The 55,037-nt window shown below is 63.7% G+C and carries 54 protein-coding genes and 2 tRNA genes (2 of these 56 cut by a window edge); 19 read left to right on the forward strand and 37 right to left on the reverse strand.

Annotation, left to right across the window (positions count from 1 at the left end):
- The 3 genes from mprF to TO66_RS06390 all read right to left on the reverse strand — a co-directional run.
- On the reverse strand, positions 1-666 hold the start of the coding sequence (gene mprF / locus TO66_RS06380) for a bifunctional lysylphosphatidylglycerol flippase/synthetase MprF (protein WP_044461538.1). It extends 1,983 nt beyond the left edge of the window; only the first 666 of its 2,649 coding nucleotides appear in the window; it begins with the start codon at positions 664-666; its stop codon lies beyond the left edge, outside the window.
- A gap of 278 nt (positions 667-944) precedes the next feature.
- Positions 945-1,021 (reverse strand) — tRNA-Met (locus tag TO66_RS06385).
- Positions 1,022-1,229: 208 nt separating this feature from the next.
- Positions 1,230-1,306 (reverse strand) — tRNA-Met (locus TO66_RS06390).
- 302 nt (positions 1,307-1,608) lie between these two features.
- Here TO66_RS06390 and dinB point away from each other — a divergent pair.
- Entirely contained in the window at positions 1,609-2,670 is a 1,062-nt protein-coding gene (gene dinB / locus TO66_RS06395) for a DNA polymerase IV (protein ID WP_044461539.1), read from the forward strand.
- Between the two features lie 114 nt (positions 2,671-2,784).
- Here the strand turns inward: dinB and TO66_RS06400 are convergent, their stop codons facing one another.
- From TO66_RS06400 to TO66_RS06415, 4 genes are all read right to left on the reverse strand, one after another.
- Entirely contained in the window at positions 2,785-3,738 is a 954-nt protein-coding gene (locus TO66_RS06400; protein ID WP_044461540.1) for a hypothetical protein, read from the reverse strand.
- Between the two features lie 17 nt (positions 3,739-3,755).
- Positions 3,756-5,471 carry a proline--tRNA ligase gene (locus TO66_RS06405; protein WP_044461541.1) on the reverse strand — a complete coding sequence of 572 codons (1,716 nt, stop codon included), beginning with the start codon at positions 5,469-5,471 and terminating at the stop codon, positions 3,756-3,758.
- A gap of 128 nt (positions 5,472-5,599) precedes the next feature.
- On the reverse strand, positions 5,600-7,165 hold the full coding sequence (locus TO66_RS06410; protein ID WP_044461542.1) for an AmpG family muropeptide MFS transporter: 1,566 nt from the start codon (positions 7,163-7,165) through the stop codon (positions 5,600-5,602).
- A gap of 43 nt (positions 7,166-7,208) precedes the next feature.
- Positions 7,209-7,562 (reverse strand): MGMT family protein, encoded by a 354-nt coding sequence (locus TO66_RS06415; protein WP_044461543.1) that lies wholly within the window; start codon positions 7,560-7,562, stop codon positions 7,209-7,211.
- Between the two features lie 164 nt (positions 7,563-7,726).
- Between TO66_RS06415 and TO66_RS06420 the strand changes: the two genes are divergently transcribed.
- Positions 7,727-8,734 carry a DUF481 domain-containing protein gene (locus tag TO66_RS06420; protein ID WP_044461544.1) on the forward strand — a complete coding sequence of 336 codons (1,008 nt, stop codon included), beginning with the start codon at positions 7,727-7,729 and terminating at the stop codon, positions 8,732-8,734.
- Between the two features lie 104 nt (positions 8,735-8,838).
- On the opposite strand, the gene TO66_RS06425 is transcribed toward TO66_RS06420, so the two are convergent.
- The gene (locus TO66_RS06425; RefSeq protein WP_044461545.1) at positions 8,839-10,257 is read right to left on the reverse strand and encodes a toxin-antitoxin system YwqK family antitoxin; all 1,419 of its coding nucleotides are present in this window, start codon (positions 10,255-10,257) and stop codon (positions 8,839-8,841) included.
- A 124-nt stretch (positions 10,258-10,381) separates the two neighbouring features.
- A complete protein-coding gene (locus tag TO66_RS06430; RefSeq protein ID WP_044461546.1) occupies positions 10,382-10,591 on the reverse strand; it encodes a cold-shock protein in 210 nt (69 codons plus the stop codon).
- A 351-nt stretch (positions 10,592-10,942) separates the two neighbouring features.
- Here TO66_RS06430 and dcd point away from each other — a divergent pair, with 351 nt between their 5' ends.
- Together dcd and TO66_RS06440 are read left to right on the forward strand one after the other, a co-directional pair.
- Positions 10,943-11,509, forward strand: coding sequence for a dCTP deaminase (gene dcd, locus TO66_RS06435; protein WP_010445012.1), 567 nt, complete (start codon positions 10,943-10,945; stop codon positions 11,507-11,509).
- 107 nt (positions 11,510-11,616) lie between these two features.
- Positions 11,617-11,823: a hypothetical protein gene (locus TO66_RS06440; RefSeq protein ID WP_044461547.1), complete on the forward strand. Its 207-nt coding sequence runs from the start codon at positions 11,617-11,619 to the stop codon at positions 11,821-11,823.
- A gap of 82 nt (positions 11,824-11,905) precedes the next feature.
- Here TO66_RS06440 and TO66_RS06445 read toward each other — a convergent pair whose 3' ends face one another.
- The 7 genes from TO66_RS06445 to TO66_RS06475 all read right to left on the reverse strand — a co-directional run bounded on the left by TO66_RS06445 (position 11,906) and on the right by TO66_RS06475 (position 19,628).
- On the reverse strand, positions 11,906-12,670 hold the full coding sequence (locus TO66_RS06445; RefSeq protein WP_044465959.1) for an ABC transporter ATP-binding protein: 765 nt from the start codon (positions 12,668-12,670) through the stop codon (positions 11,906-11,908).
- An 11-nt stretch (positions 12,671-12,681) separates the two neighbouring features.
- Positions 12,682-13,800: a succinylglutamate desuccinylase/aspartoacylase family protein gene (locus TO66_RS06450; RefSeq protein ID WP_044461548.1), complete on the reverse strand. Its 1,119-nt coding sequence runs from the start codon at positions 13,798-13,800 to the stop codon at positions 12,682-12,684.
- A 20-nt stretch (positions 13,801-13,820) separates the two neighbouring features.
- Positions 13,821-14,531 (reverse strand): ABC transporter permease, encoded by a 711-nt coding sequence (locus tag TO66_RS06455; protein WP_044461549.1) that lies wholly within the window; start codon positions 14,529-14,531, stop codon positions 13,821-13,823.
- Complete coding sequence (locus TO66_RS06460) at positions 14,528-15,256, reverse strand: ABC transporter permease (RefSeq protein ID WP_044461550.1); 729 nt, start codon at positions 15,254-15,256, stop codon at positions 14,528-14,530. Before TO66_RS06460 ends, TO66_RS06455 begins: the two co-directional genes overlap by 4 nt.
- A 56-nt stretch (positions 15,257-15,312) precedes the next feature.
- Positions 15,313-16,095, reverse strand: a complete 783-nt coding sequence (locus tag TO66_RS06465; RefSeq protein WP_044461551.1) for a transporter substrate-binding domain-containing protein — start codon at positions 16,093-16,095, stop codon at positions 15,313-15,315.
- A gap of 281 nt (positions 16,096-16,376) precedes the next feature.
- Positions 16,377-18,800, reverse strand: a complete 2,424-nt coding sequence (locus TO66_RS06470) for a penicillin acylase family protein (RefSeq protein ID WP_044461552.1) — start codon at positions 18,798-18,800, stop codon at positions 16,377-16,379.
- Positions 18,801-18,983: 183 nt separating this feature from the next.
- The gene (locus TO66_RS06475) at positions 18,984-19,628 is read right to left on the reverse strand and encodes a glutathione binding-like protein (RefSeq protein ID WP_044461553.1); all 645 of its coding nucleotides are present in this window, start codon (positions 19,626-19,628) and stop codon (positions 18,984-18,986) included.
- A gap of 148 nt (positions 19,629-19,776) precedes the next feature.
- On the opposite strand from TO66_RS06475, the gene TO66_RS06480 reads away from it, so the two are divergent.
- Positions 19,777-20,337 carry a cysteine hydrolase family protein gene (locus TO66_RS06480; RefSeq protein WP_044461554.1) on the forward strand — a complete coding sequence of 187 codons (561 nt, stop codon included), beginning with the start codon at positions 19,777-19,779 and terminating at the stop codon, positions 20,335-20,337.
- A 112-nt stretch (positions 20,338-20,449) separates the two neighbouring features.
- Here the strand turns inward: TO66_RS06480 and TO66_RS32320 are convergent, their stop codons facing one another.
- From TO66_RS32320 to TO66_RS06500, 4 genes are all read right to left on the reverse strand, one after another.
- A complete protein-coding gene (locus tag TO66_RS32320) occupies positions 20,450-20,650 on the reverse strand; it encodes an SEC-C metal-binding domain-containing protein (protein WP_007923047.1) in 201 nt (66 codons plus the stop codon).
- Entirely contained in the window at positions 20,647-21,141 is a 495-nt protein-coding gene (locus tag TO66_RS06490; RefSeq protein WP_044461555.1) for an LEA type 2 family protein, read from the reverse strand. The genes TO66_RS32320 and TO66_RS06490 overlap by 4 nt, the downstream gene beginning before the upstream one ends.
- Positions 21,142-21,224: 83 nt before the next feature.
- Complete coding sequence (locus TO66_RS06495) at positions 21,225-21,701, reverse strand: YchJ family protein (RefSeq protein ID WP_044461556.1); 477 nt, start codon at positions 21,699-21,701, stop codon at positions 21,225-21,227.
- A 4-nt stretch (positions 21,702-21,705) separates the two neighbouring features.
- Positions 21,706-22,203 (reverse strand): DUF6231 family protein, encoded by a 498-nt coding sequence (locus tag TO66_RS06500; protein ID WP_044461557.1) that lies wholly within the window; start codon positions 22,201-22,203, stop codon positions 21,706-21,708.
- A gap of 196 nt (positions 22,204-22,399) precedes the next feature.
- On the opposite strand from TO66_RS06500, the gene TO66_RS06505 reads away from it, so the two are divergent.
- The 4 genes from TO66_RS06505 to TO66_RS06520 all read left to right on the forward strand — a co-directional run bounded on the left by TO66_RS06505 (position 22,400) and on the right by TO66_RS06520 (position 25,049).
- Entirely contained in the window at positions 22,400-23,092 is a 693-nt protein-coding gene (locus TO66_RS06505; RefSeq protein ID WP_044461558.1) for an OmpA family protein, read from the forward strand.
- A gap of 102 nt (positions 23,093-23,194) precedes the next feature.
- Positions 23,195-23,920 carry an OmpA family protein gene (locus TO66_RS06510; protein ID WP_044461559.1) on the forward strand — a complete coding sequence of 242 codons (726 nt, stop codon included), beginning with the start codon at positions 23,195-23,197 and terminating at the stop codon, positions 23,918-23,920.
- A 99-nt stretch (positions 23,921-24,019) separates the two neighbouring features.
- Positions 24,020-24,298 carry a DUF1145 domain-containing protein gene (locus TO66_RS06515; protein ID WP_044461560.1) on the forward strand — a complete coding sequence of 93 codons (279 nt, stop codon included), beginning with the start codon at positions 24,020-24,022 and terminating at the stop codon, positions 24,296-24,298.
- Positions 24,291-25,049, forward strand: a complete 759-nt coding sequence (locus TO66_RS06520; protein WP_044461561.1) for a hypothetical protein — start codon at positions 24,291-24,293, stop codon at positions 25,047-25,049. Before TO66_RS06515 ends, TO66_RS06520 begins: the two co-directional genes overlap by 8 nt.
- 82 nt (positions 25,050-25,131) lie before the next feature.
- Here the strand turns inward: TO66_RS06520 and TO66_RS06525 are convergent, their stop codons facing one another.
- Complete coding sequence (locus TO66_RS06525) at positions 25,132-25,596, reverse strand: CopD family protein (protein WP_044461562.1); 465 nt, start codon at positions 25,594-25,596, stop codon at positions 25,132-25,134.
- 100 nt (positions 25,597-25,696) lie between these two features.
- On the opposite strand from TO66_RS06525, the gene dinG reads away from it, so the two are divergent.
- From dinG to pdxH, 5 genes are all read left to right on the forward strand, one after another.
- Positions 25,697-27,841, forward strand: coding sequence for an ATP-dependent DNA helicase DinG (gene dinG, locus TO66_RS06530; RefSeq protein WP_044461563.1), 2,145 nt, complete (start codon positions 25,697-25,699; stop codon positions 27,839-27,841).
- Between the two features lie 92 nt (positions 27,842-27,933).
- Positions 27,934-30,330: a beta-galactosidase gene (locus tag TO66_RS06535; protein WP_044461564.1), complete on the forward strand. Its 2,397-nt coding sequence runs from the start codon at positions 27,934-27,936 to the stop codon at positions 30,328-30,330.
- A 207-nt stretch (positions 30,331-30,537) separates the two neighbouring features.
- The gene (locus TO66_RS06540; RefSeq protein ID WP_044461565.1) at positions 30,538-31,683 is read left to right on the forward strand and encodes an EstA family serine hydrolase; all 1,146 of its coding nucleotides are present in this window, start codon (positions 30,538-30,540) and stop codon (positions 31,681-31,683) included.
- A 141-nt stretch (positions 31,684-31,824) separates the two neighbouring features.
- On the forward strand, positions 31,825-32,997 hold the full coding sequence (locus TO66_RS06545) for an OmpA family protein (RefSeq protein ID WP_044461566.1): 1,173 nt from the start codon (positions 31,825-31,827) through the stop codon (positions 32,995-32,997).
- Between the two features lie 31 nt (positions 32,998-33,028).
- Positions 33,029-33,676, forward strand: a complete 648-nt coding sequence (gene pdxH, locus TO66_RS06550; protein WP_044461567.1) for a pyridoxamine 5'-phosphate oxidase — start codon at positions 33,029-33,031, stop codon at positions 33,674-33,676.
- A 12-nt stretch (positions 33,677-33,688) separates the two neighbouring features.
- Here the strand turns inward: pdxH and TO66_RS06555 are convergent, their stop codons facing one another.
- Positions 33,689-33,925 carry a hypothetical protein gene (locus tag TO66_RS06555; RefSeq protein WP_044461568.1) on the reverse strand — a complete coding sequence of 79 codons (237 nt, stop codon included), beginning with the start codon at positions 33,923-33,925 and terminating at the stop codon, positions 33,689-33,691.
- A 174-nt stretch (positions 33,926-34,099) separates the two neighbouring features.
- Here TO66_RS06555 and TO66_RS06560 point away from each other — a divergent pair, with 174 nt between their 5' ends.
- Positions 34,100-34,564 (forward strand): glycine zipper 2TM domain-containing protein, encoded by a 465-nt coding sequence (locus TO66_RS06560; RefSeq protein WP_023969877.1) that lies wholly within the window; start codon positions 34,100-34,102, stop codon positions 34,562-34,564.
- 79 nt (positions 34,565-34,643) lie between these two features.
- Here TO66_RS06560 and nhaA read toward each other — a convergent pair whose 3' ends face one another.
- The gene (gene nhaA / locus TO66_RS06565; protein ID WP_044461569.1) at positions 34,644-35,831 is read right to left on the reverse strand and encodes a Na+/H+ antiporter NhaA; all 1,188 of its coding nucleotides are present in this window, start codon (positions 35,829-35,831) and stop codon (positions 34,644-34,646) included.
- Between the two features lie 322 nt (positions 35,832-36,153).
- On the opposite strand from nhaA, the gene TO66_RS06570 reads away from it, so the two are divergent.
- Entirely contained in the window at positions 36,154-37,248 is a 1,095-nt protein-coding gene (locus TO66_RS06570) for a PLP-dependent cysteine synthase family protein (RefSeq protein WP_044461570.1), read from the forward strand.
- Between the two features lie 107 nt (positions 37,249-37,355).
- Here the strand turns inward: TO66_RS06570 and TO66_RS06575 are convergent, their stop codons facing one another.
- The 3 genes from TO66_RS06575 to TO66_RS06585 form a co-directional block, all read right to left on the reverse strand.
- Entirely contained in the window at positions 37,356-38,969 is a 1,614-nt protein-coding gene (locus TO66_RS06575) for an NAD(P)/FAD-dependent oxidoreductase (protein WP_044461571.1), read from the reverse strand.
- Between the two features lie 110 nt (positions 38,970-39,079).
- A complete protein-coding gene (locus TO66_RS06580; RefSeq protein ID WP_044465960.1) occupies positions 39,080-39,763 on the reverse strand; it encodes a COG3650 family protein in 684 nt (227 codons plus the stop codon).
- A 151-nt stretch (positions 39,764-39,914) separates the two neighbouring features.
- Entirely contained in the window at positions 39,915-40,514 is a 600-nt protein-coding gene (locus TO66_RS06585; protein ID WP_044461572.1) for a short chain dehydrogenase, read from the reverse strand.
- A gap of 106 nt (positions 40,515-40,620) precedes the next feature.
- Here TO66_RS06585 and TO66_RS06590 point away from each other — a divergent pair, with 106 nt between their 5' ends.
- Positions 40,621-41,529: a LysR family transcriptional regulator gene (locus TO66_RS06590; RefSeq protein ID WP_044461573.1), complete on the forward strand. Its 909-nt coding sequence runs from the start codon at positions 40,621-40,623 to the stop codon at positions 41,527-41,529.
- A 114-nt stretch (positions 41,530-41,643) separates the two neighbouring features.
- Here the strand turns inward: TO66_RS06590 and TO66_RS06595 are convergent, their stop codons facing one another.
- From TO66_RS06595 to TO66_RS06635, 9 genes are all read right to left on the reverse strand, one after another.
- Positions 41,644-42,144, reverse strand: a complete 501-nt coding sequence (locus TO66_RS06595; RefSeq protein ID WP_044461574.1) for a DoxX family protein — start codon at positions 42,142-42,144, stop codon at positions 41,644-41,646.
- 2 nt (positions 42,145-42,146) lie between these two features.
- Positions 42,147-42,917, reverse strand: coding sequence for a DNA-binding domain-containing protein (locus tag TO66_RS06600; protein WP_044461575.1), 771 nt, complete (start codon positions 42,915-42,917; stop codon positions 42,147-42,149).
- The gene (locus tag TO66_RS06605) at positions 42,914-43,807 is read right to left on the reverse strand and encodes a DUF692 domain-containing protein (protein ID WP_044461576.1); all 894 of its coding nucleotides are present in this window, start codon (positions 43,805-43,807) and stop codon (positions 42,914-42,916) included. Before TO66_RS06605 ends, TO66_RS06600 begins: the two co-directional genes overlap by 4 nt.
- A 22-nt stretch (positions 43,808-43,829) precedes the next feature.
- Complete coding sequence (locus TO66_RS06610; RefSeq protein ID WP_007926622.1) at positions 43,830-44,135, reverse strand: DUF2282 domain-containing protein; 306 nt, start codon at positions 44,133-44,135, stop codon at positions 43,830-43,832.
- 270 nt (positions 44,136-44,405) lie between these two features.
- Complete coding sequence (locus TO66_RS06615) at positions 44,406-45,107, reverse strand: ABC transporter ATP-binding protein (protein WP_044461577.1); 702 nt, start codon at positions 45,105-45,107, stop codon at positions 44,406-44,408.
- Positions 45,108-45,875, reverse strand: coding sequence for a high-affinity branched-chain amino acid ABC transporter ATP-binding protein LivG (gene livG, locus TO66_RS06620; protein WP_044461578.1), 768 nt, complete (start codon positions 45,873-45,875; stop codon positions 45,108-45,110).
- Positions 45,872-47,128, reverse strand: a complete 1,257-nt coding sequence (locus tag TO66_RS06625) for a high-affinity branched-chain amino acid ABC transporter permease LivM (protein ID WP_044461579.1) — start codon at positions 47,126-47,128, stop codon at positions 45,872-45,874. The genes livG and TO66_RS06625 overlap by 4 nt, the downstream gene beginning before the upstream one ends.
- A complete protein-coding gene (livH, locus tag TO66_RS06630) occupies positions 47,125-48,048 on the reverse strand; it encodes a high-affinity branched-chain amino acid ABC transporter permease LivH (RefSeq protein ID WP_044461580.1) in 924 nt (307 codons plus the stop codon). Before livH ends, TO66_RS06625 begins: the two co-directional genes overlap by 4 nt.
- Before the next feature lie 231 nt (positions 48,049-48,279).
- Positions 48,280-49,407, reverse strand: a complete 1,128-nt coding sequence (locus tag TO66_RS06635; protein ID WP_044461581.1) for a branched-chain amino acid ABC transporter substrate-binding protein — start codon at positions 49,405-49,407, stop codon at positions 48,280-48,282.
- Between the two features lie 339 nt (positions 49,408-49,746).
- Here TO66_RS06635 and TO66_RS06640 point away from each other — a divergent pair, with 339 nt between their 5' ends.
- A complete protein-coding gene (locus TO66_RS06640; RefSeq protein ID WP_044465961.1) occupies positions 49,747-50,058 on the forward strand; it encodes a DUF2288 domain-containing protein in 312 nt (103 codons plus the stop codon).
- Positions 50,059-50,354: 296 nt separating this feature from the next.
- Here the strand turns inward: TO66_RS06640 and TO66_RS06645 are convergent, their stop codons facing one another.
- Entirely contained in the window at positions 50,355-52,538 is a 2,184-nt protein-coding gene (locus tag TO66_RS06645) for a hypothetical protein (RefSeq protein WP_044461582.1), read from the reverse strand.
- A gap of 192 nt (positions 52,539-52,730) precedes the next feature.
- Here TO66_RS06645 and TO66_RS06650 point away from each other — a divergent pair, with 192 nt between their 5' ends.
- Complete coding sequence (locus tag TO66_RS06650; protein ID WP_044461583.1) at positions 52,731-53,627, forward strand: NAD(P)-dependent oxidoreductase; 897 nt, start codon at positions 52,731-52,733, stop codon at positions 53,625-53,627.
- On the opposite strand, the gene TO66_RS06655 is transcribed toward TO66_RS06650, so the two are convergent.
- On the reverse strand, positions 53,518-55,037 hold the 3' portion of the coding sequence (locus TO66_RS06655; RefSeq protein WP_044461584.1) for a bifunctional diguanylate cyclase/phosphodiesterase. The gene runs 763 nt beyond the window's last position; the window shows 1,520 of its 2,283 coding nt (coding positions 764-2,283); the start codon falls outside the window, past its right edge; the stop codon is at positions 53,518-53,520. The two genes, TO66_RS06650 and TO66_RS06655, sit on opposite strands and share 110 nt — an antisense overlap.

Raw genomic sequence — 55,037 nt, forward strand, 5'->3', positions numbered from 1 at the left:
GTCCACCAGGGGTTGTTCGGGCAGGCGCCGGCGGTAGATGCCGGCGACCAGGATCGCGCAGAGCACCAGCACGGCGCCAGCAATCCCGGCCAGCAAGCCTTCGGACAGGCGCAGGGCGGCGGAGGCGGCGGGCAGGTTGCTCAAGGTCGCCAGGGCGGCGAGCGGGGGCAGGGCGCAGCCCAGGGACAGGCTGGCGAACAGGGTCATGTGCGCGACGTCGCCGGCGCCCACGCCGTGTCGGGCATAGAGCCGGTAGCGCACCGAGCCGCCGGAGAGCAGCGACAGGCCGATGGCATTGCCGATGGCAAAGGCGGTGAAGCCACCCAGGGCCAGGGTCCGCGGCGGCAGGTTCACCCCGGCATAGCGGCTGGCGGACCATTCGTAGCCGAGCAGAATGACGAAGCCGACCACGGTCGCGGCCAGGGCGCCGAGCAGCGCCGGTTTCGGCACGTCGAGGATCGAGTCATGCAGGGCATACAGATCCAGCTCGCTGAGCAGGTGGCGGCAGGCAATCAGGGCGATGCCGAACAGCAGGAGGGTGACGACCATGCCGATGGGCTGGCGGTATTTGCTCAACAGCTCCAGCCAGCGCAGGCGCGTGGCCGCGACCGGTTGATTGGCTGTAACGGTATCGGTGTCTTGTGAGTCAGACGAGTTGGCGCGCATCAATCACCTCGTGGATTGTGCGCGACAGGATGGGGGTATCCAGCCAAGTTACCAATCCCTGCAGAAAAAATAGTTTCAAATATTAACGCGTCTCACCATGGCCCTGCGAGCCCGGACGGGCAGCGTTTCATGTTGCTGCCAGGGAAGAGCATAGCGGGCAGGAAGGAATTGAGGGAGGCGACTAACGGTTCGTGGCAGATTGCCAGGTCATTGTTGCGAAAAGATTTTTTCGACAGATACAAAAAAGGCCACTCTTTCGAGTAGCCTTTTTTGATGTTTGGTTGCGGGAGCCGGATTTGAACCGACGACCTTCGGGTTATGAGCCCGACGAGCTACCAGGCTGCTCCATCCCGCGTCTGTGGGGCGGCATTCTACAGATGAGCGCCAGGGTGTCAACCGTTAATGCTGCGCAGGGTCAAATAAATGTCCTGGAGCCAGCAAAAGAGGGTAAGTCTCGGTCGCAAAAGGGGTTTTATGTTATTCATCGCCTCATTCGCGGCAGGCGGGAACAAAACGAACGCGCACAAAAAAGGCCACTCTTTCAAGTGGCCTTTTTCGATGTTTGGTTGCGGGAGCCGGATTTGAACCGACGACCTTCGGGTTATGAGCCCGACGAGCTACCAGGCTGCTCCATCCCGCGTCTGATGTGGCGGCATTCTACAGAGGATCGCCGGGTTGTCAACCCATGGTTCTTAAAAAACTCTTCATGTTCAATTGCTTAGCTTGCGTGAGCGAGCGGCGAATCGGCCTCGGGGGCATGCCACACAAGGCTTTCAGCTCTATCGAAGGGCTTCGCTTGATTGAGAAAGTAAATTTATTTTCCGATTTTTCAGGCGTCGGGCAGGAGAAATCAAACTACTGGTGCTATATACAGTTCCCGGTGAGATACTGTCGACCCTGTTGTCTGTTCGACCTTCCGCCTCTGGTGAACTCTGCCCCTATATGACGCAGCGCAAAATCATCCACATCGACTGCGATTGCTTCTATGCCGCCATCGAAATGCGCGACGACCCGCAGCTGGCCGGCCGACCCATGGCGGTGGGCGGTTCGGCGGAGCGTCGTGGGGTCATCGCCACCTGCAACTACGAGGCCCGGGCCTTCGGCGTGCGTTCGGCCATGTCGTCGCGGCACGCGCTGACGCTGTGCCCCGACCTGCTGATCGTCAAGCCGCGCATGGAGGCCTACCGCGAGGCATCGAAAGAGATTCATACGATCTTTCGCGACTACACCGACCTGATCGAGCCGCTGTCCCTGGACGAGGCCTATCTGGACGTTTCCGACAGCCCCAGTTTCGCCGGCAGTGCCACGCGCATTGCCCAGGACATTCGCCGCCGGGTATCCAACCAGTTGCACATCACGGTGTCGGCCGGCGTGGCGCCGAACAAGTTCCTGGCCAAGATCGCCAGCGACTGGAAAAAGCCCAACGGGCTGTTCGTGATCACGCCGGGCCAGGTCGAGAATTTCGTGTCGGCCTTGCCGGTCAACAAGCTGCATGGCGTGGGCAAGGTCACGGCCGACAAGCTGGGGCGCCTGGGGATCGTCAACTGCGAGGCGTTGCGCGACTGGAGCAAGCTGGCGCTGGTGCGCGAATTCGGCAGTTTTGGCGAGCGCCTGTGGAACCTGGCGCGGGGCATCGACGAGCGGCCGGTACAGAACGACAGCCGGCGCCAATCCATCAGCGTGGAAAACACCTACGACGTCGATCTGCCGGACTTGCAGAGCTGCCTGGACAAGCTTCCGGAGCTGATGCAGACCCTGGCCGGCCGGATCGAACGAATCGACAGCAGTTATCGGCCGGGCAAACCCTTCGTCAAGGTGAAGTTCCATGACTTCACCCAGACCACCCTCGAGCAGGCGGGAGCCGGGCGGGATCTGGACAGTTACCGGCAGCTGCTGACCCAGGCGTTCAAGCGCGGGGACCGGCCGGTGCGGCTGTTGGGGATTGGCGTGCGCCTGCAGGATCTGCGGGGCGGGCATGAGCAGTTGGAGCTGTTCAGCCGCTGATTGTGTCTCCCAATAGAAGGGCGGCTTGCCTGCGGTCCAGGTGACGGGGCTTCAGGTACACCCTGTCATCGTTTATCGCGGGCAAGCCTCGCTCCTACAGGGGCTGTGCAGGTTTTAGCGGGCGCCAGGATCGGCGACCAGGCGGCCGGCGTTCTTGGTCAGCGACTTGAGGAATTCGCTTTGCAGCTCCGGATCGTTGCGGGTCAGCTCGATCAGGCTCTGTTCCAGCTCGCTGGCTTCTTCTTCCAGGCCCAGCTCGGATAGACGCTTGACCCGGTGCACCCACTGGCTCACTTCGTCGTCCTCGAGGTCGTCGTAGATCAGGTTGTGCGCTTCGAGCAGCTTGCCGCGCAGCGTGCCGCTGATGCTCAGCGACGAGTCGGAATGCACGTCGTCCTGGGCATCCGCGACGCTGATCTGCAACGTGCCGATATGCTTGAGGTCCTGCTCGGAAAACGGGCTGTCCAGCAGGTTCAGGCGCAGCACGCCATTGCGGTCGGTGCTCAGGTCGAAGGTTTCCCTGCCGGCCTTGACCTGCACCGGGCGCTCGCTCCAGGGCAGGCTCGAATACTCCACGCGCTTGTCGCGCTGGACTTCGTCGATACCCGCCAGGTTCTGCTGCGCCCGGCCATGGGACTGCACGTTCATGAACGGGTTGAGCCCGGCCACGCCGTAGCTGATCCAGTCCTTGGTGACGCTGTCCGGCAGGTTGCCCAGGGCAAACACGTTGACCACATTGGCGCCGATACCGGCGACCACCGCTACCGCGCCCAGCGGAATCTCATAGAGTTCCCGCCAGGGTTGATAGGGGGTGTAGCGATCGTAGCGACGGGTGACTTCGAACTCGGTGACTTCGAAGGTCTTCTGCTCGTGGATGCGTACCCGGCGTTGCGGCAGCTCAAGCACCTTAGGCTCACCGACATCGATCTGCAGGCTGTGGTCGAGCAATTTACGCTCGACACGTTCCTCGTGTTCGCTGCGTTGCGACATCTGGTTGGCGCAGCCGCTGACCAGCAGGGCGCCGCACAAGGCGGCGCCACCGAGGCCTAAGGTGTTTCGCTTGAACATGACTTCTCTATCTGGTTTCAGCGACGGATACGGGCTTGGAGGAAGGACAGCACGTCGGCCACCGGCAGCGCTTGCGCCTCGGCTTCGGTACGGCTCTTGTATTCCAGGTTGCCTTCGGCCAGGCCACGGTCGCTGACCACGATCCGGTGTGGGATGCCGATCAGTTCCATGTCCGCGAACTTGATGCCCGGGCTGGTCTTCTTGTCGCGATCGTCCAGCAGCACTTCGAAGCCGGCCGCGGTCAGTTGCGCGTACAGCTTGTCGGTGGCTTCGCGAACCTGCTCGGTTTCATAGCGCAGCGGCACCAGGGCGATCTGGAACGGCGCCAGGGTGTCGCTCCAGATGATGCCGTTCTCGTCGTTGTTCTGCTCGATGGCCGCGGCCACCACGCGGGACACGCCGATGCCGTAGCAGCCCATTTCCAGGGTGACCGGCTTGCCGTTCTCGCCCAGCACTTCGCACTTCATCGCCTTGCTGTACTTGTTGCCCAGCTGGAAGATGTGCCCGACTTCGATGCCGCGCTTGATCTCCAGGGTGCCCTTGCCGTCCGGGCTCGGGTCGCCGGCGACCACGTTACGCAGGTCGGCCACGGTCGGGAGCGCCATGTCGCGTTCCCAGTTGAAGCCGAAGTAGTGCTTGTCGTCGATGTTCGCGCCGATGCCGAAGTCGCTCATCAGGGCGACCGAGCGGTCGATGATGATCGGCAGCGGCAGGTTCAGCGGGCCCAGGGAGCCGGCGCCGGCGCCGATGGCGTCGCGCAGCTCGGTTTCCGAGGCCATGACCAGCGGGCTGGCCACGCCAGGCTGGTTGGCCGCCTTGATTTCGTTCAGCTCGTGGTCGCCGCGAACGATCAGGGCGATCAGCTTGCCGGCTTCCTCGGCATGCACCACCAGGGTCTTGACGGTCTTTTCGATGGGCAGGTTGTAGCCTTCCACCAGCTGCGCGATGGTTTTCGCGTCGGGGGTATCGACCAGGCGCAGTTCTTCGCTTGGCGCCGGGCGCGAGGTTTCACGAGGCACGGCTTCGGCTTTCTCGATGTTCGCCGCGTAGTCGGAGCCGTTGCTGAAGACGATATCGTCTTCGCCGGACTCGGCCAGTACGTGGAACTCATGGGAGCCGGCGCCGCCAATGGAACCGTTGTCCGCTTCTACCGGACGGAATTTCAGGCCCAGGCGGGTGAACACGTTGCAGTAGGCTTCGTGCATGCGGTCGTAGGTGACCTGCAGCGATGCCTGGTCGGCGTGGAAGGAATAGGCGTCCTTCATGATGAACTCGCGACCGCGCATCAGGCCGAAGCGTGGGCGGATTTCATCGCGGAATTTGGTCTGGATCTGGTACAGGTTGATCGGCAGCTGCTTGTAGCTGCTCAGCTCGTTGCGGGCCAGATCGGTGATCACTTCTTCGTGGGTCGGGCCAGCGCAGAAATCGCGGCCATGACGATCCTTGAAGCGCAGCAGTTCAGGGCCGTACTCCTCCCAGCGACCGGATTCCTGCCACAGTTCAGCCGGTTGCGTGCTCGGCATCAACACTTCCAGGGAGCCGGCGGCGTTCATTTCCTCACGAACGATGGCTTCGACCTTGCGCATCACCCGCAGGCCCATCGGGAGCCAGGTGTACAGGCCCGAGGCCAGTTTGCGGATCATGCCGGCGCGCAGCATCAGCTGATGGCTGATCACGACCGCATCGGAAGGCGTTTCTTTCTGTGTGGCGAGCAAAAATTGACTGGTGCGCATGGTAGGCCGTTGTCGGTTGCTGAGACTGGAAATGACGGAGCATTGTACGGGCGAGATCCGTTGCCGTACAGGCGTGCGGCCGGGGGAGGTCGGGGCGCCGGCCGAAGGCCCGTGCGCCCGGGAGTTTCTTAGCGTTCTTCGCTGACGGCGGCCGCTGGCGGCGTGGCTTCGGGGGCTGCCGGCGGCTCGGCGCGACGGCTTTCCTGGAACCAGTGCAGGGCGATCAGGATCAACGTCGGCACGCCGAGCAGTGCGGTGATCATGAAGAAGTCGTGATAACCGAACTTCTCCACCATGACGCCGGAATAACCGCCGATCAGGCGTGGCAACAGCAGCATGATCGAGCTGAGCAGGGCGTACTGGGTCGCCGAGAATTTCAGGTTGGTCAGGCTCGACAGGTAGGCGACGAAGGCCGAGGTGGCCAGGCCCGAGCTGAAGTTGTCCAGGGAAATGGTCAGCACCAGCATCTGCAGGTTGGGGCCCATGTCGGCGAGCATCAGGAACAGCAGGTTGGTCGCGGCGGAAGCGGCGCCACCGATGAACAGGATCGGCAGGATGCCGAAGCGCACGATCAGCAGGCCGCCCATGCCGGCCCCGACCAGGGTCATGATCAGGCCGAAAATCTTGCTGACGCTGGCGATCTGGTCCTTGGTGAAGCCCTGGTCGATGTAGAAGACGTTGGCCATCACGCCCATCACCGTGTCCGACATCCGGTAGGTGGCGATCAGGCCCAGCAACAGCAGCGCTTGCCAGCGGTAGCGCAGGATGAAGTCGTTGACGGGGGTCAGCACCGGCGCCAGGCCGCGACGGCCCATGGCCGACAGGCACAGGGACGTCAGGATGATGTAGAGGATGGCCCGCAGGAACGCCCGGTCTTCCAGCAACAGGTCCAGCAGGCTGACGCCTTCGAACAGCACGCTGGCGAAATCGGTGTTGTACAGCTGGGTGAACATCGCCGGCACGGACACCAGCAGCACGATCAGCACGAACACCGAGACCAGCTGGTGCATGAAACTGTAGCGTCCGGCGGACAGCTGGGTGCGCAGCGGCACTGGTGGTTCGCGCATGAACAGGGTGGTCAGCAGCGCGGGAATCATCAGGACGCCGAACAGCACATAGGTGCCGGTCCAGGCCGAATGCTTGTAGCTGAAACCGGTGGAGCCGAAGCCTTCGGCGAAGAACAGGGCGCCGGCGGTGGCCAGCAGCGCCGCGACGCGGTAGCCGGACATGTAGCTGGCAGCCAGGGCGGCCTGGCGGCTGTCGTCGGCGATTTCCAGGCGGTAGGCGTCCACCGCGATGTCCTGGGTGGCCGAGGCGAAGGCGACGAGAACGGCAATGGCGATCAGCCAGGACAGGTGTTTTTGCGGATCGCAGAACCCCATGCCGATCAGCCCGAGGAGCACCAGCGCTTGCGACAGGACCAGCCAGGAGCGGCGGCGTCCGAGTTTGCCCAGCAGCGGCAGGCGCCATTGGTCGAGCAAGGGCGACCAGACCCATTTGAAGGCATAGGCCAGGCCGATCAGGCTGGCATAGCCAATGGTCTCGCGAGCCACGCCGGCTTCACGCAACCAGACCGAAAGCGTCGAAAACACCAGCATGTAGGGCAGGCCGGCGGCGAAACCAAGCAGCAACAGCACGAGCGTCGAGGGGCTGGCATAGGCGGCGAGCGCGGCGCGCCAGGTTTTACGGGGCATGGGCTGGAGTCTGCCTCAGAATTACGGAAACAAAGCGCGCACTCTAACCGCTGTGCTCTACCGGACGCCAGCCATGGCGCCGAATATCCACTCGATTGTTCAGGATCGAGACACCTTCCATGCGCAATCGCGCGCGCTGTTCGTCGCCCGATGCGCTGCCCGCAGGCAGGCTGATACGCCCGCCCGCGCCCAGCACACGGTGCCAGGGCAGGGTGGTGTCGGCGGGCAACTGGCTGAGCGTGCGCCCGACCCAGCGCGCGGCACGTCCCAGGCCGGCCATTTCCCCCAGTTGGCCATAGCTGACCACTTTGCCTTCCGGCACTTGGGCGAGGGTCAGGTAGAGCGCCGTGCGTCGGATTTCGGCGGGACTTTGGGCGGTGTCGAGCGGTTCGGTCACGTGTGGATTTCCTGATGAAGGCTTGTAAACCGTCTGTAGGACAAAGCAGGTATTAACGGTTGAAAAGTTGAACTCACTATAGATAGCCGAGTCAGTCGTACCTGACGCGTTATCGATGTGGATAATGCCGGTTTTTTTCGCAAACTCGAGTCCTGTATCTGTTTATGTTGTCCAGAACCCTGCTGTGCCTTGCCGTTTTCAGTGCCTCCAGCCCCTTGCTCGCCGATACCGTGTGGTTGAAGAACGGTGACCGCCTGAGTGGCAAGATCAAAGTCTTCGACGGTGGCAAATTATTGATCCAGACCGAGTATGCCGGGGCCATCCCGATCGACTGGAAACAGGTCAAGACCCTGGAAAGCGACCAGGAACTGCTGGTCAAGCAGGACGCCTATAGCGGTGAGAAGGCCAAGTCCCTGCATGCGGCGGAAGATGGCAAGGTGACCCTGGCCAACGGCGAGGCGCCGAAGACCGTGGAGCTGGCGAGCATCCAGCAGATCCTCAAGCCCAAGCCGGTGGTCGAGGACCTGGTGTGGAAGGGCAATGTCGATATGGCGCTGGATTATCAGCGGGCGGACAAGGACACCGACGACTACGACATCGACTTCAAGACCTCGGCGCGCCATGGCAAATGGCGGCACACCGCGGAAGGCGAATACAACCGCGAGTTCCAGAACGATGTGGTCACCACCGACAACTGGCGCGCCGAATACGCCCTGGACCGCTTCCTGACCGACCAGTGGTTCTGGCAGGGCCGCTTGAATTACAAGCGCGACAAGGTCGAGGACCTGGCCCGCCAGCGCGTGGTGGGTACCGGCCCGGGCTATCAGTTCTGGGACGACGAGCTGGGTGCGTTCTCCCTCGGGTCGCTGTTCAACCGTACAGACTATGAGTACAAGGATGGCGGCAAGGACAACTTCTATTCCCTGGCCATGAAGTGGGACTACAACCGCTACCTGATCGGCAAGCGAGTCGAGCTGTTTACCAATGGCGAGGTGGGCAAGCCGCTCTCCGATGTGGCCAATTACGCCCTGGATGCCGAAATCGGCCTGCGCTACAAGGTCACGGACTGGGCGTCGCTCAACCTCAAGGCCGAGCGCGACATCATCAGCGGCACCAAGGACAGCGACCTCAACAAGACCCGCTACACCGCGGGGTTTGGCGTGGCCTGGTAAGCGTCGCAGCCCTTGCAACGAAAAAGTCCCGCGGTTCGCACCGGCGGGACTTTTCGTTCGACGGCGCCAGGGCGCGGTCTCAATAACACCTGGTCATGCGTGGCTCAGCTGCAGGTCCCTTGACGGGCGCCGGCCTGGTACTGGCATTCGCTTCGTGTGCTGCCGTCTTCGTTCCAGAAGCGCATCCAACCGTGCTCCTGGCCGTCGAGGTAGTCCGTGGATGACTTCATCTGGCCGTTTTCGTACCAGGTAAGCGCAGGCCCTTGCAGCTGTGCGTCCTTGTAGATCTTGTGGTCCTTGAGCCGGCCATTGTCGTACCACTCCTTGAAATCACCCTGCTCGCGGTGCTGTTCATCCCACTGCCACTGGAGGGTCTGCACGCCCTGTTCGTTCCAAAGGGCATAACTGCGCTGGGTGCCGTGTTCGTCGTTGAATTGCTTCTGCTTTACCTTGCCGTTGGGGTGGTACTCGACCTGCCAGCCCACGGGCTGGTTGTCGACGTAGTCGACAGTGCCTTCCAGGGTGCCATCGGGGTAGTAGGACGGGCTGGGCCCGACTTTCTTGCCGGCGACGAAGGTGCCACTGTTCTTGACCCGCCCATCCGGGTAATAGCTGATGGCTGGGCCGTCCAGCAGGTTGTCGCGGTAGGTGATGCGACCGGCGAGCTTGCCGTTCTCGTCGTATTCCAGGTATTCGCCGTCGACGCGTTTGTCCTGGTGCCAGTTGTAGGCCTCGGCCACCTTGCCATTGTCGTGGTAGGTGGTTTGCCGACCCTCGAGAAGGTCGTCCAGGTAGTTCGTGCGTTCGACCACGACACCGTTCTCGGAGTAGGTCAGCACCTCTCCCTGGCGTCTGCCTTGGGCGTCATAGCCGATGCTTTGACCGATCTGGCCGCTCGGGTAGTAGGTTTTCGAGGTGTGCACGGGCTTGCCTGAAACGAAGTCCTCGGTGCTGACGAAAAAGTCCCGGCGCAGGGTGCCTGATTCGGCATAGAAGACTTTCGCGTGCCAGGCTTTTTGCCGTTTGTCGTAGCTCATCGGCATCTTCAGGTAGTACGAGGCCAGGCTCTGGCCTGTCGGCGCGTATTGCTCGTCGAGATAGAGCTTGCCGTCGACCAGGGAAGCGGTCAGGTCACCGCACTCTTCGGGGGTACAGGGCCGGACTTTCTTGAAGAAGGCGCGTTTTCCGTCGCAGTCCGAAAGGGTTAGCAACAGAGGGACCTGTTGATCGATCAGTTGCTGAATCTCTCCCAGGGCTCTGCTGAATGATTCTTCGGGAATGCCTGCCGATTCCGGCGTGAGATACACCTCGTTGCTTCCACAGCGATGGGCAGTGGAAAGCTCCAGCAGCACCGCGAGCCGCAGCTGGGGCTGTTGTTCCGAGTCCACCCCGATGTAGCTGGAGCGGGTGTTCATGCTGGTGATGACCGTTGGGTGGTCGGGGACAGGGGCGGCCGAGAGAGTGAGCGGGAGGGTGAAGGTCAGTACGGCAGTGCTCAACGACTTCCAGTGTTTGAACGGCATCCTGCTGTTTCCATGTGATTGTCCAGGGGGTGGCGGATCATAAGCGTACGGGCGATGAGTAAAAACACCCGGGCACAAAAAAGCCCCGCTTTGAGGGCGGGGCTTTTTACTGTTTCAGTACAAGTTAGATAACTTGAACTTCTTCAGCTTGCATGCCTTTCTGACCGCGGGTAGCGATGAAAGAAACCTGCTGGCCTTCTTTCAGGGTTTTGAAACCGTCGGATTGGATAGCTTTGAAGTGTACGAACAGGTCGTCACCGGATTGTGGAGTGATGAAGCCGAAGCCTTTTTCATCGTTGAACCACTTAACGGTACCGGTTTGGCGATTGGACATGGTGTATCTCCTTGGACAAAGTTAACTGCGGCTCAGGAAAAGCCCTGGCCGAGACTGAGTGCAAAGAGCAGGAAAAATTCTGGAGATGGTTGGATCGAAATTCAACATCGTGTAGAGATTCTCAGTGACACAAGCAGCACAGTGGCGCCACCTTAACCCTTTTTCCAGAACCTGCCAATGTTCTTTGCGAAGGATTCGCGCTTTTAGTGACTGGCGGTGTGGCGGATGCGCTCCAGCCCGCCAGTATTGCGGCCTGCAGCGAGAAAAGCGGTGCAGACTTTGAACCCGCAGGCGCACCCCGGTAAGATGCCGGACAGAATTTTTCCACCTCGCTATTTCAGGACACCCGCCATGAGCATCAAATCGGACAAGTGGATTCGCCGCATGGCGCAAGAGCACGGCATGATCGAGCCTTTCGTGGAGCGCCAGATGCGTGGCGAAGGCGCGGACCGGCTGATTTCTTTCGGCGTTTCGAGCTACGGCTACGATGTGCGCTGCGCCGATGAGTTCAAGGTGTTCACCAACATCAATTCGGCCACCGTCGATCCGAAAAACTTCGATGCCGGCAGCTTCGTCGACATCAAGAGCGACGTCTGCATCATCCCGCCCAACTCCTTCGCTCTGGCCCGTACCGTCGAATACTTCCGCATCCCGCGCAATGTGCTGACGATCTGCCTGGGCAAGAGCACTTATGCCCGTTGCGGCATCATCGTCAACGTCACTCCGCTCGAGCCTGAGTGGGAAGGCCACGTGACCCTGGAATTCTCCAACACCACCACCTTGCCGGCGAAGATCTACGCCAACGAAGGCGTGGCGCAGATGCTGTTCCTGGAGTCCGACGAAGAGTGCGAAGTGTCCTATAAGGACCGTGGCGGCAAGTACCAGGGCCAGCGTGGCGTGACCCTGCCGCGTACCTGAGTTCGCCGTCCGATCAAGTAGCGGGAATTCCTGGGCGGGCAGATACTCTATTCAGAGGACTGCCCCGGTTTGCGCACAGCGGACCGTGCATAGCTCAGGAGTACCCCATGAAGATCGATCCGCTTGTAAGCGCCGCAATTGCCAGACTTGAGCCCAATCAGGTCGGCGTCCTGGCCTGGTCACTGCTGGCGCACCCCAGCGTGGCAGGCGGCATTCCCGGCCAACCCGACCCGGATTCCCCACAACCCGCCGAGCCGACCGAACCTGGCGAGCCAACCCTGCCGGACGAGCCGCCTCCCGCTCCTGTCGCCTGATTGACGCCCCTGAAAAAAGGCCGGCCCGCCGCATCCATCGAGGTCGCGGCGGGCTGGCCTTTTGCCTGTTGGCGCTCTGGAGCTACTTCAGGTTGCCGCTGAGAAACTGTTTCAGGCGCTCGCTCTTCGGATTGCCCAGCACCTCTTCCGGCACGCCTTCTTCTTCCACCAGCCCCTTGTGCAGGAACAGCACCTGGCTCGACACCTTGCGCGCGAAGCTCATTTCATGGGTGACCATGATCATGGTCCGGCCTTCCTCGGCCAGCCCCTGGATCACCTTGAGCACTTCGCCCACCAGCTCTGGGTCGAGGGCCGAGGTGGGTTCGTCGAACAGCATCACTTCCGGTTCCATCGCCAGGGCCCGGGCAATCGCCACCCGCTGCTGCTGGCCGCCGGAGAGAAAGGCCGGGTACTGGCCGGCTACCCGGGCGGGCAGGCCGACCTTGTCCAGGTAGCGCCGGGCGCGCTCCTCGGCCTCGCTCTTGCTGATGCCCAGTACCCGGCGCGGCGCCATGGTGATGTTTTCCAGCACGGTCATGTGGCTCCACAGGTTGAAGTGCTGGAACACCATGGCCAGGCGGGTGCGGATCCGTTGCAGCTCCTCGGCGTCGGCCACGTGCATGCCGTGGCGGTCCTTGACCATGCGGATCGCCTGGCCGTCGAGGCTCATGGCACCGTCGTCCGGGGTCTCGAGGAAGTTGATGCAACGCAGGAAGGTGCTTTTGCCCGAGCCGCTGGCGCCGATCAGGCTGATCACGTCGCCGGTCCTGGCCTTGAGCGAGACCCCTTTGAGCACTTCATTGTCGCCGTAGCATTTATGCAGGCCTTCGATGGTCAGTTTGTACATGGCATGCATCCTCAAGGCGAAAGTAGGTAGCCGCTGCGATAGGCTTCGCGGCCGGCGACATGGGCGATCACCATGCCGGCCGTGGCAATGCGGCGCAGCGAACGGGCGTAGAGCAGGCCGGCGCCGCTGCAGTGAATGGGTGTGACACGGTCGGTGATCGGGTCGATGACCTCGGCGACCTGTTGACCGGCCTCCAGGTATTCCCCGGGCAGGGCGGTGAACACCAGCAAGCCGCCGACGGGCGTGGCCACCGGCTCGACACCGGCCAGCGGAGTGGCCGGATAGGGCAGTTCGGGCAGGGCTGGCGCCTCGCCGGCAATGGCGCCGAAATGGGTCAGGTAATCCAGCACCGCCTGGCAATCCCGGCTCGCCAGGTCGTGGTTGACATCGCCCTGGCCGCGCAGCTCGACAGTGACTGAAAAACTGCCCTGGGGAATGGCGAACCGTTCGCCGAAGCGCTGTTGCAATTGCCACCAGAGCAGGGTGAAGCATTCGTCGAACGACTGGCCGCCGGAGTCGGTGGCCAGCAGGCAGGCCTGCGAACCGATATAGCGGGCCAGCGGTTCGACCTGCGGCCAGGCCTCGGGCGTGGTGTACAGGTGGGCCACGGCTTCGAAATCACAGTGCAGGTCCAGCACCATGTCCGCGTCGCAGGCCAGGCGCTGCAAGGCCAGGCGCTGGGACTGCAGCTGGGTGCCGGCGGTCTGCTCTGCCAGGGCATGGCGCAGGGCGGCGCGGATGAGTTCGCGGTTGTGCCGCGGGTCGTCGTTCAGCTGGCTTTCGATGGCGTTGCCGACCTGGTCGGCGACGTCGACGAACCAGCGATTGAAGTTCTGCCCGCTCTCCAGTTCGTAGCGGCCCAGCGGCACATCCATCAATACCTGCTCCAGGCCGACCGGATTGGCCACCGGGACCAGGACGATTTCGCTGCGCAGGCGGCCCTGGGCTTCCAGCTCCGCCAGGCGCGCCTTGAGGTGCCAGGCCACGAGCATGCCCGGCAACTCGTCGGCGTGTAGCGACGACTGGATGTAGATCTTGCCTTCGGCCCGTTCGGGGCCGAAGTGGAAACTGTGGATCTGCCGCGCGGTGCCCGGCAGCGGGGCGAGCAGATCATGGGTCTGGTGGCGCATGGGGAATGGTTTGCCTTGTTCTAGTGGGCCGGACCGAGGAAGGCCAGCCAGCGGCGTTCGGCGAGACGGAACAGGCCGACCAGCGCGAAGGTCACGGTGAGGTAGATCAACGCGGCGATGCCGAAGGACTCGAACGTCATGAAGGTCGCCGAGTTGGCATCGCGGGCGACTTTCAGCACGTCCGGTATGGTCGCGGTGAAGGCTACGGTGGTGGAGTGCAACATCAGGATCACTTCGTTGCTGTAGTAGGGCAGCGAGCGGCGCAGGGCCGACGGCATGATCACGTAGGCGTACAGCTTCCAGCCGCTGAGGCCGTAGGCCTTGGCGGCCTCGACTTCACCGTGGGCCATGCTGCGGATCGCCCCGGCGAAGATCTCCGTGGTGTAGGCGCAGGTGTTCAGGGCAAAGGCGAGGATGGTGCAGTTCATCGCGTCGCGAAAGAACGCATCGAGCACCGGCTGGGCGCGGATCGCCGCGATGCTGTAGATCCCGGTGTAGCAGATCAGCAGCTGGATATAGAGCGGCGTGCCGCGGAACAGGTAGGTGTAGAACTGCACCGGCCAGCGGATATAGAAGTGCGGCGAGACCCGGGCGATGGACAGCGGGATCGACACCAGGAAGCCGATGAAGATCGAGGCGCTGAGCAGCCACATCGTCATGGCCAGGCCGGTGATGTTGTAGCCGTCGCTATAAAGGAAGGGGCGCCAGTATTCCTGCAGGAGTTCGATCATCGCACCGCCTCCCGCGAGCCGGCCGCGTAGTGGCGTTCGAGCCAGCGCAGGACGACGTTGGACGCGCTGGTGATGAGCAGGTAGATCACCGCCGCCAGCACCAGGAAGTAGAACAGCTGGTAGGTGCTCTTGCCGGCGTCCTGGGCGGCCTTGACCAGGTCGGCCAGGCCGATGATCGACACCAGTGCGGTGGCCTTGAGCATCACCATCCAGTTGTTGCCGATGCCCGGCAGGGCAAAACGCATCATCTGCGGAAAGATCACGAAGCGAAAACGCTGGCCGCGCTTGAGGCCGTAGGCGGTGGCGGCTTCGATCTGGCCGCGGGGCACGGCGAGGATGGCGCCGCGGAACGTTTCGGTGAAGTACGCCCCGTAAATGAAACCCAGGGTGATGACCCCGGCGCTGAACGGGTCGATCTCGATGTATTCCCATTCCATGAAGTTGGTGAAGGACGTCAGCCAGGTTTGCAGGCTGTAGAAGATCAGCAGCATCAGGACCAGGTCCGGTACGCCGCGGATCAGCGTGGTGTAGAGCTGGGCCGGCAGCCGCACCAGGCCCAGCCGGGAGAGTTTGGCGCTGGCGCCGATCAGGCCGAGGAGGACGCTGAGCAGCAGCGACAACACCGAAAGTTTGATCGTCATCCAGGTGCCTTCCAGCAGCAACGGACCGAACCCCTTGAGGCTGAAGGCGGAAAGCCCAAGGGTTTGCAAAAGTTCTTCGAACATAAATCAGGGACCTGTGGCGATAAAAAAGGCGCCCATCGAGGATGGGCGCCAGGTGCTTATTTACCGCTGTAGAGATTCAGGTCGCCAAAGTGCTTTTTCTGGATGGTGGCGTAGGTGCCATCATCGTGTAACGCTTTGATACCTTTATCCAGGAGAGCCTTGAGCTCTTTGTTACCTTTCGAGATACCGACAGCTGTCTTGGCCGGCAGCAGCGGGCTTTCCACTGGCTTGCTCACTTCATAATCGGCGCCTTGCGGCGATTTCAGGAACCCCAGCTCGGCTTGCAGCATGTCCTGGATCGACGCGTCCAGACGTCCGGAAATCAGGTCGGCGTACACCTGGTCCTGGTTCTGGTAGGCCTGGGTCTTTACCCCGGCCTTGTCCAGCACGGCCTTGGCATAGGCTTCCTGGATGGTGCCCTGCTCGTAGCCGACGGCCTTGCCCTTGAGCGAGGCGGTGTCTTCGCTCAGGCCGGAACCTTTCTTGAAGACGAAGGAGGTCGGGCCGGAGAACAGCTCGCTGGAGAAGTCGATGACCTTCTCGCGGGCCGGAGTGACGGTCATGGACGAGATCACACCGTCGAATTTATTGGCCTTGAGGCCCGGGATCATGCCGTCGAAATCGCTTTCGACCCATTTGCACTTGACCTTCAGTTCGGCACAGATGGCATTGCCCAGGTCGATGTCGAAGCCTACCAGGCTGCCATCGGCGGCCTTGGATTCGAAAGGTGCGTAGGACGGGTCGACGCCGAAGCGCAGTTCCTTGTATTCCTTGGCCAGCGCGGAGCCGGCGGCCATGCAGAGAGCCAGTGCAGAAAGGGTCAGCAGTGCTTTTTTCATTATGTAATCCCTGGAAACCAAGATGAGCGCTTGTGGCGCATTAGGACTGTTACTGCAAAGCGTCAGACTTAATGAAAGTAGCAATTTCCGAACCAGAGTCCCGAACAGGTGTTTTAAAAGGTGGTGCAAGGGCGGGGGATGGGCCGGCCATGCACTGAAAAGGCGCGTGCCGCAGCTCATGCATCAATAGCGAGCGGGGGCCGGTTGGCCGGGGCGAATGTGGGGGAGGAAAAGCGGCGCGGGGGCCGGCCCACCCCCTGCTGGGGGCGGGCGGCGCAAGGTCACTTGCCTGGAGTGAGGGTCAGGCGGGTCTTGCCGTAGAGACGGTCGAAGTTCTGCGGTTGCAGCGGGAAGCTCAGGTACTGGCCCTTGAGCCAGCCGTCGATGCCGTTCAGGTAGTTGGGGCTGGCCGGGTTGCCGGACTGGCCGCTGCTGTTCATCACGCTCAGCGGTTCGCTCTGGCCGAAGTCGACGATCAGGCGCAGCGCCGGGGCCTGGGTGACAGCGAAGTCCTGGCCCCAGCGATACGGCGAGCTGTTCAGGGTGCTGTGATCGCCACCGGCGGCCAGTGGGCCGCGAATCGTCTGGCCGCTGGCGTTTTTCCAGCTGTAGCCGTGCAGCTTGCCCCATTGCCAGGCGCGGCGATCGCCACCCAGCTGGCGTTCGCCGGCGCTGATGGCCGCGGCCAGGCTGCGGGCGAGGATCGTCGGTTTGTCTTCTTTCTGCGGGGTCCGGCTGTCGTCCCAGAACGGGCTGTCTTCCTGGCCGAGCAGGTGGTCGGCCTGGGCCGAATAGGACAGCGCGCCGTTGGCGACGAAGGCCTGCCACGCCGGGCTGGATTCCGGGCCCAGCTTGTCGAGGAAGATCAGCCTGGCGCTTTCCTGCAGGAACAGCTCGTAGATCGCCGCGTCGGCCGATACCGGGCTGAGCTTGCCGTCGAATGCCATCAGGCGGCTGTAGGCCTCGCGAGCCTTGCCGCGGTCCGCTTCGGGCAGGGCGTCGATGGCCTTTTTCAGCGGCTGCGCCATGCCGGGGGCTTCGAACATTTTCTTCAGCTTGGCGGCGAAGGTGGTGCTCTGGTCGTACTGCATGGCGATCATGCTGCGGCCGTCGTGCTTGCCGCTGCCGGCCAGCTCGGCCAGGCGCTCGCCGCGTTCCGGGTAATACCAGGAGTTGGACAACTGCATGCCGTAACCATGGGGGATGACCCGCTGGTTGGCGGTGCCCAGCCAGCCCTGGGCCGGATCCTGGTCATAGGGGTGGAGCATCGGGTCGGCATAACCGTCCCAGTCGTAGCGACCCTCCCAGCCCGGCGACGGCAGCAGGCCTTCGCCCTCACGGCGGTTGGGGAAGCGGCCGGTGACTTGCCAGCCGATATGGCTGGCATCGGCGAACAGCAGATTCAGGCCGATGGCACGGATCTCGCGGCTGGCGTCGGAAGCCCGTTCCACGTTCTGCGCCCGGGACAGGTCGAAGAAGGCATCCAGGCTCTTGTCGTCCGCCAGGCTCGGCTGTTGCAGGGCCAGGCCGTAACCACCACCGGGATTGCCGGCGCTGTTGAGCAGGGCGCCATGGCGGGTCTCATAGACCGCTTCACGAATCGGCCGCTGGCCTTTGACGAAGTAGGTTTCATTGCGTACCACGGCCGGCAGCCATTTGCCGTTGGCTTCGTAATACAGCGCATTGCCCTGGCGCTTGAGTTTTTCCAGGAACAGGTCCTGGTTGTCGCCGCCGACCGACGCCGTGCTCCAGGCGATCTTGCCGTTGAAGCCCTGGACGATCATCGGCAGGCCCGGGATCGTAGCGCCCGCGGCCTGGTACTTGGGCGCGCGGATCTGTACCAGGTTCCAGGCCGGCGACTGGCTGTCGGCGGCCAGCAGGCTGCGGCCGCTGCGGCTGCGCTGGGGGGCGATGGCCCAATTGCTGGCGCCGCTGGCGCTCAACGGGTTGAGCTGGTCCAGCTTGCCGGCGGCGGCGCTGATTTCGCCCAGGCCCGGGATGTTCAGGTTGAGGCCCTTGAGCTTGTCGCTCTCGGCCAGCGGCAGCGGTTCGTCGGGGTAGCTCGGGGTCAGCCAGGCGAGTTTGTCGGCGCCGACTTTCTGCGCCAGCACCAGGGCATTGATCTCTTCCGGCAGGTTGGCCGACTGGCTGAAGTTCAGCAGGCAGAAAATCAGCGCCGAATCTTCCGGCTTCCAGTACTCGGGCTTGTAGCCGGTGGCGGCCAGGTCCGGCGGCAGCTTGTCGCGGTAGCGGAACAGGTAGGCGTTGACCCCGCGGGCATAGACCTCGAAGAAGCGCTTGATCCGCGGGGAAGAAGCCTTGTAGAGCTCGCCGGCGCTGTTTTTCAGGTTGACCGCGCGCATGTAGCGGTCGACATCCAGCGCCTCCGGGCCGGACATTTCCGCCAGGCGGCCCTGGGCCAGCAGGCGCAGGGTGACCATCTGGTTGATCCGGTCGCTGGCATGCACATAACCCAGGGCGAACAGCGCATCGTGGAAGCTGTTGCTTTCGATCAGCGGCATGCCCAGGGCATTGCGCCGTACCGATACGTTCTGGGCCAGGCCCTTGAGCGGTTGCACGCCGGAGGTCGGCGGCAGGCTGTCCTGAGTGTTCCATGACTGGCAACCGGCCAGGCTGAGAACGCCGGCCACTGCCGCGGCAACGCCGAACCGGGGAAGAAAGTGTGAGAAGGCTGGCGAGGCCATGGCAAAGCTCCTGCGGGGGGTAGCGTCAATAAAGGCGCTACGTTAGTGAGCAGGCGAGTGCCGCGCAAGCGGGGCGCGAGAGTATTTCTGCGTGGCCGGATAAATAGCCGGCGCCGCCGCTGGGTGGCCGCCCGGAACAGAGCGGCCACCGCGGTCGGCGAGCGGACGACGGGCTGTCGGGGCTCAGGATTTGGGTGGATTGACCCGCTGCACGATGGCGTAGGCGCGAGTGGTGGCCGGGCGGTCGAGGATACGGTTGAACCAGCGGTGCAGGTGGGGGAAGTTTTCCAGGTCCTGGCTTTGCCACTTGTGGGAAACGATCCACGGGTAGATCGCCATGTCGGCGATGCTGTATTCGCTGCCGGCGACGAACTCCCGGTCCGCCAGGCGTCGGTCCAGCACGCCGTACAAACGGTCGGTTTCATCGACGTAGCGCTTGATCGCGTAAGGGATCTTTTCCGGGGCGAACTGGCTGAAATGATGGTTCTGCCCGGCCATCGGACCCAGCCCGCCCATCTGCCAGAACAGCCATTGCAGGGCTTCCTGGCGACCACGCAGGTCCTTGGGCAGGAATTGCCCGGTCTTTTCCGCCAGGTACAACAGGATGGCGCCAGACTCGAACAGCGACAGCGGCGCGCCGCCGTCGGCCGGCTGATGGTCGACGATGGCCGGGATCCGGTTGTTTGGTGCGATCTTCAGGAACTCGGGCTTGAACTGCTCGCCCTGGCCGATATTGACCGGGTGCACGCTGTAGGGCAGGCCGGCTTCCTCGAGGAACAGGGAGATTTTATGGCCGTTGGGGGTGGTCCAGTAATACAGATCGATCATGGAGCTCTCCAGATAAACGAAAGGACATTCTGTTACGGACAGCAGACGGCGGTATTCGGTCATCCGGTCTACATACGACGGCTTGCCTGTCAGGAGAGGTGATGTTGAAGTGCGCGAAATTCAATGACCCGATGTGAGAAAAATCAGCATGGAGCTTCAGACAAATGCGGCGCTGATCCTGATCGATCAACAGCAGGGCATCCTGCACCCCAGGCTCGGGCGGCGTAACAACCCCGGGGCCGAAGACCGCATCGCCGAGTTGCTGGCGTATTGGCGGCGGACGGCGCGGCCGCCGATCCACGTGCAGCACCTGTCCCGTAGCGAGCAGTCGGTGTTCTGGCCGGGGCAGTCGGGGGTGGAGTTCCAGCAGCGGTTTTTGCCGCAGGGCAGCGAGGCGGTGATTCGCAAGCAGGTACCGGACGCCTTCTGCGCCACGACCCTGGAAGCCGATTTGCGCCGGGCCGGGATCGGCCAGTTGGTGATAGTCGGCGTGGCGACCCACAATTCGGTGGAGTCGACGGCGCGCACCGCCGGCAACCTGGGGTTCGACACCTGGGTGGTGGAAGACGCCTGCTACACCTTCGACAAGGCCGACTTCTTTGGCCGGGCCCGCAGCGCCGAAGAGGTGCATGCCATGTCACTGGGCAACTTGCATGGCGAGTACGCGACGGTGATCGATTCGAAGCAGATCCTGCCACACGATCTGTAGGCCCGTAGGAGCGAAGCTTGCTCGCGATAGGGACGACTGGGTTGATCAAGGTGACCGAGTTGATCCCATCGCGAGCAAGCTTCGCTCCTACATGAAAGCAGGGGTTACGGCATCAGGCGCCGTGGCACTTCTTGAATTTCTTGCTGCTGCCACAAGGGCAAGGATCGTTGCGGCCGACATCTTTCAAGGCGTTGCGCACCGGCTCCTGGTGAGCGTGGTTGCAATGCGGACCGTGAACATGGCCGTGGTCGTGATCGTGGTGATCATGATCGTGGTTGCAGTCAGGGCCATGGACATGGGGTTGCTGGGTCATCGAGGTAGCTCCGGAATAAAATCGGCGGGAATTATCTCGCCTTTGCGCCTCAGGTGCACGTCATGACCGATGAATAATCCGGTTTCCAGCAGGCCTTCCAGACGATAGGGGATCGGTCGCTGCGGTTCCTTCAACCATTTCGCCACCTGACGCACCTGGGGCCACAGGTTGGTGCGCACCGGAACCTGGAAATAGGCGCTGCGTTTGGGGCCGACGGTGAACCAGTGTTCGTGCTCGCCCTCCGTGAGCAGGATGTCGCCCAGATAGACCCGGTATTCCAGGGCCCTGACCGTGAGATCGGCATCGTTGGGGTTGTCGACGCGAAAGTGCAGGCGCAGGCGCTGTTCCAGGACATTCGCCTTGATCACCTCGACCTTGACCAGATGGACCTGTGGATCGGGGCTGTCATCGGCGAACCATGAGGCGCATCCCGACAGCGCCAGCGCTGTGAGCAGCCCGAGTGTCCGTAGTGCGCGTAGCTGAGCGACCATGCCATTACTCCGTTTGAACTTCCAGTCTAGGCGCTGAGCGAGAAATGGCGGTGTGTCGGGGCCAGGGGCCGTTCGGATGTCGGTCAGCTGGTGAAGTAGCTGGCGCAGCACTTCTTGAACTTCTGCCCGCTGGCGCAGGGGCAGGCGTCATTGCGGCCGGCCTTGAGCTGCACGGTGGGGTCGATGAAATACCAGCGCCCGCCGTTCTGCACGAAGGACGAGCGCTCGCGGTGGCTGTGCTCGCCCTGGCTGTCGTGCCAGCGCGCGGTGAAGGTGACAAAGGCATGTTCCGGCTGGCCGCCGAAGACCTCCGAACTTTCCACTTCCAGGCCCAGCCAGGTGCTTTGTGCGCTCCAGGCGCCGATGGACTGGCGGTCGAGGCCGGTCTGTTGCGCCGGCAGCGTGGTGGCCACTAGGTAATCCACTAGGCCCAGCACATAGGCGCTGTAGCGCGAGCGCATCAGGGCCTCGGCGCAGGGCGCGGGGTGGCCGGCGTGATAGTGGCCGCAGCAGGCATCCAGCAGGTTGCCGCTGCCGCAGGGACAAATAGAACGACTCATTGCATTACCACCAGTACTTCCCGAAGTTTTCCGGATTCGCCCAGAACCTGGAGTTGAGCCAGTCGGGCACTTGTTTGTATTCAAGCAGATCGTAGGTGAACAGGGTCAGGACCTGTGCGTCGCGCTGGAAACGTTCACTGGCTTGCAGGGCCAGGGAAAAGAAGTCGGTTTCCTGCCAGCCGCAGGCATCCAGGTCGGCCAGGACCGCGATGCGGCTGGCGTTGAGGTTGCGGATCCCGCCGAGCAGGTTCAGGCCATCGCGCTTGGGCAGATGCTCCAGGCAGTCGACCGCCAGCGCCAGGTCGAAACGGCGCGCCGCCAGTTCTGCTGGCAAGGGGCCGGGAGCGGCCTGGGCGAGGACGGTTTCGGGGTGCGCCTGACAAAACGCTTCCAAAGCCGGAAAGCCACTGGCGCCGATCAGCAACAGCTGGCGCGGGGCGTAGCGCTCGAGCAGGGCGGCCATGGCTTGCTGGGGCGTGCGCGAAGAAATACCGGCGGTCATCGAAAATCCTCAATCGTTGAGTGGCAAAGACTAGCCTGCCCGGACCTGCGGGCCTAGAGCCGTCTTGCCTGAAATGACCGGCGCTTTTCCCTCGCTACGCCGCAAAGGCCCCGTGGCCGTTGGCTGGCGCAGATTTAAAGGCGGGTCTTTACTCCCCCAAATCGGTGCCAAGCCGATTCCCTCAGGAGAAAACTGGATGAGCATAGTTCGGACAGCATTACCTTTGGTTCTGCTAACCAGTGTGTTGACTGGTTGCGCAGGTTTGCAAAAAACCGATTGGCCGACCTGCGCCGCCGTCGGGGGTGTCGGCGGGGCCGCGTTGGGCGCGATTGAAAGCTCGTCGTGGGCCGGCTACGGCGCCTTGCTCGGCGCGGGTGTCGCGGCCGGTTATTGCTGGGTGCATGGTGACGGCGACGAAGACGGCGATGGCGTGCCGGACAGCCGCGACAAATGCCCGGGCACGCCCAAGGGCGTGCAGGTCGATGCCAACGGTTGCCCGCCGACGCCTGTGGCCGCGGTCGAGGAAGTGGTGGTGGTCAAGGAAGAGACCATTGTCATCCGTGACGTGCACTTCGAGTTCGACTCGGCCAGGCTCACCGCAGCCGACAAGGCCAAGCTCGACACCATCGCCACCCGCTTGAAACAGGAGGCCCCAAGTGCGCAACTGCGGGTGACCGGCTACACCGACAGCGTCGGCAGCGATGCCTATAACCAGCGCCTTTCGGAAAAACGCGCGCATTCGGTGACCGAGTACCTGATCGGCGCGGGTGTGCCACGGGGCAGTTTCGTCTCGGTGGCGGGCGGCGGCGAAAGCCATCCGGTGGCGGACAACAAGACGGCCGATGGTCGTGCGCTGAACCGCCGTACGGAAATCAAAATCAACCGCTGACCACTCGGCGCACATGCCCGCCATGAGCGGCTTGTGCAGCCGCCCATGGCGGTCTTTACTCCTGTGTTACCGGTATGGGCCGGTGACACAGGAGCATTCATGATGAGTCTTCTCTCGCGAGCCGCCTTGCCGGTTCTACTGCTTGGCAGCCTGCTCACAGGTTGCGCGACCCACAGTGACGGTACCGCCCCCCTCAACCAGCGTACGTGGCCCATCTGCAGCCTGATCGGCGGCCTGGTGGGCGGCGGCCTGGGCGCCATCGAAAGTGGCGGCTGGGCCGGCGGCGGCGCGGCACTTGGCTTGGTGACCGGTGGCTTGATCTGCTACGCCCAGGATGGCGACCAGGACGACGACGGCGTGTTCGACCGCCGCGACCGCTGCCCGGATACCCCGGCCAATACGCCGGTCGACAACCGCGGCTGCCCGTTGCCGCAATACCCGGCCGCGCCACCACCGGCCGTCGAGCCGGCGCCGCAGTCCGAGGTGATTACCCTCAGCGACCAGGGCGACGTGCTGTTCGCCTTCGACTCGGCGGAACTGACCCCGCAAGCCCGTGAGCAGTTGCAAGGCTTGCTGGCCAAGCTCCAGGGGGCCGATGTGGTGAGTATCCAGGTCGTCGGCCATACCGACAGCCAGGGAACGGACGCCTATAACCAGAAGCTGTCCGAGCGCCGCGCCAGCAGCGTCGCGGCCTTCCTGCTGAGCCAGGGACTGGCGCCGAACAAGCTGACCAGCCAGGGCAAGGGCGAGAGCGAACCGGTCGCCGACAATGCCACCGAAGAAGGGCGGGCGCAGAATCGCCGGGTGGAGTTGCACCTCCAGCGTTGATAACGGGGCGGGCGGCGGGAGAATTTTCGCCGCCCTCTGGCTTATCCCGCGTTGAAATCGTTACTGTGCGCGCAAAGAAAAATTCGCAAAGGGGGGCATATGAAGGTGTTTTGGGGGCTGGGCAAGGTCTTGACGCTGTTGTTCTGGTTGGTGGTGCTGGTCAATCTGCTGCATCCGCTGGTCCATCCGATTCAGTTGCTGGTCAACCTGACGGGTGGCCTGTTGCTGGCGCTCCACCTGCTGGAGGTACTGCTCTTCAATAGCAGCCTCAAGGGTCGCGCCCATCCGTGGCGGGATCGCCTGCAGATCCTGCTGACCGGCATTTTCCACCTGCAGACCTTCAAGGCGCCCGCGCCCGTGGAGGCCAGCCATGCGTAAGCTGTGCCTGCTCGCTGCGCTGTGCAGCCCCCTGGTCCAGGCCCAGGTGGTGACGGTCGAGACCCATTCCCTGATGCGCTTGCCCAATACCACCAGCAGCCTGCAACTGGAGCGCCTGGAGGTGGCCGACTACGGCACCTTGCTGGTGCCGTCGAATGTCACCGAACTCAAGGTCAGCGAACTGCGCCTGGGGCGCGAGGCGCGGATTGCCATCGTTCCTGGTGGGCAGAGCCTGCAGATGAATGTGGACCGCGCCGAGCTGGAGGCCGGTAGCCAGATCACTTCCCGCGGGGCTCCCGGAACGTACGAGAAACCGGCCAAGCCCGGGCGCGACCTGACGCTGCGTATCGTCTCGCTGCAGGCGGGGGAGCTATCGCTGGATGCGCGCGGCGGCACCGGTGCGCCGGGTTACGTCGGCCTCGACGGCGCCAACGGCAAGGAGCCGGGTTGCACCTGGGGCCAGGCCGGGCGTGGCGCCAATGGCGACAACGGTGGCGATGGCCAGCCGGGTGCGGCGGGCGCCCAGGTCCGCCTGGAGTTGCCACGGGATTATCCGGCCGAGCAGATCAAGGTCCAGGTCGATGGCGGGGCTGGCGGCCAGGCCGGTGCGGGCGGCAAACCCGGCGCCGGGGGCAAGTCCAAGGGCTGCTTCGTCTATCGGGCCGACGGCGGCAAGAGTGGCCGTCCCGGCACCGAAGGCCAGGCCGGGCCGGTCGGCCCTGCGGGTTCGGTAACGGTACAGCGCCTGTAAATTCCCACTATCGGTCGCCGGTTCCGGCGCCATCGCGGGCAAGTCGAATCGCCGCCCGCGATGCTTTTTACCGGCGTCCGCCTCAGAACATCGGCCTGGCTGCCGCCACGGCTACCAGTACCAGGCCGATGATCAGATTGATCCCCACCAACTTCCGAATATTGCCCAGGGTCGTCGCCCCGGTCGGCCAGTCCTCGTCCGCCACCGCCTGGCGCAGCGTCGGCAGTTGCAACGACTGGATACGGATAAACAGGGCGGTCATCACCACATACAGGCCCATCATCACCTGCACATAACGCGGGGCGGTCTCGAACCCGCTGAAGCGCAAGTGGAGCAGGCCGATACCGCTGATCGGCAGCAGCACCACCGCGACCCAGACCCAGACGAAAAACCGCGGGAACACAGCGGCCCACAGCTTCAAGCGCGCCGGCCCCTCGAGGGCCGCCACCGCTGCCGGGCGCAGCACCATCCAGGCGAAAAACATGCCGCCGACCCAGACCAGGGCGGCCAGGACATGCAGGGCGTAAGCAAGGGCAAAGGCGGTCATTCGGGTACTCCGTTCTGCGCAGGATGAATTAGCGGGGTATGATAGCGGCCGATCCGAACCACTGAAAATTTATCCAGCGTTTCTCGCGCCCCGAAGAACCATGATCAGCAACGAACTCAAAACCACGATCCAGGGCGCCTACTCGCGTTTTCTCGAAGCCAAGAGCCTGAAGCCGCGATATGGCCAGCGCCTGATGATCGCCGAAGTGGCCAAGGTCCTGGGCGACGTCGACACCGATGACGAAGGCCGGCGCTCCGGCGACCCGGCCGTGGTGGCCGTGGAAGCCGGCACCGGTACCGGCAAGACCGTGGCCTACAGCCTGGCGGCGATTCCCACCGCCAAGGCCGCCGGCAAGCGCCTGGTGATCGCCACCGCCACCGTCGCCCTGCAGGAGCAGATCGTCTACAAGGACCTGCCCGACCTGATGCGCAACAGCGGGCTGAACTTCAGTTTTGCCCTGGCCAAGGGGCGCGGGCGCTATATGTGCCTGTCCAAGCTCGACATGCTGCTCCAGGAAGGCCACGCGCAGACCGCCACGGCCCAGCTGTTCGAAGAGGAAGGCTTCAAGATCGAGGTCGACGAGGCCAGCCAGAAGCTGTTCACCAGCATGATCGAGAAGCTCGCCGGCAATAAATGGGACGGCGACCGCGACAGCTGGCCCACCGCCCTGGAAGACGCCGACTGGGCGCGCCTGACCACCGACCACAGCCAGTGCACCAATCGCCATTGCCCGAACTTCGGCCAGTGCGCCTTCTACAAGGCCCGCGAAGGCATGGGCAAGGTCGACGTGATCGTCACCAACCACGACATGGTCCTGGCCGACCTGGCCCTCGGCGGCGGCGCCGTGCTGCCGGACCCGCGCGATACCCTGTATGTGTTCGACGAAGGGCACCACCTGCCGGACAAGGCCATCGGCCACTTCGCCCATTACACCCGCCTGCGTTCCACCGCCGACTGGCTGGAGCAGACCGCCAAGAACCTCACCAAGCTGCTGGCCCAGCATCCGTTGCCGGGCGACCTGGGCAAGCTGATCGAGCAGGTGCCGGAGCTGGCGCGGGAGATCAAGACCCAGCAGCAGTTCATGTTCTCCATGTGCGAGCAGATCGCCGACTTCAAGACCGGCGAAGACATGGAAGGCCGCGAGCGGCCGCGCCATCGTTTCGTCGGCGGGCTGATTCCCGACCACGTGCGGGAAACCGGGATCGAGCTGAAGAAGGGCTTCTCGCGGCTGACCGACCTGTTCACCCGCCTGACCGACCTGCTCAAGGAAGGGATGGACGGCGAGGTCAATATCGGCATCGCCAGCAACCAGGCCGAAGAGTGGTACCCGCTGTTCGGCAGCCTGTTGTCCCGTGCCTCGGGCAACTGGGAGCTGTGGACCGCCTTCACCACCGAAGACCCGGAAGACAACCCGCCGATGGCGCGCTGGCTGACCCTGGCGGAAAGCGGCTCGCTGTTCGACATCGAGGTCAACGCCAGCCCGATCCTGGCGGCGGAGATGCTGCGCCGCAACCTGTGGAACGTGGCCTATGGCGCGCTCGTGACCTCCGCCACCCTGACCGCGCTGGGCACGTTCGACCGCTTCCGCATGCGTGCCGGGCTGCCGAAGAAAGCCGTGACGGCGGTGGTGCCCAGCCCTTTCCATCACGCCGATGCCGGGGTGCTGCGGGTCCCCGACCTGCGGGCCGACCCGCGGGATGCCGCGGCTCACACGGCGGCGATAATCCGCGACCTGCCGGAGCTGGTCGAAGGTTCGCGCGGTTCGCTGGTGCTGTTCTCGTCGCGCAAGCAGATGCAGGACGTTTTCGACGGCCTGGATCGCGACTGGCGCAAGCAGGTGTTCATCCAGGGCAACCTGTCGAAGCAGGAAACCCTGAACAAGCACAAGGCCCGGGTCGACGGTGGCGATGCCAGCGTGCTGTTCGGCCTGGCCAGCTTCGCCGAGGGCGTGGACTTGCCCGGCGCCTACTGCGAGCACGTGGTGATCGCCAAGATTCCGTTCTCGGTGCCGGACGACCCGGTGGAGGCGGCGCTGGCCGAGTGGATCGAGGCCCGGGGCGGCAATCCGTTCATGGAAATCTCGGTGCCGGACGCTTCGCTCAAGCTGGTCCAGGCCTGCGGCCGCCTGCTGCGGACCGAACAGGACCGCGGCACCATCACCTTGCTGGACCGGCGCCTGGTCACCCAACGCTATGGCAAGGCTATCCTCAACGCCCTGCCGCCGTTCCGTCGGGAAATTTCCTGAGCACGGCCGGCTCGCTGGCCGGCCGCGTTGTCATCCCATGCAACTGATTGCACACAGGCCGTCGTTCGGCCGTTAAGGAGCACCAGGTTCATATGATTCGCCGTTCGTTACCCACTGTCCTTGCTCTGTTGTTCGCCACGCCGCTGCTCGCCGCGCCCGGGCAACAGACGCTGTTCAACTTTGTCCGGCCTGCCGATGTGGTGCAGGTCGCGACACAGGATGCCAGCCTGCCGCAGTCCAATGCGGAGCAGACAGCCGAAGGCGAAGTGCTGCGCCGGGTCACCTTCAACCCCGTGGCGCAGCCCAGCCTGCGCCTGACCCCGCAGACCGGGGCCTGGGACTGGTCGCAATCCGGGGTCATGAGCCTGCGCCTGCAGAGCGCAATGGACTGGGCCCTGACCCTTTACGTGAAGATCCAGAGCAATGACGGCAAGACCCTGGTCAGCCGGGTCGACTTGCCGGCCGGCCCGGCGCAGACCTTGCTGGTGCCACTGGTCGCCAGTTCGCCCTTGAGCCAGGGCATGAAGGCCGGTCCGCCGATGCCGATGACGTTCGAAGGCCAGCGGGTGCTGCTGGCCAGCAGCGAAGGCGAGCTGGACCGCAGCCAGGTGGTGTCGGTGACCCTGTCGATGGACCGGCCGAAAGTCGCCCAGAGCATCCTGCTCGAACGCTTCGGCGTGCAGGACGGCGAGGCGGTGTTCAAGGCGGCCTATGGCGGGCTGGTGGATGTCTACGGCCAGTCGACCCGGGCCCGCTGGCCGGAAAGGATCGCCAGTGACGAGCAGCTCAAGGCTGCGGCGGCCAAGGAACAGCAGCAACTGAAAAGCTGGCTGGCCGAACGCGAGCGCACGTCCCTGGATACCTTCGGTGGCCTGGACAAGGGGCCGGTCTTCAAGGCCAGCGGCTTCTTCCGCACCGAGAAGCGCGACGGTCGTTGGTACCTGGTGACGCCGCAGGGGCATCCGTTCTACTCCCTGGGGGTCAATGCGGTGACGGCGGATGACAGCCAGACCTATGTCGCCGGTCGTGAATGGATGTTCACTGCGCTGCCCAACGCCGACGAGCCGCTGGCCAGCCATTACGGCGAAGGCGACAACCGCGGCGGCAACGGCGCCGACCAGGGCCGGGCTTACAACTCGGGGCGCTGGTACGACTTCTATGGCGCCAACCTGCAGCGTACCTATGGCGTGCCTTGCGCGCCGGCCAGCGTCGCGGATGCCAGCGGCACCGAGGCCAAGCCAGGGCCGGGCGGCGAATCGGCAACGCCGCCTTGTTCCGCCGCGGCCCAGGCGCAGCAGCGCTGGGCCAGCCATACCCTGGATCGCCTGCAAGCCTGGGGGTTCAACACCATCGGCAACTGGAGCGCGCCGGCCCTGGGGCTGAACGACCGTGTGCCTTACACCTTGCCGCTGTCGATCGTCGGCGATTACGCCAGCATCAGCACCGGCACCGACTGGTGGGGTGGCATGCCCGACCCGTTCGACCCGCGTTTCGCCATGGCCACCGAGCGCGCCGTGGCCATCGCCGCCCGCGACCACCGTGACGATCCCTGGCTGATCGGTTACTTCGCCGACAACGAGCTGGCCTGGGCCGGCCCTGGCGACGACCCCAAGGCCCGTTATGCCCTGGCCTACGGCACCTTGCGCATGACCACCGATGTCCCGGCCAAACGGGCGTTCCTCAAGCAATTGCGCGACAAGTATCGCAACCAGGAGGGCCTGTCGAAGGCCTGGGGCATCCACCTGAGCGCCTGGGAACTGATGGAAGACCCGGGGTTCGAGCCGCCGTTGCCCAACCCGGAACATCCGGAGATCGAGGCCGACTTCCAATATTTCCAGAAGGTCTTTGCCGACACCTACTTCAAGACCATTTCCGACTCGCTGAAATGGCACGCGCCGAACCACCTGCTGCTGGGCGGACGCTTCGCCATCAGCACCCCCGAGGCCGTGGCGTCCTGCGCCCAGTACTGCGATGTGCTGAGCTTCAACATGTACACCCTCAAGCCGCAGGACGGTTACGACTTCGCCCGGCTGAGCGCGTTGGATAAACCGGTGCTGATCACTGAATTCAACTTCGGCTCCCGGGATCGAGGCCCGTTCTGGGGCGGCGTGACCGAGCTGGCGCGGGAGGAGGAGCGTGGCCCGGCCTATGCCCAGTTCCTCAAGCAGGCGTTGAGCGAGCCGTCGATCGTCGGGGTGCACTGGTTCCAGTACCTCGATCAGCCGGTCACCGGGCGGCTGCTGGATGGCGAGAACGGCCATTTCGGCCTGGTGGGTATCACCGATGTGCCGTTCCAGGGATTTGTCGACAGCGTGCGCAAGAGCAACCTGCAGGCCCTCGACCAGTTGGCCAAGGAGGCCGGCAAAGCCAAGGCCGAAGCCGACCAGGCCGCCGCCCATGGCGCCGACGGCGGCAAGCCGGGCCACGCTGGAAAGGGCGCAGGGCAGGGCAGCGGCCATGCGGGTGGGCACGCGGGCAATGGCCATTAATCGCTGAACCCGGCTTTATCGTGCCGCGGGCCGGTCCGCTTCTACACTCACGCGTAGGGGCTGGCCGGCCCGTCTTGCGTTCAGCGCCGGCCGATTTCTGAACAATTCTCCCGGCGAGGCGCCGTCGGGCTCGCGTCTGTTCCCAAAATCCTCGAGGGCTGGAACAATGCGCACCACTTTGTAGAGCAGGTTCCGGGGGATTCACGGGTGCAGATTCAGGGTCATTACGAACTTAAGTTCGAGGCGGTGCGCGAAGCCTTTGCGGCCCTCTTCGAGGATCCCCAGGAGCGCGGCGCGGCGCTGTGCATTCAGGTCGGTGGGGAAACCGTGATCGACCTGTGGGCCGGGACCGCCGACAAGGACGGCAGCGAAGCCTGGCACAGCGACACCATCGCCAACCTGTTTTCCTGCACCAAGACCTTCACTGCGGTCACGGCCTTGCAACTGGTGGCCGAGGGCAAGCTGCAACTGGACGCGCCGGTGGCCAGGTATTGGCCCGAATTCGCCGCGGCGGGCAAGGAAAGGATCACATTGCGCCAGTTGCTCTGCCATCAGGCCGGGCTGCCGGCCTTGCGCGAGCTGCTGGCGCCGGAAGCCCTCTACGATTGGCAGACCATGGTCGATGCCCTGGCGGCGGAAGCCCCTTGGTGGACGCCGGGCGAGGGCCATGGTTATGCCGCCATCACCTATGGCTGGCTGGTGGGTGAGTTGCTGCGTCGGGCCGACGGGCGTGGGCCTGGAGAATCCATCGTGGCGCGGGTCGCCAGGCCGTTGGGGCTGGACTTCCATGTCGGCCTGGCCGACGAGGAGTTCTACCGCGTGGCGCATATCGCCCGGGGCAAGGGCAATGTCGGCGATGCCGCCGCCCAGCGCCTGCTGCAGGTGACCATGCGCGAACCCACCGCGATGACCACTCGCGCCTTCACCAACCCGCCGTCGATCATGACCAGTACCAACAAGCCGGAGTGGCGGCGCATGCAACAGCCAGCGGCCAATGGCCATGGCAATGCCCGCAGCCTGGCCGGGTTCTACAGTGGCCTGCTCGATGGCAGCCTGCTGGAAGCGGACATGCTGCAAGAGTTGACCCGCGAACACAGCGTCGGCATGGACAAGACCCTGTTGACCCAGACCCGTTTCGGCCTGGGTTGCATGCTCGACCAGCCGCAGGTGGCCAACGCGACCTTCGGTCTCGGCGCCCGGGCTTTCGGGCATCCGGGGGCAGGCGGCTCCATCGGCTTTGCCGATCCCGAGTACGACGTGGCGTTCGGTTTCGTCACCAATACCCTCGGTCCTTATGTGCTGATGGATCCCCGAGCGCAGAAGCTGGTGAGGGTTTTGTCGGATTGTCTGTAAAAAGGTTGCTGTTAAGAACTTTTTTGCTTAAACATGTTTGAAAAGCTGCAGGCAGGAACCCTGTGGCTTTTATACTTTCCAAGCGTCTGTTTGTCCGGTTCTTAGAGACCGTAATTATTTATCTCATTTTGTGGATATCCCATGTCGTCGAACAAGTCCTTAGCCTTGGCACTTTGCCTCACCGTTACCGGTTGTGCACAAACCCCACAAAATGACGCAGATGGTGGCCACTGGTGGTCTTTCGGTTCCGATAAGACCACCGCCAAGGAAGCCGTGCAGCCGGTAGAAAAAGCGGCTGCCAGCGAAGCTTCCGCTGCCAAGACCGCCGTAGCGTCGTCCGCCAAGGCCGCGACCGCTCCTGCGGCGGCCAAGGTCGACGCGGCAGCCGCCAGCGCTGCTGCCGCACCGGCCGCCAAGGCCGAGGAAGCCGGTAAGTGGTGGTGGCCGTTCGCTTCCACCGACTCGGCCAAAGACGCAGCCAAGGAGCCGGTAGCCGACGCCAAGGCCCAGGCCGCGACCGCGGCGCCTAAAGTGGCCAAGGCCGATACTGGCAACTGGTGGTGGCCTTTCAACCAGACGCCCAAGGCGCCGACCAAGGAAGACGTGAAAGACATTCCGATGCCGGACCCGAAAATCACCCAGGCCTGGCTGGACGACTACGAGCCGCGCCTGCGTGAAGCCATCAAGGACAGCAGCCTGCAACTGGAGCGCCGCGAGAACACCCTGGTGGTGATTGCGCCGGTCGACGGCTCGTTCAACCCGGATCGTCCGGCCATGCTGCTACCGGTGACCCTGAATCCGTTCACCCGCGTGGCGAAGACCGTGGGCACCGATCCCAAGACCTCCGTACTGGTATTGGGCCATGCCGACACCACCGGCGCTGCCGCCGACAACCAGAAGCTGAGCCGCGACCGTGCGCAGTCCGTTGCCGCGATTTTCAGCCTCACCGGCCTGAAGCGCGATCGCCTGATGCTGCGCGGCATGGGTTCGGTCATGCCTCGCGCGGCCAACGACAGCGCTGCAGGTCGCGCGCTGAACCGTCGGGTGGAAATCGTCGTGACCCAGCGCAGCACCATGCTGGCCCTGCTGAGCAAGTACAACCAGCCGACCCCGTCCCAAGTTGAACTGGTTGCCGTGCAGGACGTGAAGCCGGCTGCTCCGGCCGCTTCCGCCAAGAAGGCTACCGCGGCGAAGAAAGCCGCTCCGGCGAAAAAAGCCCCGGCCAAGAAGCCGGTGGCCAAGAAAGCCCCCGCCAAGAAGACCACCACTGCCAAGGCTTCGACCAAGGTAGCGGCCGACCAGGCGAAGAACTGATTCATCAGGCATCAGGCAAAAGGAAGCTGCAATGACCCAGGGGCTGGCGGATATGCGCCGCGACTACACCCGTGATGGATTGACCGAAGCCCAGGCGCCGGTCGAGCCCTTCGCATTGTTTCACCAGTGGTTCGCCGAAGCGGTGAAGACCGAGCAGCCACCGGTGGAGGCCAACGCCATGACCCTGGCGACCGTTGACGAAGAGGGGCGCCCCCATTGCCGGATCCTGCTGCTCAAGGGGCTGGATGCGCAGGGGTTCACCTTCTTCACCAACTACGACAGCGCCAAGGGGCAGCAACTGGCCACCCGGCCTTTTGCCGCCATGACCTTCTTCTGGCCGGCCCTGGAGCGTCAGGTACGGATCGAAGGCAAGGTGGTCAAGGTCAGTGCCCAGGAGTCCGACGCCTACTTCCAGGTTCGCCCGCTGGGCAGCCGCCTGGGGGCCTGGGCCTCGCCGCAGAGCCGGGTGATCGCCGATCGCGCGGAACTGGAGGCCTTGCTCAAGAACACCGAGGCGCGGTTCAGCGACACCCAGCCCCATTGCCCTGAACACTGGGGCGGCTATCGCCTGCTGCCCGAGCGCATCGAGTTCTGGCAGGGCCGCGCCAGCCGCCTGCACGATCGCTTGAACTACCGTTTGCAGGGGGCCGACTGGGTGCGTGAGCGCCTGGCGCCCTGAGCGAATCTCAGGTCACTCGCCGGGATAGCCGGCCGCGGCGGCTTCCAGCCACTGTGGCAGGTCCCGGCGTTTTACTTTCTGGCGGTGGGCATTGGCCAGCTGTTGCAGCATGAAGGCTCTTTTCTTCTCGTCCGCGCCGGCCAGCGACAATGCCAGGTCCCGATCCATCCAGCGCCTGATCCGGACATACAGCCACCCATGGAAGTACAGGCCGGCTGCGGTGGTCACGACAATGATCAAGTAATCCATGGAAAATCCCTGGGGCGGTGGCGCAAGTCGGTAAACAAGCGCTACCGTGTGAAGAGTTTTTTAGCGCTGCGCAGTCTGTACTGCGGCTGAATAGAACCAATTTTATCCGGGCGATGCCGTGACAGGCGTCAAGCTGCGGAGTTTAATGCTTATCTGTCCTTTGGAGTTGATCCTATGCGTAAGTCTGTTTTGCTGGTTGCTTCCTTTTCCACGATGGCCATGTTGCTCACCGGTTGCCAATCCAACCTGTCCGGTGACTCTTACTCCCGTGACGAGGCGCGTCGCGTACAGACCGTTCGCATGGGCACCATCGAATCCCTGCGTCCGGTGAAAATCGAAGGCACCAAGACCCCGATCGGCGGCCTCGCCGGTGCAGCGGTCGGCGGCGTTGGCGGCAGCGCCATCGGCGGCGGCAAAGGCAGCATCGTGGCAGCGGTCATCGGTGCCGTGGCAGGTGGCCTGATCGGCTCTGCCACCGAGGAAGGCTTGACCCGTACCCAGGGCGTGGAAATCACCGTGCGCGAAGACGACGGCAGCATGCGTGCCTATGTGCAGCAGGTTCAGGAAAACGAAGTGTTCCGTGTTGGCGAGCGTGTGCGCATCATGAGCGTCAACGGCACCAGCCGCGTTGCTCACTAAGCGTTAACCGCGACAAAACAAAACCCCGGCCAGGCAACTGGTCGGGGTTTTGTGTTTTCAGCGGGGGTAGCGCCGGCGATCAGGCCGGCAGCTGCGGGTTCTTGCGACTGGCCGCGGCGGTGACGGCGTAGCCGATCAGGGCGGCGAACAGCGAGCCGGTGAGGATGCCCATGCGGTCCATGCCGGCGTATTCGCTGCTACCGGGGACGAAGGCCAGAGAGCCTACAAACAGGCTCATGGTGAAGCCGATGCCGCAGAGAATCGCCACCCCCAGCACCTGGCCCCAGTTGGCGCCGCCAGGAAGCGCCGCCAGGCCCGTTTTCACCGCCAGCCAGGTCAGGCCGAACACGCCGACGGTCTTGCCCAGCAGCAGGCCGATGGCGATCCCCATGGGCACGTAATGGGTGAAGCTTTCCACGGTGATGCCTTGCAGCGACAGGCCGGCGTTGGCGAAGGCGAACAACGGCAGGATGCCGTAGGCGACCCAGGGGTGCAGCGCATGCTCCAGGTTCAGCAGGGGCGAAGGTTCGGCGTTTTTCGTACGCAGGGGAATGCAGAACGCCAGGGTGACGCCGGCCAGGGTCGCGTGGACCCCGCTCTTGAGCACGCACACCCAGAGAATCAGGCCAACGATCATGTACGGGCCGAGCTTCACTACCCCCAGCCGGTTCATCGCCACCAGCGCCACCAGGCAGGCCGCGGCGAGCAGCAGCGACAGGGTCGACAGGGCGCCGGAGTAGAAGATCGCGATGACGATGATGGCCCCCAGGTCATCGATGATCGCCAGCGTCATCAGGAACAGCTTCAGCGACACGGGCACCCGCTTGCCCAGCAACGCCAGTACGCCGAGGGCGAAGGCGATGTCGGTGGCCATGGGAATGGCCCAGCCGCTGAGCGCTGGCGGGTTGTCCTTGTTGAGGAACCAGTAGATCAGCGCGGGCACCACCATGCCGCCGATGGCGGCGGCACCGGGCAGGACGATCTGCGAAGGCTTGGACAGGTGGCCGTCGAGGACTTCGCGCTTGACCTCCAGGCCGATCAGCAGGAAGAACATCGCCATCAGGCCGTCGTTGATCCACAGCAGCAGGGGCTTGGCGATTTTCAGGGCGCCGACCTGGGCGACCACGGGGGTGTCCAGCAGGCCGCTGTAGAGCCACGACAGCGGGGAGTTGTTGATGATCAGGGCAAGCACGGCAGCGGCAATCAATAGCAGACCGCTGGCAGCTTCCAACTGAAAGAAACGCGTGAAAGTGCTACGCAGAGGCAAGGTCGCTCTCCATCAGAAAACTAAAAAGGTGGCACACCCTAACCCGTACTCTTGGTTGTTAAAACAAAAGTTATATTCTTTTTTGTTATATGTAGAAGGACAGCGGCCTGCTGGAAAACCAGCCTAGCAGTTGTGTATCCAATTGATTCAAAACTGTACCTGTGAGGGGGGGTGGATGTTTCCTAACATGTCCGCCCCCGGCCCGGATCGGCGGGGCTTCCACCCGTTCGCAGCTGCTGATTCCCGGGTGCCCGGTTGCCTTGCGCCGGGTGCATTTATCTTTCCGCGTCCTGTGTGGCGTTCGAGCCAACGAGAAAAGACCATGAGCGACAACCGTCAGTGGGCCCGCGAGGCCATCCGGATCATCGAAGCCGACTTCCAGCGCAGCGCCGACACCCACCTGATTCCCTTGCCCTTGCCGGGCCTGCCGGGCATCGAGCTGTACTTCAAGGATGAGTCCAGCCATCCCACCGGCAGCCTCAAGCACCGCCTGGCGCGCTCGTTGTTCCTGTATGCGTTGTGTAACGGCTGGCTCAAGCCCGGGGCGCCGGTGATCGAGGCGTCCAGCGGTTCCACGGCGATTTCCGAGGCCTATTTCGCGCGCCTGCTGGGCTTGCCGTTCATTGCCGTAATGCCGGCCACCACGTCCCAGGAAAAGATCGCGCAGATCGCCTTCTACGGCGGCCAGAGCCACCTGGTACAGGACCCGACGCAGATCTATGCCGAGTCGGAGCGCCTGGCCCGGGAAAGCGGCGGGCATTTCATGGACCAGTTCACCTATGCCGAGCGTGCCACCGACTGGCGGGCGAACAACAACATCGCCGAGTCGATCTTCCAGCAGCTGCGTTTCGAGCGTTACCCGGAACCCAAGTGGCTGATCTCCAGCCCGGGCACCGGCGGCACCACTGCGACGCTGGGGCGTTATGTGCGTTATCGCCAGCATTGCACCCGGGTGTTGTGCGCCGACGCCGAGCGTTCGGTGTTCTTCGACTACTACCAGAGCGGTGATGCCAGCCTGCGCCTGGATTGCGGTTCGCGCATCGAAGGGATCGGCCGGCCGCGGGTCGAGGCTTCGTTTCTGCCCAAGGTGATCGATGCCATGGTCAAGGTGCCGGACGCCCTGTCGCTGGCGGCCATGCATTACCTGGCGCAGCATTTGGGGCGGCGGGTGGGGGGCTCCAGCGGGACCAACCTGGTCGGTGCGCTGATGGCGGCGCAGCAGATGAAACAGGCGGGAGAGAGCGGTTCGATCGTGGCCATCCTGTGCGACGGCGGCGAGCGTTATGCGACTACCTATTACGATCAGGACTGGCTGAGCGCCCAGGGCTATCAGTTGGCGCCCTTGATCGAAGCGGTGGCGGCGAGCGTGGAACGCGGTGAGGCGCTGCCGGCCAGCGTATTGCGCGCTGGTCTGTAGGAGCGAAGCTTGCTCGCGAAAAAGGTCAACACAACGCGGTATGTCAGACACCCAGCGTTTTCGTTGGCCTTCATCGCGAGCAAGCTCGCTCCTACAAGAGGGCTGTGTTACGCCTCGATGCCGAGGATGCTGCGCGCCACCGCTTCGGCGATGCGAATCCCGTCCACGCCGGCCGAGAGGATGCCGCCGGCGTAACCGGCGCCTTCGCCGGCCGGGAACAGGCCTTTGACGTTGAGGCTCTGCATCGACTCGTCGCGGGTAATGCGCAGCGGCGACGAGGTGCGGGTCTCGATCCCGGTCAGTACCGCGTCATGCAGCGAGTAACCCTTGATCTGCCGCTCGAAGGCCGGCAGCGCTTCGCGGATCGCCTCGATGGCGAAGTCCGGCAGGGCCAGGGCCAGGTCGCCCAGGGCCACGCCCGGCTTGTAGGACGGCTCGACGCTGCCCAGGGCGGTGGACGGCTTGCCGGCGATGAAGTCGCCGACCAGTTGCGCCGGGGCTTCGTAGTTGCTGCCACCGAGAACGAAGGCGTGGGATTCCAGGCGCTCCTGCAGCTCGATACCGGCCAGCGGGCCGCCCGGGTAATCCACTTCCGGGGTGATGCCGACCACGATGCCGGAGTTGGCGTTGCGCTCGTTGCGCGAGTACTGGCTCATGCCGTTGGTGACCACCCGGTTCGGTTCGGAGGTCGCCGCCACCACGGTGCCGCCCGGGCACATGCAGAAGCTGTAGACCGAACGGCCGTTCTTCGCGTGGTGCACCAGCTTGTAGTCGGCCGCGCCGAGTTTCGGATGGCCGGCGTACTTGCCCAGGCGCGCGCTGTCGATCAGCGATTGCGGGTGTTCGATCCGGAAGCCCACGGAGAAAGGCTTGGCTTCCATGTACACGCCACGGCCGTGGAGCATGCGGAAGGTGTCGCGGGCGCTGTGGCCGAGGGCCAGGATCACGTGCCGGGAGTGCAGCTGTTCGCCGCTGGCGAGCTCGACGCCCACCAGCTGGCCGTCTTCGATCAGCACGTCGGTCACCCGTTGCTCGAAGCGCACTTCACCGCCCAGGGCGATGATCTGCTGGCGCATGTTCTCGACCACGCCGGTCAGGCGGAAGGTGCCGATGTGCGGCTTGCTGACGTAGAGGATCTCTTCCGGCGCGCCGGCCTTGACGAACTCGTGCAGAACCTTGCGGCCGTGGTGTTTCGGGTCCTTGATCTGGCTGTACAGCTTGCCGTCGGAGAAGGTCCCCGCGCCGCCTTCGCCGAACTGCACGTTGGATTCCGGGTTGAGCACGCTCTTGCGCCACAGGCCCCAGGTGTCCTTGGTGCGCTGGCGCACTTCCTTGCCACGCTCGAGGATGATCGGCTTGAAGCCCATCTGCGCCAGCACCAGGCCGGCGAAAATCCCGCAGGGGCCGAAACCGACGACGATCGGGCGCTGCTCCAGGGCGGCGGGCGCCTGGCCGACGAACTTATAGCTGACATCCGGAGCCGGGTTGACGTTACGGTCGTCGGCGAACTTGTGCAGCAGCCTGGCCTCGTCGCGAACTTCGAGGTCGAGGGTATAGATGAAGTACAGCTCGGACGACTTCTTGCGCGCGTCGTAGCTGCGCTTGAACAGGGTGAAGTCGAGCAGTTCCTCGCTGGCGATGCCCAGGCGCTGCAGGATGGCAGGGCGCAGGTCTTCATCGGGATGGTCGATCGGCAGCTTGAGTTCGGTGATTCGTAACATGACAGGGTCCGGTTCGCGGGACGCACCAATGCGTCAGGGCGGTTTTACAAACCGGCGATTATAAGCCGCAAAGCCCGGACCCCGTGAGGTTAAAACGGTTGTCCGTCGCCTCAGTCGTTGCGCGAGCCGCCGAAGTAGGCGCAACCGCGCTGCACCTGGCCATCGACCCGCAGCTCCGCGCTCAGGTGCTGCACGCTGCCGGTCTGGCTGTCCACGCAGCGTTGCGGGGCGACCCAGAGTTCGACGTGGCGGTTGTTGGCCTCGCTGCTGAGGTTGAAACGGCCATCGCCCAGTTGCTCTTCCAGGTAGGGCAGGGCCAGGGCGGGCTGGTCGGCGCGTTCGATGCGCATGCCCTTGGCGCTGACGTCGACGTTCCAGGCCGGGGCCTTGCCGCTGGCCCGCAGGATCAGGCGCGGGAAGTCGGGGTCGCCGCAGGCGTCGTTCGAGCGTTCGAGCCGATACAGCTGGCTCAGCGCTACCTCGCTGTCGGCGCCGCCGGACTGGCTCGGGGAAAAGTGCCCGCGCAGGTCGGCGAACAGCGTGCCCTGCTTTTCCGCCAGGGTAGCGGCTTCCTGGAGGATGCTGGTGCCGCCGTCGTCCTTGACCGCATAACGCTGTTCGCCCGTGCAAGGCTTGAACAGCAGTCGGCCTTCGGCGGCGCTCAGCGTGCCTTGCATGCGGGTCTGGCCGGCCTGGGACGAGGCCCCGGACGAGCCGTCGAATACCGACAGCATCTGGCAACCGGCGAACAGGGGGAGCAGGGCGATACAAACGAGGGAACGGGCGGCACGCATCATCGGGTCTCCAATCAAGTGCCGCCACGTTACTGAGCCCGGCCGCGCATCACAACCCCGGAGCCAATCCCGCTTGCCGGCGATCCGGGCACTGCGGTGTGCCTGGCGTAGCGCTATCGCGAGCAAGCTTCGCTCCTACAGAGGCATGGGGTCAGCCGACGATAAAGGTCTGGCCAGTCTGCAGGCCTTCCACGCTCTTGGCATAGGCCAATGCCACGTCGGCAGCGGGGACCGGCTTGTAGCCGCGAAAGAACGGGGCATAGCTGCCCATGGCTTCTTCCAGCACGGTCGGGCTCACCGAGTTCACGCGCAGGCCGCGGGGCAACTCGATGGCGGCGGCGCGGACGAACGCGTCGAGGGCGCCGTTGACCAGGGCCGCCGAGGCGCCGCTGCGGATCGGATCGCGGTTGAGGATGCCGGAGGTCAGGGTGAAGGAGGCGCCATCGTTGGCGAACTCTCGGCCGATCAGCAGTAGGTTGACCTGGCCCATCAGCTTGTCCTGCAGGCCCAGGGCGAAGCTCTGTTCGTTCATCTCGCCCAGCGGCGCGAACGTGACGCTGCCCGCGGCGCAGACCAGCGCATCGAAGTGGCCGGTTTTTTCGAACAGGGCGCGGATCGAGGCGCTGTCGCTGATATCCACCTGGTAGTCGCCGCTGGTGCGGCCAATGCGAACGATCTCGTGGCGTTGCGCCAGTTCCTTGTCTACCGCCGAGCCTATGGTGCCGGTGGCGCCGATCAGAAGGATTTTCATGCTGCGGTTCCTCGTGTGGGGTGAACGAGGTTGCAGTCTAGTGCTGGTTTTTCCCCTTGATTAGCGCACTAATGGGCAACTTTTGGTTTTCGGATGGAAACAATCCATGAGCGAGATGGATGACCTGGCAGCCTTCGCTGTCCTGATCGAAGCCGGCAGCTTCACCCTGGCCGCCCAGCAACTGGGCTGCAGCAAGGGGCAATTGTCCAAGCGCATCAGCGCGCTCGAGGCGCAATTCGCGGTGGTCTTGCTGCAACGCACCACCCGCCGCCTGAGCCTGACCGCGGCGGGCGCGGCGCTGCTGCCCCAGGCCCAGGCGCTGCTGGCGCAGGTGCAGCGGGCGCGCCAGGCGCTGGCACGGCTCAAGGACGACATGGCCGGGCCGGTGCGGCTGACGATGCCGGTGTCCCTGGGGGAGAGCTTTTTCGATGGCGCGCTGCTGGCGTTTTCCCAGACCTACCCCGAGGTGCAGATCGAGCTGGAATTGAACAACAGTTACCGCGACCTGGCCCGGGACGGTTTCGACCTGGCGATCCGCCTGGAGGTGGCCAACGACCAGCGGCTGGTGGCCCGGCCGCTGCTGGCCTGGCATGAGATGACCTGCGCCAGCCCGGCCTACCTGGAGCAGCATGGCGAGCCGCGCGTACCCCAGGACCTGGCCGGGCATCGCTGCCTGCTCAACAGCCACTACAGCGGCCGCGAGGAGTGGCTTTACCACCAGCAGCACGAATTGCTGCGGGTGCGGGTGTCCGGGCCTTTTGCCAGCAATCACTACAACCTGCTGAAGAAGGCCGCGCTGGTGGGGGCCGGGGTCGCTCGGCTGCCGTCCTACCTGCTGCAGGCGGAACTGGGCGACGGGCGCCTGCGTGCCCTGCTGCGCGACTACCAGACCCGCAGCATGCCGATGTACCTGGTGCACCCGTACCAGGGCGGCTTGCCCAGGCGCACCCAGGTCCTGGCCGATTACCTGATCGACTGGTTCAAGCGCAGCGGCGAGGCGCTGGACCGCCTGTAACCGCCGAACCTGCAGGAGCGCAGCTTGCTCGCGATGACCGCGCCGCGGGCTGTCTGGAATACCGCGTTATCGTTCATCGCGCGCAAGCTGCGCTCCTACGGGAGAGGTGGGAGGTCAGCGGTAGCGGCGGGCGATCAGGTGGTCGATGGACAGCGCGCCGGGACCGCGGGCCATCAGGTACAGCAGGAGGGCCGCCCAGGTGCCGTGGGTCGGGTAGGCGTCGGGGTAGACGAAGAGCTGGATGGTCAGGGTCATGCCCAGCAGCGCCAGGGCCGAGAAGCGTGTGGCGAAGCCGATCAGCAGCAGCACCGGGAACAGGTGCTCGGCGAAGGCGGCCAGGTGCGCGGCCAGTTCCGGGGAGAGCAGCGGCAGCGCGTACTCGCTGCGAAACAGCGGGATCGTCGAATCGGCCAGGCGCGGCACGCCGAGCTCGAAGGTCCCGGAGAACAGGTCGATGGCCAGCCCCTCGATTTTGGTCTGGCCGGATTTCCAGAACACCGCGGCGATGGAAAAGCGCGCGACAAAGGCGATCAGGCTGTGGGGGATGCGTTCCAGCAACTGGATGAGCCGGTTCACCCCGCGGGTCAGCGGGTGGTGGGTGCAAGGGGGGTGCATGTTCAGGCCTCGGAAGGGGGGGACAGACGAGTGATGGCGCCGCGGCTGATCAACAACCCCAGGGCGCGGCCCGGATCGAAGGCCGGATCGACGGCGAAGGCGTCATCGATGGCGAGTTGCAGCGGTTGCGAGCGGCGCAGGTTATGGATGAAGCAGGCGTCGCCGGCCTCGAGGGCGAACACCTCGACATCCAGCTCATGGCGCAGTACCAGGGCGTGTTGCCCCTGTTGCAGGTCGATGGCTTGCCAGTCGCCCTGGCCCTGGTGCACGGCCCATAGCGCGACCACCGGATGAGCCGAGTCCAGCTGGCCGAGCGAGGGGTGCAGGATCACGCGGCGTTGCCCCAGCGTCTCTGGCTCGGCCATGGCCGCCACGATCTGTGGCGCGGGCAGCGGGTTGGCGTCGGCGGCGTGGTAGGCCACCACCCGCAAGCGTTCCAGGCGCGCCACGTCTGCCAGGTACGGCAGCCCGGCCGCGGGAGGGAAGCCCTCGACGAAGGCCGCGAAGTCGTGGCCGTAGTCGCTGAGCACGGCGCTGCGCGGCGGGCAGGCCCTGACGTAGAGCGCGGCCATGGCGCGGAAGAACTCATCGCCCACCAGTTGCGCCACGACCGGGTAGGTGTCGGCCAGGGCGTTGATCAGCGAACTCTGGACATTGTTGCGGTACACCGCGAAGCGGCTGGCCGGGTCGGCGCCATTGGCGCTGTACAAGTCCGCGGGGCAGGGCTGGTCGGGGTCGAGCAGGGCGCTGGCGAAGGCGGCTTGGGTATTCATGCCGGCCTCCTTGCGCTTTGCAGCAACTGCTCGGCCTGGCGTGCCTCGGCGTGCAGCACGGAAAACGCCGGCACCTGGTTGTCGCGCTCGATCAGGGTCGCGGTCGGCCCGATCCGGTCCAGCAGCCGCAGGTACAGTGCCCACACCGCGTTATCGATCGGCGCGCCGTGATCGTCGATCAGCAGGCGGTCGCCCAGGCTGTCGGTGTCCTCGGCGAAGCCGGCCAGATGAATCTCGCCCACGCTCTGCAGCGGCAAGGCATCGATATAGGCCAGCGGATCGCGCCGATGGTTGATGCACGACACGTAGACGTTGTTCACATCCAGCAACAGGCCGCAGCCAGTGCGGCGTAGCACTTCGCGGATGAACTCGGCCTCGTCCATGCTCGAGCGGCGAAACTCCAGGTAGGTCGCCGGGTTCTCCAGCAGCATGGGCCGGCGCAGGGTGCTCTGTACCTGGTCGATGTGTTCGCAGACGCGGTCCAGCGTCGGCCGGTCATAGGCCAGGGGTAGCAGGTCGTTGAGAAACACCGGGCCATGGCTGGACCAGGCCAGGTGTTCGGAAAAGGACTGGGGCTGGTAGCGCTCGATCAGCGCGGCCAGGCGTTGCAGGTGCCGAAGGTCCAGTGGCCCCTCGGCTCCGATCGACAGGCCGACGCCATGCAGCGACAGCGGGTACTGTTCGCGGATCAGCCCCAGGTAGTGGTGAAACGGCCCGCCATCGACCATGTAGTTTTCCGCATGGACTTCGAAGAAACCGATGTCGGGCCGTTGGCTCAGGACCTCGCGCAGGTGCTCGGTCTTGAGCCCCAGCCCGGCGCGATGCGGCAGGCTGGAGGCGGTCGCCTGAGTGGCGGGACGCAGTGCAGGTGGCATGGCAATGTTCATCATCGACACTCAGGCGGACGGTGGATTACGACTTGGCCTTGTAGGCCTGGAGCTGGCCGAAGCCGGTCGGCGAAGTGCTGCTCGCGGTTTTTTCGCAGGTGCCCTTCGGTACCAGCTTCCAGGCGTTGGCCTGGTGGTCGACCTTGGCGGTGCCGGCACAGGTGGTGCCCGCGCCGGCGGCGCAATCGTTCTTGCCTTTCATGGCGACGCCAAAGCATTTTTCCATGTCGTCGGCGGCCTGGGCGGTGGTCGGCAGGGCGGCGATGCTCAAGGCAGAACCGAGCGCCAGGGCCAGGGCAGCGGCGGACAGGGTGCGAGTGGTAGCGGTCATGGTATTTCTCCAAAAAGGTAGTGGATAGGCAGGCATGTGTGCCTGCTTACCCCTCTAGAGGGCGGTCGCGGGGATTCGTTACAACGGGTACCGAAAAAATGTTCATGGGGCGAGACCGCGGCGCCTGTATCGCCGGCAAGCCTGGCTCCTACAAAGGCAGGGCCCACACCGGCCTGTAGGAGCGAGGCTTGCCCGCGATAGGCTCTGTCTCACGTTTGGCAAGGCGAAAAAAAACGGCCCCGCAGGGCCGTTTTTCGTTGTCGCAGGTGCTCAGCCGCCCAGGTAGGCTTCGCGCACCTTGGGGTCGGTCAGCAGGGCTTCGCCGGTGCCTTGCATCACCACCCGGCCGTTTTCCAGCACATAGGCGCGGTCGGCGATCTTCAGCGCCTGGTTGGCGTTCTGCTCCACCAGGAACACCGTCACGCCGTCGCGGCGCAGCTGTTCGATGATGTCGAAGATCTGCTGGATGATGATCGGCGCCAGGCCCAGGGACGGTTCGTCGAGCAGCAACAGCTTGGGCTTGCTCATCAGCGCCCGGCCGATGGCGAGCATCTGCTGCTCGCCCCCGGACATGGTGCCGCCGCGCTGAGTGAAGCGTTCCTTGAGGCGCGGGAACAGGTGCAGGACCTTGTCCATCTGCTCCTGGTAGTCGCCCTTGTCGGTGAAGAACCCGCCCATGGCCAGGTTTTCCTCGACGGTCAGGCGGGCGAACACCCGGCGGCCTTCCGGCACCACGGCAATGCTCTTGCGCATGATCTGCGCCGAGCTCTGCCCCACCAGCTCTTCACCCAGGTAACGGATGCTGCCGCTGTGGGCCTGCGGCGAGCCGCAGAGGGTCATCAGCAGGGTGGATTTGCCGGCGCCGTTGGCCCCGATCAGGGTGACGATCTCGCCCTGGCGGATCTCGACGTTGACGCTGTGCAGCGCCTGGATCTTGCCGTAGAAGGTGGAAACGTTTTCGAACTGCAGCATTTACGCTTCCCCCAGGTAGGCTTTGATCACATCGGGATTGTCGCGGATCTGTTCCGGCGTGCCGTTGGCCAGGGGCGTGCCCTGGTTGATCACGACGATATGGTCGGAAATGCTCATGACCAGTTTCATGTCGTGTTCGATCAGCAGCACGGTCACGTTGTGCTCTTCGCGCAGCACGCTGATCAGGGCCTTGAGGTCTTCGGTTTCCTTCGGGTTCAGGCCGGCGGCCGGTTCGTCGAGCATGAGGATCCGCGGGCGGGTCATCATGCAGCGGGCGATTTCCAGGCGACGTTGCTGACCGTAGGCCAGGGTGCCGGCGGTGCGGTTGGCGAATTCCTTGAGGTTGACCTTTTCCAGCCAGTACTCGGCGTATTCCATGGCCTCGCGCTCGCTCTTGCGGAACGCCGGGGTCTTGAACAGGCCGGACAGGAAGTTGGTGTTCAAGTGACGGTGCTGGGCGATCAGCAGGTTCTCGACCGCCGTCATGTCCTTGAACAGCCGCACGTTCTGGAAGGTGCGCACCACGCCCTTGAGGGCGATCTTGTGTCCGGGCAGGCCCTGGATCGGCTCGCCGTCCAGCAGGATGCTGCCGCCGGTAGGCTGGTAGAAACCGGTCAGGCAGTTGAACACCGTGGTCTTGCCCGCGCCGTTAGGCCCGATCAGCGCCACCACCTGTTTTTCCTTGACGGTCAGGGCCACGCCGTTGACCGCCAGCAAGCCGCCGAAGCGCATGCTCAGATTTTCGACTTTGAGGATCTCGCGGCTCATTTGCGCAGCTCCATGTGGGGACGTTGCATGGGCAGCAGACCTTGAGGTCGCCAGATCATCATCAGCACCATCAGGGCGCCGAACATCAACATGCGGTACTCACTGAAGTCACGCATCATTTCCGGCAGCAGGATCATCACCACGGCCGCCAGGATCACGCCCAGCTGCGAACCCATGCCACCGAGCACGACGATGGCGAGAATGATCGCCGATTCGATGAAGGTGAAGGATTCCGGGGTCACCAGGCCCTGGCGCGCGGCGAAGAAGCTGCCGGCGAAACCGGCGAAGCTGGCGCCCAGGGTGAAGGCCGACAGCTTGATCACTGTCGGGTTCAGGCCCAGTGCGCGGCAGGCGATCTCGTCTTCACGCAAGGCTTCCCACGCACGACCGATCGGCATGCGCAGCAGGCGGTTGATGATGAACAACGCCGCCAACGCCAGCAACAGCGCCACCAGGTAGAGGAAGATCACCTTGTTGATCGAGTTGTAGGGCAGGCCGAAGAACTCGTGGAAGGTCTGCATGCCTTCCGCGGCCTTGCGTTCGAAGGTCAGGCCGAAGAACGTCGGTTTCTCGATATTGCTGATGCCGTTCGGGCCACCGGTGATATCGGTGAGGTTACGCAGGAACAGGCGGATGATTTCCCCGAAGCCGAGGGTCACGATCGCCAGGTAGTCGCCGCGCAGGCGCAAGACCGGGAAGCCCAGCAGGAAGCCGAACGTGGCCGCCATCAGGCCGGCGATCGGCAGGCAGATCCAGAAGCTCAGGCCGTAGTAGTGCGACAGCAGCGCGTAGCTGTAGGCACCGACGGCGTAGAAGCCGACATACCCGAGGTCGAGCAGGCCGGCCAGGCCGACCACGATGTTCAGGCCGAGGCCGAGCATCACGTAGATCAGGATCAGCGTCGCGATGTCCACCGCGCCACGGGAGCCGAAGAACGGCCAGACCAGCGCACCGAGGATCAGCGCGATGATGATGTAGCGCTGGGTGGTCGGCAGGGTCAGGAAGTTGCTGGCCTTGGCCGGGATCAACGGCCCGCCCGGCGAGGATTTCCACGCCTTGCTGATCTGTCGGTCGAACAGCACCCGCAGGAACATCAGCACCGAGCAGACGGCGATGGTGGCCAGGATGGCCGGGCTGGTGCCATGCACCTCGAGGTTGATACCGACGATGGTCAATTTGAGACCGAGTACCGGATAGGCCACGGCCCATACCAGCAGGGCGCTGAACAGCGCCTGTTTAAGATTCCTAGTCATACTTTCTCAACCTCCGGACGGCCCAGAATGCCGGTCGGACGGAACAACAGCACCAGAACCAACAAGCCGAAAGCCACCACGTCCTTGTATTGGTCGCCGAAGATATCGGCGCCGAAGGCTTCCGCCACCCCGAGTACCAGGCCGCCCAGCATGGCGCCCGGAATACTGCCGATACCGCCCAGTACCGCGGCGGTGAAGGCCTTGAGACCGACCAGGAAGCCGGCGTTGGGGTTGATCACACCGTATTGCATGCTCAGCAGCACGGCCGCGATCGCCGCCAGCGCGGCACCGATCACGAAGGTCAGGGCGATGATGTTGTTGGTGTTGATCCCCAGCAGGTTGGCCATCTTGATGTCTTCGGCGCAGGCACGGCAGGCGCGGCCCAGGCGGGAGCGAGAGATGAACAGGGTCAGGCCGAGCATGGCGACCAGGGTCACCACGAACACCACGATCTGCATGTAGGAGACCAGCACTTCCTGTGCGCCGCCCGGCCCGATGGAGAAGTTCCCGGGAATCAGGTTGGGGATGGATTTGTCCTTGGAGTCTTGCGCCAGCAGCACCGTGTTCTGCAGGAAGATCGACATGCCGATGGCGGAAATCAGCGGAATCAGACGGTTGCTGCCGCGCAGGGGGCGATAGGCGATCCGTTCGATGCTGTAGCCGTAGGAACTGGTGACGACGATGCTCGCGATGAAGGCCGCGGTCATCAACAGCGGGACGTTGTCGAGTCCCATCATGGCCAGCCCGGCGATGGCGATGAACGCCACGTAGGAACCGATCATGTACACCTCGCCGTGGGCGAAGTTGATCATTCCAATGATGCCGTAAACCATCGTATAGCCGATGGCGATCAGGGCATACGTGCTGCCAATGGTCAGGCCATTAACCAGCTGTTGGAAAAAGTGATAGAGGTCAGGCATTACAGCGCTCCTAAAAACCTGATACGCATTTCACTGGTGGAGTCATTTTCCCGCCTGCCCCCTGTGGATCTCTATCCACTTCGAGCCAGGTTTTGCCAGCGAACCGCTGATGACGGTTTTGAGATTTTCAGGTGGGCGGGCTTCCGGATCACGGAAAACAGGCCCAATACGTTCGTAAAACAAAGCCCACGGCACGCCGTGGGCTTTATTGGCAGTCAGTAAGGCAGGGCCTTATTGAGGCGAGACTTCGGTTTTAGGCTTGCCGAAGTGCCACTCGTAGACCACGAACTTGAAGTCTTTCAGGTCGCCCTTGGCGTCGAAGCTCAGGTCGCCGGTCGGGGTCTTGAAGGAGCCTGCGTGGATGGCTTCGGCCACTTTGGCCGGGTCTTCGCTCTTGGCGGCGGCGATACCGCCGGCAATCACTTCGACCGCCGAGTAGGAAGGGAACACGAACGGGCCGCTCGGATCTTCTTTCTTGGCCTTGAACGCATCGGCCAGGGCCACGTTGGCCGGATCCTGGTCGAAGGATTTCGGCAGGGTCACCAGCAGGCCTTCGGAAGCGTCCTTGGCGATCTGCGAAATGGAGTCGTTACCCACGCCTTCCGGACCCATGAACTTGGCCTTCAGGCCTTTTTCCTGGGCCTGGCGCAGGATCAGGCCCAGCTCCGGGTGGTAGCCGCCGTAGTAGACGAAGTCGACGTTGGCTTGCTTGAGCTTGGCGATCATCGAGGAGAAGTCCTTGTCGCCGGCGTTGATGCCTTCGAACACGGCCACCTTGGTGCCTTTCTTCTCCAGGGTCTGCTTCACGGCCGTGGCGATGCCTTCGCCGTATTGCTGCTTGTCGTGCAGGACGGCGACGATTTTCGGTTTCACGTGGTCGGCGATGTAGTTGCCGGCGGCAGGGCCCTGGGCGCTGTCCAGGCCGATGGTGCGGAACACCATCTTGTAGCCGCGGCTGGTGATGTCCGGGCTGGTGGCGGCGGGGGTGATCATGACCACGCCTTCGTCTTCGTAGATGTCCGAAGCCGGTTGAGTGGAGCTGGAGCACAGGTGGCCGACCACGAACTTGACGCCGTCGTTGACGACTTTGTTGGCTACGGCCACGGCTTGTTTCGGATCGCAGGCGTCATCGTATTCGACGGCCTGGAGCTGCTTGCCATCCACGCCGCCCTTGGCGTTGATTTGCTCGATGGCCATTTTGGCGCCACTGAACTGCATGTCGCCGTACTGGGCTACAGGACCGGTCTTGGGGCCGGCGATGCCGATCTTGATGGTGTCAGCTGCGAACGAATGGCTGGCGACTCCGGCCAGAACCATAGCGGCAAACAGTTTGGAAATCTGCTTAGTAGCCTTATTCATAGTGCTCCACTCTTACTGTTGTAATTTTTATAGTCCTGGCGCCGTAGCAGCAGAACCGGGTCAGATATCTCTTGGATACCCCCGGAAAATGCCCCCGGCAACTGTACCGGTACAGTGTAGAGCGGCGATTGTCAGCCTGGGAAGCTGGCGCCAGGGGGCAAAATCAGGGGGTGTCGCTTTATTGAAAGAAAAAGACAGAATTGCGGCGGGGTGTCGATCGTATTCAGCGAGCAATCCTTGGCTCTCCTGCGCTTCTCTCTCGTTGACTCAATTGCAACCGGGTTTGTCTGCCAGAGCACCGACGTTATCATTGCGCGGATTTCTTTTCGGGACAGGCCCATGACTCAAGAACCTAGCACCCTCTATGCCAAGCTGCTTGGTGAAACCGCATCCATTACCTGGAAGGAGCTGGAGCCGTTCTTCGCCAAGGGTGCCCTATTGTGGGTCGACGCCGACCTGGATTTGATCGAGGCGGCCGAGGCAATGGCTGAGAACCAGGCCGGAAAAGTCTCTGCCTGGCTGGCCGCCGAGAAGGTGAGCAAAGTGTCTGCGACGCGGACGCTGGATCTGGTGGAACGCGATCCGTTGCTGTGGGCGGTGGTGGTTTCGCCATGGATCCTGGTCCAGGAAAGGGCGCAGCCCGCAGCGTGAGCACCAAAGAGGTGCGTTATTTTCCGCAGTAAAAGTGTGTAGCCGAGTAACCGCGATCGCGATGATGGCAAGTTGCCGTGGAGAAAGGCCCCACCCGATCCAGGCTGACGGTGACGTAAGCGGAATGGGAACAGTTTTCAAGGCAGCCTGCGGGCTGCCTGATTGTTTCCGGGGGATTGGCCCCCAATCCCCTGTAGGAGCGCAGCTTGCGCGCGATGGCGTCCTGCCAGTCGACATCACCTGACAGTGATACCGCCATCGCGCGCAAGCTGCGCTCCTACAAGGGGAGGGGGCGGTCAGTAGGCGGTCTTGCCGGTGTGATTGTTCAGCGAGATGACCTTGGTCTTGCCGATGCGGTGGCGGTAGATCTCGCGCAGGTACTTGATGGCCTTCTTCACGCAATCGCGGGACAGGCGGATGTCGTTGATCGAGACGAACTTGTCCTTGTCGTTGATCAGCTCGCGGTACTTCTTCTCGTACATCGGCTTGATCGCGTACCAGTTGGTATCGAGGATCTTCGCCGGGTTCTCGAACTCGTTGAGCAGGTCGTCGATACGGTTTTCGTCGAACGCCTCGCTGATGATGAAGTCGAGGATCGAGTTGTCCAGGGTCTCGTCGAAACGGTATGGGTTGCGAGCGAAGCAGCGCTTGATGAAGGCCACGATCAGGGTCAGGAAGTCGTCCGACAGGCACGGGCTCTTGGCGATCAGGGTGGTCAGCGAGAGGTTGGCCGAGGCGCCGATCACCAGCGCGTAGCGCTTGAGGGTGGTGTTGGGGAACAGGCTGTTGAGGTGGGTCTTGAGCCGGTTCAGGTCCATGTACGACAGCTTGTAGTCCTTGGGCAGCGAGACGATCGACACCACCGACGAGCAGTTCTTGAAGAAGTGCAGGTCGTGCAGCGCGGCCGCGTCATAGCCGGAGGCCTTGTACTGCTCCAGTGCCGCACGGTAACGCTTGGACTCGATCGGCAGCAGGCTGATGCCTTCGATGGCCTGGGTCACCTTGTTGAAGTGCGGCAGGTCGATGGAGCGGAAGAACAGGTCGTCGATGTTCAGGCGCTGCGGCTCCTTGTCGAACACCTTGAACTTGTCGCCGGTCGGCACCGGGGTTTCCGGCACCACCGATTCGGCATAGGCGATCGCCACCGGGCCGGCCAGGCTCATGAACAGGTCGTTGGCATCCAGGCGGATGGTTTCGCCGATGTCGATGCCGGCGCGCCGGAAGTAGTTCTGGTCGTAGTCGGTGGTCACCGCCTGGGCGGTCAGGATGTTGAAGATCTGCTGGGAGATGTACTGGTTGGCGTGCTTCTCCATGGCGTTGACGTCGATGTTCTGGATGTTGCCGTCATCGTTCTCTTCGGCGTAACGCATGATGTCGTTGGAGATCAGCATCATCGCGTTCCATGGGCGGATACGCCCCATCACGCTGGCTTCGCTGCTGTCTTCGTTATCGAAGTTGTAGGAGAAGTCCCATTCTTCCGACAGGTATTTGCACAGCAGGCGCCCGGCGTTGATGTGCAGGGCCTCGGACATTTCGCTGCGATGGTCGGAGATGTTCGGCAGTACGCAGATGCCGCTGGTGAAGATCGGCTCGAAGACGAAGGAATGGCCGCTCTTGCTGTCGTGCTCGTCGATCGGCTTGGTGTCGAACGTCTTGTTCATGTACGAGTACTGCTGGGCCAGGCCGAATTCCGAGGCCATGCCCGAGCCGGTGCCGCCGCCGGCGCTGAAGATCGAGAAATAAAGCCGCGACTGGTTGGCCTTGATGCCGCAGGAGTCGATCAGGTACGAGTGGATCATTTTCCAGTCGGGGCTGGAGAAGCGCTGGGTGTCCTTGTTGAGGATGATCTTGGCCAGGTACTGGCCGAGGATCGGTGCGTTGCCGGCGCCACCGGCATGGACTTCCGAGAGGTCCATGATCTTCATCTTGCTGTAGTCGCGGATGAAGCCGCTTTTTTCACCCTTGCGCGAGAAGCGGATGCGCCCGGCAATGTCCTTGTCCAGGTCGCCCAGCATCACCAGCGGCTCGACCAGGAACACCGGCTTGCTGGCCTTGTTCTGGCCCAGGCGCAGGTTGTGGCGGATCCACTGGGCGGGGCTGTAGCCCTTGTCGGCATAGGCCTTGTCGTCGTTGTTGAACTCGTTGAGATAGAACTTGCGGGCGTTGTACACCAGCTCCGCGACGTCCAGGGCGATATTCGACCCGCAGCGGCCCAGCCCGATCAGGCAGACCGAGGGAAACTCCTGTTCGCGGCGGGCCTCGAGTTCGTCTTCCGGGTGCAGCGCGCGCGGGAACACCGAGTCGCGCAGGCCGTCGAGGTTGTCGAGGATGCGGTCGGTATTGGTTTCGGTGAAGTAGAGGTACTGCTGGGGCGCCTGCGGGCGCGAGCTGGACAATGGCTTCGACTCTGAAGGGCTGTAGCTGCCCGGGTTCAGCGTCAGTTCGGATACTGCGTTGGCAGAATTGTTTTTGGAAGTCATTGTGCGCGGCATGCCTGGACGGGTTGGCTCGAGGATGGGATATCAAAGAGCCATCAACTGAGATCTCGCGACTTTACAGTGCGATATTGGCCCCAGCGATAGGGATTAATCTGATGGACGCTAGGGGGAATCCTTTCCTAGGTTCAGATGAATCGGCCAGTGTGCGGTGTTCTTTAATCAAAAGGAGGCAAGATGATGGCAACGTTACCCACCCTCGGGTTTGCCGGGATTGGCCTGATGGGCCTGCCCATGTGCCGCCGCCTGCTGGCGGCGGGTTATCCCCTGGTGGTGTGGAATCGCAACCGGGAAAAATGCGCGCCGCTGGTCGAGGCGGGCGCGCGGCTGGCCGAGACGCCGGCCAGCCTGTGTGCCGACACAGACCTGGTGCTGCTGTGCCTGGCCAACACCGAGGTGGTGCGCGAGGTGGTGTTCGGCGCCGAGGGCATCGCCCGGGGCGCCAGGGCCGGGCAGTTGCTGGTGGACCTGTCCAGCCTGGAGCCGACCGCGACCCGGGAGATGGCGGCGCAACTGGCGGATGCCACCGGCATGGGCTGGGTCGATGCCCCGGTGTCCGGCGGCACGCCCGGTGCCGAGGCCGGCAGCCTGGCGATCATGGTCGGTGGCGAGGCCGCTGATATCGAGCGGGTGCGTCCGGTCCTGCTCAACCTGGGGCAACGGGTGACCCACATGGGCGGCGTCGGCGCCGGTCAGGTGACCAAGGCCTGCAACCAGATGATCGTGGCCTGCAATGCGCTGGTGATTGCCGAAGTGGTGGCGCTGGCCGAACGTTCCGGGGTGGATGCGTCGTTACTGGCCGAAGCGCTGGCCGGCGGTTTTGCCGATTCCAGGCCGCTGCAGATCCTCGCCCCGCAGATGGCCGAGAGCCGTTTCGAGCCGATCAAGTGGCATGTGCGCACTTTGCTCAAGGATCTGGACGGCGCGGTGAAGTTCGCTCGCGAACAGGGTTCGGCGACCCCGATCAGCGGATTGGCCGCGCAACTGATGCGCTTGCATGGCGGCCAGGGTTATCTGGAACAGGATCCCGCGACCCTGGTGCGGTTGTATCGCGAACCGACGGCTGCGGGCTGATCGCGGCGGGCCGCATGCGCTGCTCGATCTCGTCGATCGCTGGCGGCAAATCCGTCAGGGGCACCGCTCGGCCGAGCAGGTGGCCCTGCATGAAGTCGCAGCCGTGCCGGGCCAGGAACTCGAACTGCTGCGGACTCTCGACCCCTTCGCTGACCACCTGCAGGTGCAGGGTATGCGCCATGACGATGATCGCCTGGACGATTTCCCCGTCTTGCACCGACTGGGGCACATCGAGGATGAACGAGCGGTCGATCTTCAGGGTGTTGAGCGGCAGGCGCTTGAGGTAGGCGAGGGACGAATAGCCGGTGCCGAAATCGTCGAGCGACAGCGACACGCCGAGGCTGCGGATCTGCCGCAGCAGGCTCACCGTCAGGTCGATATTGCCCATCAGGGCGTTTTCCGTGACTTCCAGTTCCAGGCGTTGCGCGGCGACGCCGGCCGCTTGCAGGGCGCTGCCGATCTCCTCGGCCAGGGTTTCCCGGGCCAGGTTCAGGGCCGAGCAGTTGACCGCGACTTTCAGCTCGGCGAAGCCATGGCGGGACAGGGCGGCGAGGTCCTCGCAGGCCCGGCGTAGCACCCAGTTGTCCAACTCGGCGATCAACCCGTTGGCTTCGGCGATGCCGATGAAGCGCTCGGGCGCCAGCAGCCCGTGCAGCGGATGCTGCCAGCGCACCAGGGCTTCGAGCTTGCTGACCCGCTGGCCGGCCAGGTCGTAGATGGGTTGGTAATACAGGGTCAGGCCGGCCTCGGTGTGCAGGGCGTTGCGCAGCTCTTCCTCCAGTTGCAGTTCCAGGCTGGCCCGACAGGTCAGGTTGGCGCTGAAGAAGTGCAGGCTGTTGCGCCCGCTGCCCTTGGATTGATAGAGCGCGAGGTCGGCATGCTTTAGCAGTTCCTCGCAGGTGAGGCCGTCGTCGGGAAACACGCTGATGCCGATGCTGGTGGTCATGACCATGCGCCGCCCGGCCAGCTCGATGGGCTCCTTCATCTTGTTCATGATGCGCTGCGCCATGTGCCGTGCTTCGTCGCGCTCGCGCAGGCTGATGAGAATGCAGAATTCGTCGCCGCCAAAACGCGCCACCACGTCTTCATGGCTGCGGGTGGAGCTCTTGATATGGTGGGCGAGCACCTTGAGCAGCTCGTCGCCGGCATCGTGGCCGAGGCTGTCGTTGATCCGCTTGAAGTGGTCGATGTCGAGGAACATCACCGCCAGCATGCCGCCCTGTACGGTCTTCTCGATGAGTTTTTCGGCGAACAGCTGATTGAAGCCGCGGCGGTTGACCAGGTTGGTCAGGGCGTCGTAGTGCGCCACTTGTTGCAGCGCCACCCGGGCCTGGTCCAGCTGGCACAGCAGGGTGTTGACCCGGCGCAGGTCCTGTTCCTTGTGTTGCAGCTTCTTGTCCGCCAGCGCCG

This window comes from Pseudomonas sp. MRSN 12121 (assembly GCF_000931465.1).
Classification (GTDB): domain Bacteria; phylum Pseudomonadota; class Gammaproteobacteria; order Pseudomonadales; family Pseudomonadaceae; genus Aquipseudomonas.

Bases quoted from the DNA above. Each gene is read 5' to 3' on its own strand.
- TO66_RS06545 (WP_044461566.1), top strand. From the start codon at position 31,825: ATGTCGTCGAACAAGTCCTTAGCCTTGGCACTTTGCCTCACCGTTACC.
- TO66_RS06635 (WP_044461581.1), bottom strand. From the start codon at position 49,407: ATGAATAAGGCTACTAAGCAGATTTCCAAACTGTTTGCCGCTATGGTT.
- TO66_RS06465 (WP_044461551.1), bottom strand. From the start codon at position 16,095: ATGAAAAAAGCACTGCTGACCCTTTCTGCACTGGCTCTCTGCATGGCC.
- livH (WP_044461580.1), bottom strand. From the start codon at position 48,048: ATGCCTGACCTCTATCACTTTTTCCAACAGCTGGTTAATGGCCTGACC.
- TO66_RS06405 (WP_044461541.1), bottom strand. From the start codon at position 5,471: ATGCGCACCAGTCAATTTTTGCTCGCCACACAGAAAGAAACGCCTTCC.
- pdxH (WP_044461567.1), top strand. From the start codon at position 33,029: ATGACCCAGGGGCTGGCGGATATGCGCCGCGACTACACCCGTGATGGA.
- TO66_RS06400 (WP_044461540.1), bottom strand. From the start codon at position 3,738: ATGTTCAAGCGAAACACCTTAGGCCTCGGTGGCGCCGCCTTGTGCGGC.
- TO66_RS06605 (WP_044461576.1), bottom strand. From the start codon at position 43,807: ATGATGAACATTGCCATGCCACCTGCACTGCGTCCCGCCACTCAGGCG.
- TO66_RS06590 (WP_044461573.1), top strand. From the start codon at position 40,621: ATGAGCGAGATGGATGACCTGGCAGCCTTCGCTGTCCTGATCGAAGCC.
- TO66_RS06585 (WP_044461572.1), bottom strand. From the start codon at position 40,514: ATGAAAATCCTTCTGATCGGCGCCACCGGCACCATAGGCTCGGCGGTA.
- TO66_RS06495 (WP_044461556.1), bottom strand. From the start codon at position 21,701: ATGAGTCGTTCTATTTGTCCCTGCGGCAGCGGCAACCTGCTGGATGCC.
- dinG (WP_044461563.1), top strand. From the start codon at position 25,697: ATGATCAGCAACGAACTCAAAACCACGATCCAGGGCGCCTACTCGCGT.
- TO66_RS06420 (WP_044461544.1), top strand. From the start codon at position 7,727: ATGTTGTCCAGAACCCTGCTGTGCCTTGCCGTTTTCAGTGCCTCCAGC.
- TO66_RS06560 (WP_023969877.1), top strand. From the start codon at position 34,100: ATGCGTAAGTCTGTTTTGCTGGTTGCTTCCTTTTCCACGATGGCCATG.
- TO66_RS06490 (WP_044461555.1), bottom strand. From the start codon at position 21,141: ATGGTCGCTCAGCTACGCGCACTACGGACACTCGGGCTGCTCACAGCG.
- TO66_RS06505 (WP_044461558.1), top strand. From the start codon at position 22,400: ATGAGCATAGTTCGGACAGCATTACCTTTGGTTCTGCTAACCAGTGTG.
- TO66_RS06430 (WP_044461546.1), bottom strand. From the start codon at position 10,591: ATGTCCAATCGCCAAACCGGTACCGTTAAGTGGTTCAACGATGAAAAA.
- TO66_RS06600 (WP_044461575.1), bottom strand. From the start codon at position 42,917: ATGAATACCCAAGCCGCCTTCGCCAGCGCCCTGCTCGACCCCGACCAG.
- TO66_RS06500 (WP_044461557.1), bottom strand. From the start codon at position 22,203: ATGACCGCCGGTATTTCTTCGCGCACGCCCCAGCAAGCCATGGCCGCC.
- TO66_RS06650 (WP_044461583.1), top strand. From the start codon at position 52,731: ATGATGGCAACGTTACCCACCCTCGGGTTTGCCGGGATTGGCCTGATG.
- TO66_RS06595 (WP_044461574.1), bottom strand. From the start codon at position 42,144: ATGCACCCCCCTTGCACCCACCACCCGCTGACCCGCGGGGTGAACCGG.
- TO66_RS06580 (WP_044465960.1), bottom strand. From the start codon at position 39,763: ATGCGTGCCGCCCGTTCCCTCGTTTGTATCGCCCTGCTCCCCCTGTTC.
- livG (WP_044461578.1), bottom strand. From the start codon at position 45,875: ATGAGCCGCGAGATCCTCAAAGTCGAAAATCTGAGCATGCGCTTCGGC.
- TO66_RS06625 (WP_044461579.1), bottom strand. From the start codon at position 47,128: ATGACTAGGAATCTTAAACAGGCGCTGTTCAGCGCCCTGCTGGTATGG.
- TO66_RS06610 (WP_007926622.1), bottom strand. From the start codon at position 44,135: ATGACCGCTACCACTCGCACCCTGTCCGCCGCTGCCCTGGCCCTGGCG.
- dinB (WP_044461539.1), top strand. From the start codon at position 1,609: ATGACGCAGCGCAAAATCATCCACATCGACTGCGATTGCTTCTATGCC.
- TO66_RS06555 (WP_044461568.1), bottom strand. From the start codon at position 33,925: ATGGATTACTTGATCATTGTCGTGACCACCGCAGCCGGCCTGTACTTC.
- TO66_RS06640 (WP_044465961.1), top strand. From the start codon at position 49,747: ATGACTCAAGAACCTAGCACCCTCTATGCCAAGCTGCTTGGTGAAACC.
- TO66_RS06615 (WP_044461577.1), bottom strand. From the start codon at position 45,107: ATGCTGCAGTTCGAAAACGTTTCCACCTTCTACGGCAAGATCCAGGCG.
- TO66_RS06570 (WP_044461570.1), top strand. From the start codon at position 36,154: ATGAGCGACAACCGTCAGTGGGCCCGCGAGGCCATCCGGATCATCGAA.
- TO66_RS06510 (WP_044461559.1), top strand. From the start codon at position 23,195: ATGAGTCTTCTCTCGCGAGCCGCCTTGCCGGTTCTACTGCTTGGCAGC.
- TO66_RS06475 (WP_044461553.1), bottom strand. From the start codon at position 19,628: ATGATCGATCTGTATTACTGGACCACCCCCAACGGCCATAAAATCTCC.
- TO66_RS06480 (WP_044461554.1), top strand. From the start codon at position 19,777: ATGGAGCTTCAGACAAATGCGGCGCTGATCCTGATCGATCAACAGCAG.
- TO66_RS06535 (WP_044461564.1), top strand. From the start codon at position 27,934: ATGATTCGCCGTTCGTTACCCACTGTCCTTGCTCTGTTGTTCGCCACG.
- TO66_RS06425 (WP_044461545.1), bottom strand. From the start codon at position 10,257: ATGCCGTTCAAACACTGGAAGTCGTTGAGCACTGCCGTACTGACCTTC.
- TO66_RS32320 (WP_007923047.1), bottom strand. From the start codon at position 20,650: ATGACCCAGCAACCCCATGTCCATGGCCCTGACTGCAACCACGATCAT.
- TO66_RS06410 (WP_044461542.1), bottom strand. From the start codon at position 7,165: ATGCCCCGTAAAACCTGGCGCGCCGCGCTCGCCGCCTATGCCAGCCCC.
- TO66_RS06460 (WP_044461550.1), bottom strand. From the start codon at position 15,256: ATGTTCGAAGAACTTTTGCAAACCCTTGGGCTTTCCGCCTTCAGCCTC.
- TO66_RS06520 (WP_044461561.1), top strand. From the start codon at position 24,291: ATGCGTAAGCTGTGCCTGCTCGCTGCGCTGTGCAGCCCCCTGGTCCAG.
- TO66_RS06470 (WP_044461552.1), bottom strand. From the start codon at position 18,800: ATGGCCTCGCCAGCCTTCTCACACTTTCTTCCCCGGTTCGGCGTTGCC.
- TO66_RS06525 (WP_044461562.1), bottom strand. From the start codon at position 25,596: ATGACCGCCTTTGCCCTTGCTTACGCCCTGCATGTCCTGGCCGCCCTG.
- TO66_RS06445 (WP_044465959.1), bottom strand. From the start codon at position 12,670: ATGTACAAACTGACCATCGAAGGCCTGCATAAATGCTACGGCGACAAT.
- dcd (WP_010445012.1), top strand. From the start codon at position 10,943: ATGAGCATCAAATCGGACAAGTGGATTCGCCGCATGGCGCAAGAGCAC.
- TO66_RS06455 (WP_044461549.1), bottom strand. From the start codon at position 14,531: ATGATCGAACTCCTGCAGGAATACTGGCGCCCCTTCCTTTATAGCGAC.
- TO66_RS06645 (WP_044461582.1), bottom strand. From the start codon at position 52,538: ATGACTTCCAAAAACAATTCTGCCAACGCAGTATCCGAACTGACGCTG.
- TO66_RS06440 (WP_044461547.1), top strand. From the start codon at position 11,617: ATGAAGATCGATCCGCTTGTAAGCGCCGCAATTGCCAGACTTGAGCCC.
- TO66_RS06575 (WP_044461571.1), bottom strand. From the start codon at position 38,969: ATGTTACGAATCACCGAACTCAAGCTGCCGATCGACCATCCCGATGAA.
- TO66_RS06450 (WP_044461548.1), bottom strand. From the start codon at position 13,800: ATGCGCCACCAGACCCATGATCTGCTCGCCCCGCTGCCGGGCACCGCG.
- TO66_RS06515 (WP_044461560.1), top strand. From the start codon at position 24,020: ATGAAGGTGTTTTGGGGGCTGGGCAAGGTCTTGACGCTGTTGTTCTGG.